The sequence below is a fragment of the Floricoccus penangensis genome (assembly GCF_001832885.1).
Taxonomy (GTDB): Bacteria; Bacillota; Bacilli; order Lactobacillales; family Streptococcaceae; genus Floricoccus; species Floricoccus penangensis.
Window position 1 is genome coordinate 1 of record NZ_MKIQ01000026.1, and the last position, 57,671, is coordinate 57,671.

Here is a 57,671-nt window from a genome sequence, read left to right on the forward strand (position 1 = left end):
AGAAGTTGAAGCTAATTACGCAAAGAATAATCAATAAATTTGTTCGAAAAGATAATAGATCTGAAAATTTAATTATGAGTTCAGAAGAAACAAAAACAACAGGATTTATTGCTATCGCTTGGACTTGGCATTCAAAACATCCTCATGGATATGAAGATTAATTGTTATAATAGTATATGATGAGCATAGTTTACAAATAATATTTGTAAACTATTTTTTTAATATATATATCACGTTGAACGATTAGAGAATTGAAACACAGGTATCACATTTCTCACAAGCTATTATTTCTAAGCTAGTAGTTATGGAGATGATTATTTTACAATATGGAAGAATTGTTCTCTAGTGGAGCTGTAATCGGCTATTCAGCGTTAAAAACCTATAAATTATATAAGAAAAAAATAGTGAGTTTGTAGAATGCTGAAAATTTTGCTATTATTAGCTTAATATTTATATTTAGAGGAAAAAATGGTAAAAGAAAAAAATACATATTCAAGACGTTCAAAATATTACTCAGAGGCTTCAGTCATTAAAACAAACAAGACTGAAGAAACTCAAACAAAAAATATTGATAACTTAGAAGAACCTCCTAAAAAAGAAAAAAATTTTTTCGTTTTTATACTCCTTTTGCTAATATCCCTATTAGTATCTTTGAGTTTTAATTCATTCCCTATTTTCAATGAGTTTTACTCAGGACTGAAAGAATCAATAAATAATTACTCTGGTTTTGCTATGAATAATGGCCAAATGCCTTATAGAAATTTTTATTCAAATGATGGACCTATTTTCTTTTTAATTAATGAACTAGGTAATAAGTTTGGTAATACATGGATTTTATGGGGGGTTGAGACTTTAAACCTTATTTTTGTTTCAAACCTGATTTATAAAATTGGACGTAGCCACAATATATCTACCTTTAGTGCGACATTCATCAGTATTCTAAGTATTATTGGAGTTGCCGTAGCAATAAATGGTGGTAATCTTGCCGCAGGTTTTGCAATTTATCCCATTTTATTATCAATTGATTTCATTGATAAGATATTCAATAATCAAGTAGATAAAGATAGTAAATTTATTATATTTGGCTCACTACAGGCAATATCAGTTTTTATTACTCCTGCTATGCTACTAGTAAATATATTATTTTTTGTATTTTTCTTTATAAAATTTTTAAAGGAAAAACCAGTTAATAAGCAGAAGATTTACAGTTTTATTTACCGTATACTGTCTTATATATTTGGATTTTTAATAATATTTTACTTAACGATTTATTATGGATTGATTAATCAATTTTTAGTTCCGGCTGCTGAGCAAATGTTTATTTTACCGTTTCAATCTATTAGATTTGATTCATCTTCTATATTAAACTTAGTTGTTTCACTTATTCTTTTATTATTGATCTTTGGTAAGCAGCTTGTATATCTAGCAAAAAAATTAAAGAGTTCGGAAAAAGGTAACCTTTTTTATAAATTTATAATTCTTGCCTCTCTTCTATACTTTATACTTACAGTTTTAAGTCCAATGTATGTTGTAGGGGATTTGGTAATTCTGTTGCCACTTTTCTTGATTCCTATTTTAAATAGTCATAATCAAGAAGGAGAGAAGTCTTCTGTATTATTAGGTGTGAAATCTTCTTTTTTACCATTATTAGGAATACTTGTGATACTTGCGTATGATGTATATACACAAGTTGAAAAAAGACCAATATTTGAAGAAGAGAGCAGAGTCGCTAGCTTTATACATAAAAATACAAATATAAAAGATCGAGTACTTGTTCTTTCTGATGACTATAATATTTATGTTAATTCAAAACGTTTAGCAACATTACCTATTCCTTTAAATAGTTATCCAGAAATATATAAGAAACATTTTACTGAAACTCTGCCTAAAACAGAATCGAAATTTATTATTGAGAATAAAAATTATGATGGTGTTGGAAAGAAATCTGTAAATACTGAACTTGATTCATCTTATGCTTTGAATAAGAAATTTAAATCAAATGATTTTGAAATATATGAGAGAATTGGTAGTGATGACTCATTAATTGATGATAAGAATAGTAATAAAAATAAAGGTTCATCTAAAGAAAAGACAGAATCTTCATCGAGTTCTAGTGAAAATATAAATGGAAAATCTGATCAAGAAATTCAATCTACAGAGGATGCTGTTCCAGACCAACAATATAATAACACTGATCCCAATCAACAATATAATCAACAATATTACGGACAATAAAAAATGGATGCTTAGCGGCATCCATTTTTCTATATAATTAATAGCTTAAAATTTCTTTGACAGCTTCATCATCAAGGCGACGAGCAACTTCTGTGAGTAATTTTACAGTATTTAGGTAATCATCTTCGTGAATCATTGAAGTGTGACTATGTAGGTAACGTACAGGAACAGTTACTGCAAGACTTGGAATACCATCATGGCTTAGGTGCATACGACCAGCGTCAGTTCCACCGCCTGCGATTACTGTATATTGGTAAGGAATGTTTAATTCATCAGCAATATCAGTTACAAAGTTGATAAGTTTTTGATGTGGAATCATTGTAGCATCAAAGATTAGGATTTGAGGTCCTTTACCAAGAACACTATCAGCTTCTTTTGGAGTCATTCCAGGGGTATCGCCAGCAGTACCAGTATCAACAGCGAAAGCAATAGCAGGGTTTACCTTGTGAGTAAGAGTTTGAGCACCACGAAGACCTACTTCTTCTTGAACGTTTGCACCTAGATATAGTTGATTTTCAACTGGATTTTCTTGAGCTAAGTTTTCAAGAACTTTAAGAACGATAGCAGTACCAATACGGTTATCCCAAGCTTTACCAAGAAGGAACTTACCACCATTTAAGCGAGTAGCTTCAATACGAGGTGTAATCATGTCACCAGGGCGAATACCTAGAGCTTCAACCTCTTCTTTAGAAGACATACCAAGGTCAATAAACATATCCTTGATATCATATACCTTATTACGAACTTCAGCAGTTAGTACATGTGGTGGTTTAGAACCAGTTACACCTTGAATCTTATCACCCTTACGTGTAGTAATAGTAACTTGTTGCGCAAGCATAACTTGAGCCCACCAACCTCCGACAGTTTGGAATTCAATGAATCCTTTGTCAGTAATATTAGTTACCATGAAACCAACTTCGTCCATATGGCTAGCCATTAAAACTTTAGGACCTTTTTCACCATAGCGAGCGACAACACTTCCAAGACCGTCAAATTCAATATCAGAAGTATACTTTTTAGCTTCTTCTTTGAAAATTTCACGCACTTCTTGTTCGTGACCTGCAATACCATCAACATTACTTAAATTGTATAGAAATTGTTCTTCTTTAGTGTCCATTTTTTCTCCTTTTAAAAAGTTAATACCATTTTATCATAAGTTGAGCTTAGATTAAATAATGATGTACTTGTATAAAATCATACAACTATATGTTGTGTATTGTAGATAGAATATACATTTTGAAACACAATATATGGTATTGTTACCTATTGAACTTTCTTTTGAAATCTGTTAAAATTTAAATCAGATTAAGGAGATAATTATGATTTTATTTGAAGAATTAGAAACTCAGACAACGAATATGAAAGTAATTAAAAGGGACGGAAGGAAACTTCCATTTGAATCAGAAAAAATTTACGCAGCTTTAGAAAAGGCCAGTAATGAAATTTCTCCAATAACACCTGTTCAAGAAGCGAAATTAGAAGTTTTAGTTGATAAGGTTGTTGCAGAGATTTTTGCGCGCTTTGATAAAAATATCAAAATTTATGAAATTCAAAATATCGTAGAACATGTCCTTTTGAGTGCCAACGAATATGAACTTGCTCAAAAGTATATAAACTATCGTACAAATCGTGACTTTGCTCGCAGCCAAGCAACAGATATTAATTTCACTATTGATAAGCTTATAAATAAGGACCAAACAGTGGTTAATGAGAATGCTAATAAGGATAGTGATGTATTCAATACTCAGCGTGATTTGACAGCAGGGATTGTTGGTAAATCAATAGGACTTAAGATGTTACCTCCTCACGTGGCAAATGCTCATCAAAAAGGTGATATTCATTATCATGACCTTGATTACCATCCATACACTCCAATGACTAATTGTTGCTTGATTGATTTTAAAGGTATGCTTGCTAAAGGTTTTAAGATTGGTAATGCAGAGGTTGTTTCACCAAAATCAATTCAGACAGCGACTGCTCAAATGAGTCAGATTATTGCTAATGTAGCATCAAGTCAATACGGAGGATGTTCAGCAAACCGAGTTGATGAACTTTTGGCACCATATGCTAAATTGAATTTTGATAAGCACTTAGCTGATGCGCGTGAGTGGGTAGCTCCTGAAAAACAGGAAGCATATGCTTATGCCAAGACTAAAAAGGATATCTATGACGCAATGCAATCTTTGGAGTATGAAATAAATACTTTATTTACTTCAAATGGGCAAACTCCATTTACTTCACTTGGATTTGGACTTGGAGAAGATTGGTTTGCGCGTGAGATTCAAAAGGCAATTCTAAAAATCAGAATTAAAGGGCTTGGTCACGAGGGAAGGACAGCTATTTTCCCTAAACTAATATTTACTCTTAAGCGTGGTTTGAATCTTGAGATGGATACGCCGAACTATGATATCAAGCAGCTGGCTTTGGAATGTGCTACTAAACGTATGTATCCAGATGTTTTGAGTTATGATAAGATTGTTGATTTGACTGGTTCTTTTAAGGTTCCGATGGGATGTCGCTCTTTCTTGCAAGGATGGAAGGACGAAAACGGCCAAGATGTTGTTGATGGTCGTATGAATCTTGGAGTTGTGACCCTCAATCTGCCTAGAATTGCGCTTGAATCTAAGGGTGATAAGGATAAGTTCTGGTCGATTTTGGGTGAGAAGATGGATATCTTGCGTGATGCGCTTGTCTATCGTATTGAGCGAGTTAAGGAAGCAACACCCGCTAATGCGCCTATTCTTTATCAAAACGGAGCCTTTGGCGGTCGTCTTAAGAAAACTGATAATGTGGACGAATTATTTAAGAATCGTCGCGCTACAGTTTCTATGGGATATATTGGTCTCTATGAAGTTGCAACTGTCTTTTATGGTGGTCAGTGGGAAAATAATCCTGAAGCTAAGGAATTTACTTTAGAAATACTTCGTCAAATGAAGGGTGCAGCTGAAGCATGGTCAGATGAGTATGATTATCATTTTTCAATTTACTCTACTCCTTCAGAGTCGCTAACTGATCGTTTTTGCAGACTTGATACTGAAAAATATGGTATTATAGAGGACATCACTGATAAGGAATATTACACAAATTCTTTCCATTATGATGTGCGTAAGAACCCAACTCCATTTGAAAAACTTGATTTTGAAAAAGATTATCCAGTTTACGCATCAGGTGGATTCATTCATTATTGTGAATACCCAATGTTACAACAAAATCCGAAGGCTCTTGAAGCAGTATGGGACTATGCTTATGATCGCGTAGGCTATCTGGGAACAAATACACCAATTGATAAATGTTATGAGTGTAATTTTGAAGGTGATTTCACACCAACTGAACGCGGCTTCAAATGTCCAAATTGTGGCAACACTAATCCTGCAACAGTTGATGTTGTGAAAAGAACTTGTGGCTATCTTGGTAATCCACAGGCTCGTCCAATGGTTAATGGTCGCCACAAGGAAATTTCAAACCGTGTAAAACACATGAATGGATCAATTGGTCATTTAAGTAATGGCGATGACATTGATAATCTAGCACATGATGAAAGAAGTAAGTTTTTTGCCAAATAAAAATTAATATAAGTCTGGGGGAACTCAGACTTTCCATATTTAAGAAAGGAGATATTTTATGGGAAAATACCAATTAGATAATAAAGGACAGGCTTCTGTTGAAAAGTATCATGAGAAAAATTCAACTGACAAACCTAGCAAACAAGACAAAGTAGCAGAGCTACGTGCCCAATTTTTGAAAAAGAAAAACGGTGGCAAGAATGAAAAATCCAAAGCCTAAGGAATGGCTTTCCTCAGACCTTAGTCAGAATTATATTGCCGACTATAAACCCTTCAATTTTGTGGATGGTGAAGGAGTACGTAATAGCCTCTATGTTTCTGGCTGTCCCTTTGCTTGTGAGGGTTGCTATAACGTGGCTGCCCAAAACTTTCGCTACGGGAGACCATATACACAGGAACTAGAAGAACGTATCATGACAGATATGGCTCAACCTTACGTGCAAGGCCTCACTCTTCTTGGAGGTGAACCCTTTCTCAATACTGGGGTCGTACTTCCTTTGGTTAAAAGAATACATGAGGAACTACCAGAAAAAGATATTTGGTCTTGGTCAGGTTATACCTGGGAAGAATTACAAGAAGAGAGTGATGATAAACTTGAGCTGCTTGCTAATATTGATATCTTAGTTGATGGTCGATTCTATATATCAAAGAAGAATCTGCTTTTGCAATTTCGCGGTTCAAGCAACCAAAGAATAATCGATGTCAAAAAATCACTTTCAAGTGGTCAGGTAGTTATCTGGGATAAGCTAAATGATGGCAATCAAGAATTTGAACAACTTCACAAAGAAAATATGATATAAAGAACAATTCATTTACTTGGATTGTTTTTATTTTGTTATAATTAACAATAGTAAATTATTGGAGTGTATAGATGTCAAAAGGTGTTTTTAATATCATAGTTCAAGATGAACGAATACTTTTAGTTAAAAGAAAGGATTTACCATTGTGGGACTTACCAGGAGGTCATCTGGATCCAGAAGAGAGCGAATTTGATTGTGCAATTCGGGAAGCTTATGAAGAAACAGGTCTCATCGTCAAACCTAAATATTTAATTGGAAAATATGTTATTGAAGAACTTGATGATACACAGTTTGTATATAAAAGTAATATTGAAAGTGGAGAGTTAATAAAATCTGGACCTGAAACAAAGGAACTCAGATATTTTAATCTTAATTATCTTCCCTTGTTTATGGTGCCTAATAGAAGACGGCAAATAAAAGATTTTCAAGACAAAAATGAAAATAAAGAAGTCATGATTAAGGAAAAATTTCTCATAAGATTATTAAGAAAGATTTTGTAAAATATCAAACTTTAGATGTAAGAAATTTTTCTGAAAATTTGATACAATAGATTTAATTATAGGAGGACGATATGGTTAGAATTCAAGATGATTTATATGAGGCAGTCAATGCCGATTGGTTAAGCGAGGCAGAAATTCCTGGCGACAGACCAAGAATTGGTGGGTTTGACGAGCTTGTTATTAATAATGAAAAAACATTAATGGAAGACTTTTCTGGTTTCCCTAAGTTTGATGATCCAGTTATGGACCAATTTTTGCTTTTCTACAAGAAAGCACAAGACTATGATACTCGTAATAAGATAGGTACAGAACCTGTAAAGTCTAATTTAGCTAAAATCGAAGCAATTAAAGATTTTGATGATTTAACTTCAAAATTTACAGAGATGGTATTTGAAAATTATGGATCGCTTCCATTTGATCTTTCAGTATCTCCAGATATGAAGGATGCAATCCATTATGCACTTTATTTCTCAAGCCCTGGTTTAATATTGCCTGATACTACATATTATGCTGAAGATCATCCACGTAAGGAAGAACTTCTTAATGTATACAGAGAAAACACTATCGAAATCATGGAAAAATTCGGTTATGACAAGGAATTTGCTGAAAAAACAGTAGATAATACTTTGAAATTTGATGCTCTTCTAGTTCCTTATGTAAATACAAGTGAAGAGTGGGCTCAATATGCAGGTCTTTATAATCCGGTAGATATATCTGAATTTGTTTCCCATATCAAAACTTTCAATTCAGGAAAATTAATCGCTGATTTAATCAAGACTATGCCAGAGAAAGTTTTAGTTTATGAAAAAAGATTTTATGAAAACTTTAATGAAATAGTAAATCCAGAAAATTTCGAGTTAATTAAATCATATATTTTAGCTTCGGAAGTGCGCACTGCAACGCCTTACCTTTCTGAAGAATTGCGTGTTTTGGGAGGAGTATTTGGTCGTGCTTTAAGTGGTACTGCTGAGGCGCGTAGTCCTGAAAAAGCAGCCTATGATTTAGCAACAGGAATCTTCTCTCAAGCTGTTGGTCTTTATTATGGTAAAAAATACTTTGGTGAAGATGCAAAAAATGATGTTAAATATATGACAGCTCAAATGATTCAAGTTTACCAAGAACGTCTCCGCCATAATGACTGGCTATCTAAGGAAACAATAGAAAAAGCTATTGAAAAACTTGATGCAATGACAGTCTTTGTCGGCTATCCAGATAAACTTCCAAAAGTCTACACTGAATTTAAGGTTGGAAGTGGAAGTATCTATGAGGATTCAACTAGTATTGGTCGTGCGTTAATTCGTCGTCACTATGGCAAGTTCTCTGAAAATGTAGACAAGACTGAGTGGCATATGCCAGCACATATGGTAAATGCTTATTTCAGTCCTGATAGTAATACTATTGTCTTTCCAGCAGCTATCCTACAAGCTCCATTCTATAGTCTTGAACAAACAAAGAGTCAAAATTATGGCGGTATTGGAGCTGTTATCGCTCACGAAATATCTCATGCTTTCGATAATAATGGAGCACTTTTTGATAAGTATGGTAACATGGAAAATTGGTGGACAGAGGAGGACTTTAAAGCTTTCGAAGATAAACAAAAACTAATGGTTGATGAGTTTGATGGTCTTGAAATTGCTGGTGGAAAAGTTAATGGTACTCTTGTAGTATCTGAAAATATTGCAGATGCTGGTGGTCTTACAGCAGCAATGACAGCAGCACTTCTTGAAGAAGATGCAAACCTTGAGGAACTGTTTACTCAATGGGCAACAATCTGGCGTATGAAGGCTCATAAAGAATATCAACAAATGCTCTTAAGTGCAGATGTTCACGCACCAGGTAAACTTCGTGCAAATGTTCAACCAACTAACCTTGATGAATTCTTTGAAACATTTGATGTCAAAGAAGGCGATGAAATGTGGCGTGCACCAGAAGACCGAGTTAGAATTTGGTAAGCCTATCCCATCGGAGTTGCGATTAAGACTAGTCACTTTAGTGACTCAGACTTCTTGATATTTAAACACAGCTATTTTGAAATAAAAGAATTAATTAAAAAGCATCTGGAGTATTAATCTCTAGGTGCTTTATTTATATATTAAAAATCTTTCATAAGATTTTTAATCAATTCAGATATTTTTGAAATTTCGATACTAGAGTTGTAGGGATTTGGAATGAGAAAAATCTTTCTGCTATTAACTTTTTTCTGAATTTTGATTTTATCGTTAGTAGCTAATCTTGAAATAATTGACTGACCAATTCCTTCCTCTATTAATTTTTCTAGCAGTTCATTGCTATCAATATTAATAATGGGGAGTTGAATATTATTTTCATTCATAAAAATTTCATTAAAGAATCTAGTTCCAGATTCTTTCTCACGCATTAGCCAATATTTGGAATCGGCATTTCCGGCAAGAACTAACTCATCTTCGTATATGACTTCTTTTTTTAGATTAGGAGTCTCAATTGGTTTTTCTATAATAGCTATGTGGGCATGATTGTTTTGAATTTGTTCCAAAGCCATTTTTGAATTCATCATTTTAATGGTGAAGTTAACATTTGGAAATGTTTTAAGAATATCAGTCATTAATTTAGGTAAGATATGGTTGGCTACAGTATTTGAACAAACGATTATACATTCCTCTTTGAAGTTTTCTTTTTGCATAACTTGTTCAAAAGAATTAGAAAGATTTTCAATTATAGTTAATAATTTTGGATAGAGAAAATCAGCTTCTTTTGTTGGAACGACATTTTGCTTTCCATTTCGATGGAATAGTTGTATTCCGTAATTTTGCTCTAACTTCTTAATTTGCAGGGATACTGTTGGTTGTGAAATATAAAGTTTTTCAGCAGCAAAAGAAAAATTTTTTGTTTCATAGACGGCAATAAATGTTTTAATCCAATCAAGCATATAGTCTCCTTTATTTACTTTCTTAATAATAACTATTATAAATATTTATTTTACAAATGTAAATTTCTTAACTATCATAAATATAGATAAAGACAGAAAAATCTAAAGGAGAGAAAAATGATACATTCATATAAAGAATTTTTAAAGAGGATACCAATACCTATTTGTGGCTTAATTCTAGGTACAGTATCCCTTGGAAATTTATTATACTCAATTAACTACCACATACTTGGGGACATCTTTTGCATTCTGGGATGTATTCTAATGGTTTTAGTAGTACTGAAAATTATTTTCACTATGGACCATACACTGAAAGCTATGAAGGATCCAATAGTTGCTTCGGTATCACCAACATTTACGATGGCGCTTATGGTTATTGCAGCATTTTTGACACGTGTTCTTCCATCTATTAAGCTGGTTCAAGTAATCTGGCTATTTGCGGTTATTCTTCACTTTGCTCTTATGGTTTTCTTTGTTGCCGTTCACGTTTTTCCTGAAAAGTTAAGCCTAGAAAACATCTACCCCAGTTGGTTTATAACATTTGTTGGAATGGGAGTAATACCCAATACGTCAAATTTATTTATTCAAGAACTGGGACAAATTACCATTTGGCTAGCCTTAATCCTCTATTTACTGTTTCTTCCAATTCTTGTAAAGAGGGTAGTTTTTATGTCGAATATGCCAGACTCAGCAATGCCTCTCGTTACCATTATGACAGCCCCAGGTTCGCTCTGTTTAGCGGGCTACCTGTCAGTCACAACACATCCATATATGCCACTAGTAGTATTCTTGCTAGTCCTATCCCAGTTAATATATTTTATAATTGTTTCCAATTTTTCTAAACTTTTTCAAAAGCAATTTTATCCAAGTTATGCAGCCTTTACTTTCCCAATGGTTATTACTGCGACAGCCATAACAAAAGTTAAATCATTATTTATTGATAAGGAATTTCTATATATGATACTCAATTACCTTAGTGCATTTGAAGTAGTTATTGCGATTCTTATTGTTCTTTATGTGCTATATAAATATTTAGTATTTTTGAGGCAGCAGCTAGTTATTAAAAATCGAATTCATGTGTTAAATAAATAGTTGTGAAAAGAAATTTATTTGCTAAATTATATAGAAGAGAAATTACATTTTTTATATTTTATAAATAATTTTAAAATAAGCACATTCCTTGATTTTTGGCAAGAATAAGGTATAATAGAGAGAAATAGTTTGTCGGTACGTTTGGTATGAAATATTGTCCATACTAGGCGTAGTAAGGCAGCGGTGAAGAGATTGACCGTTGCTTTTTTTGCCGTTTTAGACCACCGATTTCAATTGATGTAATTGAAGTTTAATGTTTCTAAATGTTCAGACTACTTTAAATAACTATTTGGAACAAAGGACATAGGCTTTTGAAAGTGAATGTTATTTATACTTCAGAAGACTATAAAATAGGAAAGAGGAGAAACTACATTGGCAGGACATGATGTTGCCTACGGTAAACACCGTACAAGACGCAGTTTTTCGCGAATCAAAGAAGTACTTGATTTGCCAAACTTAATTGAAATCCAAACAGATAGCTACCAGCAATTTCTTGACGAAGGATTTAAGGATGTATTCCAAGAAATGCTTCCGATAAATAACTTTGCGGATACAATGGAGCTAGAATTTGTTGGGTACGAAATGCGTGAGCCTAAATATACTATTGAAGAAGCTCGTGCACACGATGCTAATTATTCAGCACCAATTTTCGTTACTTTCCGCCTTATTAATAAGGAAACTGGGGAAATTAAGACACAAGAAGTGTTCTTTGGAGATTTCCCACTTATGACTGAAATGGGTACTTTCGTAATCAACGGAGCTGAACGTATTATCGTAAGTCAGTTGGTACGTAGCCCAGGTGTTTACTTCCATGATAAAGTAGACAAGAATGGTAAAGTTGGTTATGGTCATACTACAATTCCTAACCGTGGAGCATGGTTTGAATTAGATACTGATGCAAAAGACGTTGGTTATGCTCGTATTGACCGTACTCGTAAATTACCATTTACAGTAATGATGCGTGCTCTTGGATTTGGTTCTGATGCTGAGATTTTTGATATTCTTGGTGATAGCGAAATTCTAAGAAATACAATCGAAAAAGATATTCACAAAAATACAAACGATACTCGTGTTGAGGAAGCACTGAAAGATATTTATGATCGCATCCGTCCTGGTGAACCTAAAACAGCGGATTCTTCACGTAACTTATTAGTAGCTCGTTTCTTCGACCCACGTCGTTATGATCTAGCTCCTGTTGGACGTTACAAAATCAACAAGAAACTAGCTCTTAAAAACCGCCTTCTAGGATTGAAACTTGCGGAGCCATTGGTTGATGGTGATACTGGTGAAATCTTAGTGCCTGCGGATACAGAAATCACACGTGAAGTTCTTGATGATATTACAGAAGCTCTTGATAATGGATTGAATACAGAAGTTTATTACCCATCTGATGATGCAGTATTAAATGATCCAATCAATATTCAAGTTGTTAAAGTATATTCACCAAATGATCCAGAACGTGTTGTAAATGTTATTTCTAATGGACAAATTGATCCAACTGTTCGTACAGTCACACCTGCAGATATCATTGCAAGCATTAACTATTGGTTAGGCTTAAATGATGGTGTTGGTAAAGTGGATGATATTGACCACTTAGGTAACCGTCGTATTCGTTCAGTAGGTGAACTTTTACAAAACCAAGTTCGTATAGGTTTAAGCCGTATGGAACGTGTTATTCGTGAACGTATGTCAAGTCAAGATAATGAGAGTATGACTCCTCAAGCTTTACTTAATATTCGTCCAGTTGTTGCAGCAATCAAAGAATTCTTTGGTTCTTCTCAATTGTCACAGTTCATGGACCAACATAACCCACTTTCAGAACTTTCGCACAAACGTCGTTTATCAGCCCTTGGGCCTGGTGGTTTGACACGTGACCGTGCAGGATATGAAGTACGTGACGTACATTATACTCACTATGGTCGCATGTGTCCGATTGAAACTCCTGAAGGACCAAATATCGGGTTAATCAATAACTTATCAAGTTATGGAAAAATTAATAAATATGGATTTATCCAAAGTCCATACCGTAAAGTTGATCGTGCAACAGGTGTTGTAACAAACGATATTCATTGGCTAACAGCAGATGAAGAAGATAATTACACAGTTGCTCAAGCGAATTCACCACTAAATGAAGATGGAACGTTTACAAATGATACTGTAATGGCTCGTCATACTGGTAACAATATTGAAGTATCTACTTCATTAGTTGATTACATGGACGTATCTCCTAAACAGGTAGTTGCGGTTGCCACAGCTTGTATTCCTTTCTTGGAAAACGATGACTCAAACCGTGCCCTAATGGGAGCAAACATGCAGCGTCAAGCAGTTCCACTTATTGATCCACATGCACCTTTTGTTGGTACAGGTATGGAACATCAAGCGGCACATGACTCAGGAGCAGCCCTGGTAGCAAAAGAAGCTGGTACAGTTGAATTTGCTGATGCAGCTGAGATTCGTATCCGTCGTGAATCTGGTGAGCTTGATATTTACAAAGTAACTAAATTCCGTCGTTCTAACTCTGGTACATCATATAACCAACGTACTCTTGTTAAATCAGGAGATAAAGTTGATAAAGGTGAAATCATTGCTGATGGACCTTCAATGGAAAATGGAGAAATGGCTCTTGGACAAAATCCACTAGTTGCTTTCATGACATGGGAAGGTTACAACTTTGAGGATGCCGTTATCATGAGTGAACGTCTTGTAAAAGATGACGTTTATACTTCAATTGCAATCGAAGAATATGAATCAGAAACACGTGATACAAAACTTGGGCCTGAAGAAATTACTCGTGAAGTACCAAATGTTGGTGAAGATGCTCTTAAAAATCTTGACGAATTTGGTATCATCCGCATCGGTGCTGAAGTTAAAGAAGGTGATCTTCTAGTCGGTAAAGTTACTCCTAAAGGTGTAAGTGAACTTTCTGCTGAAGAACGTCTATTACATGCAATCTTTGGTGAAAAATCTCGTGAAGTTCGTGATACATCACTTCGTGTACCTCACGGAGCTGACGGTATTGTCCATGATGTTAAGATTTTCCGTCGTGAAAATGGTGATGAACTATCAACAGGTGTTAACATGCTTGTTCGTGTTTATATCGTTCAAAAACGTAAAATCCACGTTGGGGATAAAATGGCCGGACGTCACGGAAATAAAGGGGTTGTATCTCGTATCTTACCAGTTGAAGATATGCCTTACCTTCCAGACGGAACTCCAGTTGATATCATGCTTAATCCACTAGGGGTACCATCTCGTATGAATATCGGACAAGTTATGGAGCTTCACCTAGGAATGGCAGCGCGTCAACTAGGCATCCATATTGCAACTCCAGTCTTTGATGGAGCTCGCGATGAAGATATCTGGTCTACAGTAAAAGAAGCTGGAATGGCAGCAGATGCTAAGACAGTTCTTTATGATGGCCGTACAGGTGAACCTTTCGATAACCGTGTATCAGTAGGTGTCATGTATATGATTAAACTTCACCACATGGTTGATGATAAACTTCATGCACGTAGCGTAGGACCATACTCACTAGTTACTCAACAACCACTTGGGGGTAAAGCTCAATTTGGTGGACAACGTTTTGGGGAAATGGAAGTTTGGGCACTGGAAGCTTACGGTGCAGCTTACATTCTGCAAGAAATCTTGACTTACAAGTCAGATGACGTTACAGGACGTACAAAAGCATATGAAGCAATAGTTAAAGGTGAAAGAATTCCTCGTCCAGGTGTGCCAGAATCATTCCGCGTACTTGTAAAAGAATTACAATCATTAGGACTTGATATGAAGGTACTTGATGATGAAGATAATACTCTTGAACTTCGTGATTTAGATGATGATGACGATGAAGGAATCCACGTAGATGCTCTTGAAAAAGCTCGTAAAGAACAAACAGAACTGCGTGCAGCAAATGCTGCTGCAGCTGAAGTAAAAGCAGCTGAAAGAGAAGTATCTGGGGATATCAAATAAATTCTAATTTTAGAAAAATAAACAGATTTTGAGAACTTACATTGACTAGGGTGGAAATGCTTCACCCTTGGTCAAGTTTTATATAGCTAGGAGAAGAAATCTTGGTAGATGTTAATAAATTTCAGAGTATGCAAATATCTCTGGCTTCACCACGTCAAATTCGTACTTGGTCATATGGTGAAGTAAAAAAACCAGAAACAATTAACTACCGTACATTAAAACCAGAACGTGAAGGACTATTCGATGAAAGAATTTTTGGTCCAACTAAAGACTGGGAATGTGCATGTGGTAAATATAAACGTATTCGTTATAAAGGTATTATTTGTGACCGCTGTGGTGTTGAAGTAACTCGTGCTAAAGTACGTCGTGAACGTATGGGACATATAGAGCTTGCTGCTCCAGTAACTCACATTTGGTATTTCAAAGGAATTCCTTCACGTATGGGATTAGCCCTAGATATGAGCCCCCGTGCTCTTGAAGAAGTAATTTATTTTGCTTCATACGTGGTAATTGATCCAAAAGAAACTCCACTTGAAAAGAAAAGTCTTTTAAGCGAACGTGAGTATCGTGAAAAAATGCTTGAATATGGCTATGGTTCATTCGTTGCAAAAATGGGTGCTGAAGCAATTCAAGATCTTTTAATTGATGTTGACCTTGATAAAGAAATTGCTGAATTAAAAGAAGAACTTAAAACTGCAAGTGGTCAAAAACGTGTTAAGGCCGTACGCCGTTTAGATATTTTAGATGCTTTCCGTAAATCAGACAATCAACTTGATTGGATGGTAATGGATGTTCTTCCAGTTATTCCACCGGATTTACGTCCGATGGTTCAACTTGATGGTGGACGTTTTGCAACAAGTGACTTAAATGATCTATATCGCCGTGTAATTAACCGTAACAACCGTCTTAAGCGTTTGATTGAACTTAATGCTCCTGGTATTATTGTTCAAAATGAAAAACGTATGCTTCAAGAAGCTGTAGATGCCTTAATTGATAACGGTCGTCGTGGTCGTCCAATCACAGGACCAGGGAACCGTCCACTTAAATCATTAAGCCACATGCTTAAAGGTAAACAAGGTCGTTTCCGTCAAAACTTACTTGGTAAACGTGTTGACTATTCAGGACGTTCAGTAATCGTTGTTGGTCCAACTCTTAAAATGTATCAATGTGGTCTGCCAAGAGAAATGGCTATTGAGTTATTCAAACCATTTGTAATGGCTGAATTAGTTAAACGTGAGATGGCAGCAAATATCCGTGCAGCAAAACGTAAAGTTGAGCGTATGGATGAAGATATCTGGGATGTACTTGAAGATGTAATTAAAGAACATCCAGTTCTACTTAACCGCGCACCTACTCTACATAGACTTGGTATTCAAGCTTTTGAACCAGTCCTTATTGATGGACGTGCAATTCGTCTTCACCCACTTGTATGTGAAGCCTACAATGCCGACTTCGATGGAGACCAAATGGCCGTTCACGTGCCACTTTCTGAGGAAGCACAAGCAGAAGCTCGTATCCTTATGTTAGCAGCTGAACACATCCTTAACCCTAAAGATGGTAAACCAGTAGTAACTCCTTCACAGGATATGGTACTAGGTAACTACTACCTAACTATGGAAGAAGCTGGTCGTGAAGGTGAAGGAATGATTTTTGCTGATCCTGAAGAAGCTGTAATTGCATGGCGTAATGGCTATGTACATTTACACTCTCGTGTGGGTATAGCTACTAAATCATTAGATAAACCTTGGTCAGATAGCCAAAAAGATACTATTTTATTAACAACAGTTGGTAAAATATTATTTAACTCTATCATGCCAGCAGAATTCCCATATTTAAATGAACCAACTATGGAAAACTTAACTAGCCAAACTAATGATCGCTACTTTGTACAAGCGGGTGGAGATGTTGTTGAAGCTATTAAGAACCTTCCAGAAGTACAACCGTTCAAGAAGAAAAATCTTGGTAATATCATTGCAGAAGTATTCAAACGTTTCCGTACAACAGAAACTTCTGAAATGCTTGACCGTTTGAAAGACCTTGGTTACCACCATTCAACAAAAGCTGGTCTTACTGTAGGTATTGCAGATATTCCAGTCGTAGAAGAAAAACATGAAATTGTAGATGCTGCCCATGAAAAAGTGGAAGTAATCACTAAACAATTCCGTCGAGGTCTTATTACTGACGATGAACGTTATCAAGCTGTAACTGATGTTTGGCGTGATGCAAAAGCTCAACTTGAAGATAAACTTGCTAAAGGTCAAGATTTCAAGAATCCAATCGTTATGATGATGGACTCAGGAGCCCGTGGTAATATCTCAAACTTCTCACAACTTGCCGGTATGCGCGGACTTATGGCTGCACCGAATGGTCGTATCATGGAATTACCAATCATCTCAAACTTCCGTGAAGGATTGTCAGTATTGGAAATGTTCTTCTCAACTCACGGAGCTCGTAAAGGTATGACCGATACAGCCCTTAAGACAGCCGATTCAGGTTACTTGACTCGTCGTCTAGTTGACGTTGCCCAAGACGTAATCATTCGTGAAGATGACTGTGGAACTGACCGTGGACTTGTAATCAGTGCAATTACTGATGGTAAAGAAATGGTTGAACCACTTGAAGAACGTTTAATTGGACGTTACACTTCTCAAACAGTTATTAATCCTGAAACAGGTGAAGTAATCATTGGAAACGATGAGTTAATCACAGAAGATATCGCTAGCGCAATTGTTGCAGCTGGAATTGAGAAAGTTAAGATTCGTAGCGTATTTACATGTAAAACACGTCATGGCGTATGTAAACATTGTTATGGGGTTAACCTTGCTACTGGTGATGCTGTTGAGGTTGGTGAAGCAGTTGGTACAATTGCAGCCCAATCTATCGGTGAACCAGGTACTCAGCTTACAATGCGTACCTTCCATACAGGGGGGGTTGCCTCAAGTGAAGATATCACTCAAGGTCTTCCTCGTATCCAAGAAATTTTTGAAGCACGTAATCCTAAAGGGGAAGCTACAATCACAGAAGTTACAGGTGAAGTTGTAGAAATTACGGAAGAAGCAAGTACACGTACTAAAGAAGTAACCGTAAAAGGTGAAACTGATACACGTACTTACACAATTCCTTATACTTCTCGTACTAAGGTTGAAGTTGGTGACTTTATTCACCGTGGTACTCCACTTACAGAAGGTTCAATTGAACCTAAACACTTACTTGAAGTTCGTGATGCTTTATCAGTAGAAACTTATCTACTTGCAGAAGTGCAAAAAGTATACCGTTCTCAAGGGGTAGAAATTGGAGACAAGCACGTTGAGGTAATGGTTCGTCAAATGCTTCGTAAAGTTCGCATCATGGATCCAGGTGATACCGACTTACTTCCAGGAACACTTATGGATGTTTCAGACTTTGCAGATGCAAACGAAGATACTCTTGTTAAAGGTGCAGTGCCTGCAACTGGTCGTCCAGTTCTTATGGGTATTACTAAAGCATCACTTGAAACTAACTCATTCTTATCAGCAGCATCATTCCAAGAAACAACACGTGTTCTTACAGATGCAGCGATTCGTGGTAAAAAAGACCACTTACTTGGACTTAAGGAAAATGTTATTATCGGTAAAATCATCCCAGCAGGTACTGGTATGCAACGTTACCGTAACATCGAACCTCAAGCACATGTACCAAAAGATGAAGTAATTGAAGGTGAAATAATCGAAGTTACTGAATAATATAAAATAAAAAAAGAGGCAATCGAAAGATTGCTCTTTTTTTATTAATTTTTAGTCTAATAGTCTAAAATAAGTAGATTGATATTTGTCTTAGATAAAGACAGTGATTGTTGCAGCTGTAACAATTAATAATAAGCCGATTAGAGTAATAACCATTTCTTTTTTAGTCTTTCTTTGGCCTAGTAGGTAAATTCCTGAAAGTGTAGCAACAATAACATTAGTTTGAGATAGAATAAATGCTGTCGTCATTCCATTCATATTTGGCTGAGCGGAAATTAGGTACGTGAGGGCAGCAAAGCCGAAAAAGAATCCAGAGATGATGTTTTTATATGATACACTCTCAGTAAAAGCAGATTTTTCACCACGAACTGCAAGGATAATTGCATAGATTGTTGCTACTGAAAGCATACCTATTGACTGAGGTAGAAAAGATGTCATTCCATCAATCGAAGTAGCTTGTGGGAAAGCTGAATAACCAACATAGCCAATGCCACCAATTAGAAGTAAAATTACTGCTTTCTTGAGGTTACCTTGTTCAGTGTGAGATTTCTTTTCAGTCCAAACAGTCATAGTTGCCCCTATTATTATCAGTAAGAGAGCTATACCACCTAGAATTTTATCATCGATAGTAGGCCAACTGCCTAATGCAATAATTCCAAAAAGTGAAGTACCAACTAATTGGATTGCAGTAGATATTGGAGTAACTCGAGAAGAGCCAACCAATGGGAAAGCTATAAAGGTGATTATTTGAGCACATGCCCAACTTGCACCGGATAAAATTGAAAATAGTAAGTCGGTTCCGCTTGGAAATGCTATTCCGTATATATATGAAAAAGCTAAGGCAAATATAAATGTTCCTAGTGTTGATCCTAAGATTTGATTTACTGGACGTCCACCAATTTTTGTTACTACAGTTGGATAGAATCCCCATGCAATAACAGGACCAAGTCCAATTAAAAGTGCTGTTGTATTCATTTTTTCTCCTTATATCTTAAAATATTAAAATTTATTATAAGTGCTTGTTATAAAGCACAAGCAGATTACATTCTCTCATGAAAGCCCTTTTCTGTAAACATAGGATTCAATAAAAGTGATATAAACTCTTTACATTGTGTTATTACATTGTATATACCAATCTTATAGTACTTAATACTTATTTACTAGGCTTTGTAAATCTGATAGAATGTTATAGTTAATAAATAATTGCCTTGAACTGTATTTTCAAGAAGCAGGAGGAAAAAATGAAAGATTCACCAATCAAATACAGATTAATAAAAACGGAAAAACATACAGGTGCTCGACTAGGGGAGATTATTACACCACACGGAACTTTTCCAACCCCTATGTTTATGCCAGTAGGTACACTTGCAACAGTTAAAACTCAGAGCCCAGAAGAATTAAAAGAAATGGGAGCTGGAATTATACTATCAAACACTTATCATCTATGGCTTCGTCCGGGGGATGAGCTAGTGAAAAAAGCTGGTGGTTTGCATAAATTCATGAATTGGGATCAGCCAATCTTAACCGATTCGGGAGGTTTTCAAGTATTCTCACTTGCTGATACACGAAAGATTGAAGAAGAAGGTGTTCATTTCAAGAGTCACCTAAATGGAGCTCCACTATTTTTGAGTCCTGAAAAAGCAATTCAAATTCAAAACAATTTAGGTAGTGATATAATGATGAGCTTCGATGAGTGTCCACAATTCTATCAACCATATGATTATGTAAAAGCAAGTGTTGAACGTACTAGCCGTTGGGCAGAACGTGGTCTTAATGCACATGCAAATAAAGATAGGCAAGGACTTTTTGGTATCGTACAAGGTGCAGGATTTGAAGATTTACGTCGTCAATCAGCACGAGATTTAGTAAGTATGGATTTCCCGGGATATTCAATCGGTGGTCTAGCAGTTGGAGAGTCTCATGAGGAAATGAATGCAGTTCTTGATTTTACCACATCAATGCTTCCAACAAATAAACCTCGTTATCTTATGGGAGTAGGTGCACCAGACTCACTTATTGATGGGGTTATTCGTGGAATAGATATGTTTGACTGTGTATTGCCAACTCGAATTGCTCGTAATGGTACATGTATGACTAGTCGAGGACGCTTGGTTGTTAAAAATGCACAATATGCGGAAGATTTCCGCCCCTTAGATGAAAATTGTGATTGCTATACATGTAAAAATTATACAAGAGCTTACATAAGACATTTGATTAAATGTGATGAAACTTTTGGTATGAGACTTACTTCAACACATAACCTTCACTTCCTTATTAATTTGATGAAAAATGTTCGTCAAGCAATCATGGACGATAATTTATTGGAATTCCGTCAGGATTTCTGTGAAGCATATGGCTATAATAAAGAAGGTGCAAAAGACTTCTAATTAGTCTATTAGTTTGTTAATTACGGCTAATTTTGATAGAATAAAGAATACAATATAAGATTATAGGAGGAACTAACAAAATGGGAATGATTATTGTTTTAATAGCCTTTGCAGCTATGATGTACTTTACTCAAAGACAGCAGAAGAAGGCACAAGCAAGTCGTCAAGACTTACTTAATAATATGGAAATTGGAAGTGAGATAATCACGCGTGGTGGGCTTCATGGTGTACTTTCAGCTATAAATGATTCTGAAGGAACTATTGAACTTGACTGTGAGGGTGTTTTCTTAACTTTTGAACGTTCTGCTGTATTAACAGTTAAACCAGCAGCTTCAACTGTAGTTTCTGATGAAGATGATAGCTTTGCTGAACATGTAGAAAATAAACCTAAGTCTTCTGATTCTGATAAAGAAGAAAGCTTTACTGACCAACTTGCTGATGATAGCGAGCATGCTCTTAAAGATTTACAAGATGACACAGAGAATATTATTAAATCTGAGTCACCTTTCATTGATGAAAAATAAATTTTAAATTTAAAGCAAGGAAACTTGCTTTTTTATTTAGTTAAAAATGTCCTGATTCTTACTATATAAGACTTCTTATCTATATAAAAATTTGTCAAAATATGGTAAAATATGGACATTAACTATGTGGAGTAATTATGTTAAATATATTTAAAAGTAAAGATATAAATGAAATTCCAGTTCCTAATCATGTTGGAATAATAATGGATGGTAATGGTCGTTGGGCTAAAAAGCAGGGTAAACCCCGAGTTTTTGGTCATAAAGCAGGTATGGACTCACTTCAAAGAGCAGCTATCCATGGACAAAAAATGGGCATCAAGGTAATGACAGTTTATGCTTTTTCTACTGAAAATTGGTCAAGACCCGAAGCTGAAGTGAAATTTATTATGAGTTTACCGATTGATTTTTATGAGAAATTTGTCCCGGTCCTTAATAAAGAAAATATCCAAATTCGAATGATTGGTGAACGAGATGGTGTTCCAAAATCAACAATTGATGCCATTGATCGAGCTAGTATTGATACTAAAGATAATACTGGTATGATTTTAAATTTTGCCCTTAACTACGGTGGACGTAATGAAATAACTTTAGCTGTTAAGAAAATTGCTCAGTCTATTAATGATGGTATTATTACAGTTAATGATATAACTGAGGAAATGATTGCTGATAATCTTGAAACTTCAATCTTACCAAAAGAATACCAAGATCCGGACTTTATTATTCGAACAAGTGGTGAAGAGAGGTTAAGTAATTTTCTTCCTTGGCAAGCAGCCTATAGTGAGTTATATTTTACAGACGTTCTATGGCCTGATTTCGATGAAGCGGAACTTGAAAAAGCAGTTGAAATCTATAAAAAACGTGACCGAAGATATGGAGGACTCAAGTAATGAGAGAAAGAATTATCACAGGTGTAGTTGCTGGTGGTGTATTTTTACTTGCTATTGTTAAAGGTGGTTTAATTTTTGAAGGTTTGGTAGGCCTATTAGTAGTTATCGCCATAAGCGAACTCTTTAAGATGGCAGATATCCAAATTATGTCAATTGAAGGTGTCTTATCTATCTTTGCAGGTCTTTCACTAGCTTTGCCACTTAATAAATATCTACCTCAACTAGGTGTTAATAGTCAATTAATGCTATTTACATTCTTTGTCTTTTGTTTAATGGCAGGTATGGTTTTTTCAAACGGGAAGTACACCTATGAAAATATTGGTTTTCCGTTTTTAACAGCATTTTATATTGGTATAGGATTCCAAAATCTAATTAATGCACGAACAAATGGATTGTTTACAATCTTTTTGGCCTTATTTATCGTATGGGCTACAGATATCGGAGCTTACTTCGTTGGACGCCAATTTGGTAAACATAAATTAATCCCATCTGTATCACCAAACAAAACAATTGAAGGATCCCTTGGGGGCATAGCCAGTGCAGTAGTTGTTAGTTTGATAATGTTTCTTGGATTCTCAAAATATGCACCATCAATTCCTTTGTGGCAAATGGTTATTCTGACAATTATCTTTAGCATGGTTGCTCAGCTGGGTGATTTAGTAGAAAGCTCGATTAAGCGTCAATATGGTGTTAAAGATTCTGGAAAAATTTTACCAGGTCACGGAGGAATCCTCGATCGCTTTGATAGTATGTTATTTGTATTCCCAATCATGCACTTATTTGGTTTATTCTAGAATAGTCTGGCATAGATAAGGAAAAATTTAAATGAAAAAAATATGTTTATTAGGTGCTACCGGTTCAATCGGTACGAGCACTTTAGACGTAATAAAAAATAATAGTGATAAGTTTCAACTTGTAGCTATGAGTTTTGGTAAAAATATTGAAAAAGCTCAAAAAATTATTGAGGACTTTAGCCCAAAATATGTTTCAGTTCAAACTGAAGAATTAGCAGAAACTTTAAAAAATAAATATCCGCAAATAGATGTTTTTCATGGAAATGAAGGGTTGAATCAACTAGTTCAAACTGATTACGACTTACTCCTAAATGCTGTTATGGGAAGTGTTGGTTTAATACCTACCATGACTGCAATTGAATTAGGACGTGACATAGCAATTGCCAATAAAGAAACCCTTGTAGTAGCTGGTGATTTTATCATGCCAGCAGCTAAAAAAGCTGGAGTAAATTTATTACCAGTTGATAGTGAGCACTCAGCAATTTTTCAGGTTCTACAAGGTGTGAAGGAAACTGATTTACGTGACATAACTATCACAGCTAGTGGTGGTAGTTTCCGTGATAAGAAACGTTCAGAACTTGTTGGTGTGAGCGTGAAAGATGCCTTAAATCATCCAAATTGGTCAATGGGTGCGAAGATTACAATTGACTCAGCAACTATGGTAAATAAAGGTCTTGAAGTAATTGAAGCTCATCATCTTTTCCAAGTAGATTATGATGACATCAATGTTATTATGCACCGTGAAAGTGTGGTTCATTCTTTAATTACCCTAAAAGATGGAGCAATGTACGCAGAACTTGGTGCTAGTGATATGAGACAACCTATTCAGTTTGCCTTAACTTATCCTGATCATATATCTCTGGTTAATGAAAAAGAGTTTTCACTTGCTAAACTTGCAACAATTCACTTTGAAGAAGTAAATTACGAACGCTTCCCCATGCTTGCCTTAGCATTCAAAGTTGGACGTTTAGGCGGTAGTTTTCCAGCAGTATTTAACGCAGCAAATGAAGTTGCTGTAGCTGCATTTTTACAAGAAAAAATTGAATTCTTAGATATTGAAAAAATCATTGAAAAAGCAGTAGACAATCATGTTGAAGTTAATGATTTATCTCTTGAAAAATTAATCTCTATTGATTCAGAAACAAGAAACAAAGTTGAAAATTGGATTTCTGATAAAAATTTTTAGTTGGAATTCGTAAAGGGGATATAATAAATGGATAGTATAAGAACGATAATAACTTTTGCCATCGTTTTTAGCGTGATAGTGATTGTTCATGAGTTTGGGCACTTCTATTTTGCAAAAAAATCTGGTATTTTAGTCCGTGAGTTTTCTATAGGTATGGGGCCGAAACTTTTTGGACATATTGGTAAAGACGGAACGGCTTATAGCATTCGCCTTCTTCCTGTTGGAGGTTATGTCCGAATGGCAGGTTGGGGAGACGATGATACAGAAATTAAGACTGGTACTCCTGTTGGTCTAAAAATCGAAGACGGAGTTGTTAAACAAATAAATTTGCGCAATGAGCAAACTTATTCAAACATGCTTCCCATGTTTATTACTGATTATGATTTTGATAACGCACTTACGGTTACTGGAGAAGTGAATGGAGAAAGTCAGACATATCCTGTTGATCATGATGCAACAATTGTTGAATCTGATGGTACTGAAGTGAGGATTGCACCCAGTGATGTCCAATACCAAAATGCAAGTATTGGTGGTAGACTTATTACAAACTTTGCTGGACCAATGAATAACTTCATTTTGGGAATTGTAGTATTTATCATTGTAGCCTTCTTACAAGGTGGTGGTGAAACAAATCTTAATACTAATCGTTTGGGACAAATTGCTCCTAACTCACCTGCAGCTCAAGCTGGTTTGAAAAAAGGTGATGCTGTAGAAAGCATAGACGGGGTCAAAATTTCTAATTGGCAAGATCTAACAGATAACATTGTAAAAAGCAATGGTAAGCAACTTGATTTTGTAATTAACCGCGATGGTAAAGAAGAAAACATTAAGTTAACTCCTAAAAAAGAAGGTGATAGATATTTAATTGGTATTAATGCAGCTGTTAAAGATGGCTTTATCGATAAAATAACTTATGGATTTACAGAATCTGTTATGGCCTCAACACAAATCATTAAAGCCTTGGGTGATTTAATTGTAAGACCTAATATTGATAAATTAGGTGGACCAGTAGCAATGTATCAACTCAGCGGAGAAGCCGCACGCGCTGGGACAGTAACAGTCTTAAGACTTATGGCGTTACTTTCAATCAACTTGGGAATTTTTAACTTGGTACCAATTCCAGCGCTTGATGGTGGAAAAATCTTGTTTGTCCTAATTGAAGCAGTGCGTGGTAAGCCAATTAGTCAAGAAAAAGAAGGAGTTATCACTGTTGTAGCAATGGTATTTATGCTAGCCTTAATGGTTGCTGTAACATGGAATGACTTTATGAGAATATTTTAATATGCGAAAGGAATTTTAAAAATAAAATGAAACAATCGAAAATGCTAATCCCTACTTTGAGGGAAATGCCAAGTGATGCACAGGTAATTAGCCATGCTTTGTTAGTACGTGCAGGATATATCCGTCAAATTTCTGCTGGTATTTATGCTTATCTACCACTTGCAAATCGTGTACTTGAAAAATTTAAAAATATCATGCGTCAAGAGTTTGAAGCAATTGGAGCGGTAGAATTACTTGCACCAGCTTTACTTACTGCTGATTTATGGAAGGAAAGTGGACGTTACGATACCTATGGTGAAGATCTTTATAAACTAAAAAATCGTGATAACTCTGACTTTATCTTGGGTCCAACTCATGAAGAAACGATGACAGCTCTTGTTCGTGATGAGATTACATCATATAAAAAGTTACCATTGAACATTTATCAAATTCAACCTAAATATCGTGATGAAAAACGTCCTCGTTACGGATTGTTACGTGGTCGTGAGTTCATCATGAAAGATGGTTATAGTTTCCATGCTAACTATGATAGTTTAGATACTACTTATCAAGATTATAAGACAGCATACGAAAATATTTTTAGTCGTGCTGGTATGACGTTTAAAGCAATCATTGGTGATGGTGGTGCTATGGGTGGTAAGGATAGCCAAGAATTTATGGCTATTACTCCTGATCGTACTGAACTTGATAAATGGTTAATTCTAGATAAAAGCATTGCATCAATTGATGAAATTCCTGAAGATGTATTAGAAAATATTAAAAAAGAACTTACTTCTTGGCTTGTAGCTGGTGAAGATACAATTGTATTTGCTGATGGTGGTGATTATGCTGCTAACCTTGAAATGGCAACAAGTGAATTTAAGAAAAATAATTCTTATACAGAGTCTCTAGAACTTGAAAAAGTCGCTACCCCTGATGTTAAAACAATTGAAGAAGTTTCAGACTTCTTAGATGTTCCTGTTGAATCAACTATTAAAACTTTACTTTTCTTATCTGATGGAGAGCCAGTAGTGTTATTACTTCGTGGTGATGATGAAGTAAATGAAGTTAAACTTAAAAATTACCTAGGAGCTGATGAATTAGAGCCTGCTTCCGAAGATGATGCAGTTAAAGTATTCGGTGCTCATTTTGGTTCTCTTGGACCAATCGGTCTTTCAGAAGATACTCGTATTATTGCTGATAGAGTTGTCGAAACTGTAGTTAATGCAGTTGTAGGTGCTAATGAAGACGGATTCCATTTTATTAATGCAAACCTAGACAGAGACTATAAAGTATCGGAATTTGTTGATTTACGTACTGCAAAAGAAGGGGAAGTGTCTCCAGATGGACGTGGTACACTTAAATTTGCACGTGGTATTGAAATCGGACATATCTTCAAACTAGGAACTCGTTACAGTGAATCAATGAATGCTAAAGTTCTTGATGAAAATGGTCGTGCAGTTCCAATTATCATGGGTTCATATGGTATCGGTGTAAGTCGTATGCTTAGTGCAATACTTGAACAATTTGCTCGTGTGTATGTTGAGAAAACTCCAAAAGGTGATTTCAAATACAGCTGGTCAATCAATTTCCCAGCTGGACTTGCTCCATTTGATATTCATTTGATTCCAGTAAATGTTAAAGATGAAGCAGCATTAGCTTTGACTGATGAGCTTGAAGGGAAACTTATGGACGCTGGATTTGAAGTATTAACAGATGATCGAAATGAGCGTGCAGGAGTTAAATTTGCTGATAGTGATTTGATTGGCTTACCAGTTCGTGTAACAGTTGGTAAAAAAGCAGCAGACGGAATTGTTGAAGTCAAGATACGTTCAACTGGCGAAACAATTGAAATTAATAAAGATGAATTAATTGATACAATCAAAATTTTAAATAAATAAAAAATATAGAGAGGAGGACTAAGGATAATTAATTAATTATTTTTAGTCCCTTCTTTCACTTTTCTAGAAAGGAGAATTCATGCACGAACTTTTTGAAAAGTTGATGGATCAAATTAACTTACCACTTGAATTACGTCAGTCTCAAGCATTTTATGGTGCTGATATTGCAAATGTGGAAGTTCATACGGTAAGTAATTTATGGCATTTTTATCTGAGTTTTCCTGCAATATTAGATGTAGAGGATTATAAAACTTTAAAAGGTCATTTAGAGGAAGCTTTCCAGAATATAGCTCGAATTAAGTTGACGATTTTACCAGAAGATAAATCATATACCAAAAAAGAGTTGAATGATTACTATCACTTGGTTTTTCAGCAAGATGGTTGTAACGTTCCATCATTTTCTAATATCTTCGAAAAATATCAATTCTATATCGATCAGAACGATAATAAAAAGTATTTGATCACCTCTGATCTAGCTAATATGTCTTACTTTGAAGATAATTATATTCCTCAGATGGAAGCAATTTATTCGGATTTTGGGTTTTCAGACATTAAGATCTTTACAAAAGTTGACCATGAACTTTCAGCCCAATTAGCAGAAGAACATAGGAAGCAAATTGAAGAAGCTACTAATCAGCAGGTAGAACAAATCCAACAACAGGCAATAAATATTGCTAATAATAAACCTGCTCCAAAGAAGGAAGTGAAACTTAAAGCAGGTGAAGTACCAACCAAGTTAGAACTCGGTCGTGAGATTGGTCCAAAAGAACCAGTAACACAAATGGTAGAAATTAATACGGAAGAAAATCGTGTCATTTTTGAAGGTTATATTTTCGATGTTGAACGAAAAGTTACTAAAAATGGTAAAAATCTAATTATCTTCAAGATGACAGATTACACTTCAAGTTTTGTTGTTCAAAGATGGGAACGTAAGGATACTGATTTACTTAGCTTTGATCTTATCAAAACTGGTATGTGGGTGAAAGTACGTGGTAATGTTGTTATGAATAACTTTACGCGTGACTTAGTCCTAGAAGCCCAAGATGTAGTTGAGGTTAAACACCCAGTTCGTCAGGATTTGATGCCTGAGGGAGAAAAACGTGTCGAATTTCATGCTCATACTAATATGTCGACTATGGATGCTATTGAACCAGCAGGTGCACTTGTAGAACGTGCTGCTAAGTGGGGACACAAAGCTATAGCGATTACTGACCATGCGGGTGTCCAAGGTTTCCCAGAAGCCTATAATGCAGGTAAGAGAAATGGCGTAAAGATTTTATATGGTGTTGAAGCTAATCTAGTTGAGGACCGTGTGCCTATTACCTACAATGAAGATGATTCTAGTCTTGCTGAATCGACTTACGTTGTGTTTGACGTGGAAACAACTGGACTTTCTGCTGTTTATAATAATCTTATTCAGATAGCAGCAAGTAAAATGCATAAAGGAAATGTCATTGATGAGTTCGATGAATTCATAGATCCAGGTCACCATTTAAGCGACTTTACTACTCAATTGACAGGTATAACAGATGATCATGTAAGGGGATCAAAACCTCTTAAACAGGTCTTGGAAGAGTTTCAAGAGTTTTGTAAAGGTAGTGTTTTAGTTGCCCATAATGCAACATTTGACGTTGGTTTCATGAATATGAACTATCAAAGAAATAATCTTCCTGAAATAACTCAACCAGTTGTTGATACTTTAGAGTTTGCGAGAAATCTTTATCCAGAATATAAACGTCATGGTTTAGGACCTTTGACAAAACGTTTTGGTGTAGCACTTGACCATCACCATATGGCCAATTATGATGCGGAAGCTACTGGACGTTTACTCTTTATTTTCTTAAGAGATGCTCAAGAAAAATATGGGGTTTCTAAATTATCTGATTTGAACATTCAGGTTGTCGATGATAACTCATATAAAAAAGCACGTGTTAAGCATGCTACAATCTATGCTCAAACACAGGCTGGTTTGAAGAACCTTTTTAAACTTGTATCTTATTCAAATGTTGACTATTTTGAAGGAGTTCCAAGAATTCCTAAGAGTGTATTAGAGGCTCATAGGGAAGGTTTGATAATTGGGTCAGCCTGTGATGAAGGTGAACTTTTTGATGCAGTTACAACTAAAAGTTTTGATCATGCTTTAGAAGTTGCCAAGTTCTATGATTTTATTGAAGTTATGCCTCCTGCTCTTTATCGTCCTTTAATTGCAAAGGAAATGATTAAAGATGAGATGGAGCTTCAAAATATTTTAGAGCAACTTATTAAAATTGGTGAGACTCTCGGTAAGCCAGTTTTAGCAACAGGAAATGTTCATTATTTGGATGAAACAGATGCACTTTATCGTGAGATTATAGTTCGTGCGCTTGGAGCAGGGGCTATGATAAATCGTCCGATAGGTCGTGGAGAAAAGGCAATGCCAGCCCCTCTTCCAGAGGCTCATTTCAGAACAACAAGTGAGATGCTAGATGCTTTCGCCTTCCTAGGAGAAGCTAAAGCACGTGAGATTGTAATTGATAATACTCAAAAGCTTGCAGATACATTTGAAGACATTACTCCGGTCCGTGAAGATCTATATACTCCTTATATTGAAGGAACTGAAGAAGAAGTTGCTCGTCTTACTTATGAAAAAGCCCATGAAATATACGGAAATCCGCTGCCAGACTTAGTAGATCTTCGTATTGAAAAGGAGCTTAATAGTATCATTGGTAATGGATTTGCCGTAATCTACTTGATTTCACAAAAGCTAGTGCTTCGTTCTAATGAACGTGGATATCTAGTTGGTAGCCGTGGATCAGTTGGTTCTAGTTTTGTTGCGACAATGATTGGAATAACTGAAGTTAATCCTTTGGCGCCTCATTATGTTTGTCCAAACTGTCAATATTCGAAATTCTATGATGATGGTACTTATGGGTCAGGTTATGATATGCCTGAAGAAGAGTGTCCTGAATGTGGAACACGTCTTAATAAAGATGGACAAGATATTCCCTTTGAAACCTTCCTTGGTTTCTATGGAGATAAGGTTCCCGATATCGATTTGAACTTCTCTGGAGAAGATCAACCAAACGCCCATTTAGACGTAAGAGATATTTTTGGTAAAGACTACGCCTTCCGTGCGGGAACTATTGGTACAGTTGCTGATAAGACAGCCTATGGATTCGTTAAAGGATATGAGCGAGATTATGGTAAATACTACCGTGCAGCTGAAGTTGATAGACTTTCAAAAGGGAGTACGGGCGTAAAACGTACAACTGGTCAGCATCCAGGCGGTATCATCGTTATACCAAATTACATGGATGTTTATGATTTTAGTCCAGTTCAATTCCCTGCTGATGATTTGAATGCCGAATGGCAAACTACCCATTTCGACTTCCATGCCATTCATGATAACATACTAAAACTAGATATACTTGGACACGATGATCCAACCATGATTAGGATGTTACAAGACTTATCAGGTATTGATCCAAAAGATATCCCAGCTGATGATCCTGAAGTTATGAAGATTTTTTCAGGTCCAGAGGTTCTGGGTGTTACACCTGAGCAGATATTTTCAAAAACCGGAACATTTGGAGTACCAGAATTTGGTACAGCCTTTGTTCGAGGGATGTTAGAGGAAACTAAACCAAAAACATTTGCGGAGTTACTACAGATTTCAGGGTTGTCTCATGGGACAGATGTATGGCTTGGAAATGCTCAAGAATTAATCAAATCAAATGTTGCTAATCTTAGCGAAGTTATCGGTTGTCGTGATGATATCATGGTATATCTAATTCACGCAGGTCTTGAAGAAGGTATGGCTTTCAATATCATGGAACGCGTGCGTAAGGGTGCATGGAACAAAATGGATGAAGCAGAGCGTGATAAATACCTAGCAGCTATGAGGGAAAATAATGTGCCTGAATGGTATATTGATTCTTGTAGCAAAATCAAATATATGTTCCCCAAGGCCCATGCAGCAGCTTATGTATTGATGGCTTTACGTGTTGCCTACTTCAAAGTGCATTATCCAATATATTATTACTGTGCCTATTTCTCAATTCGTGCTAAGGCGTTTGACCTTAAGACAATGGGTGCAGGACTTGAAACAGTGAAAGCTAAGATGGATGAAATCAGAGCCAAGGATAGGATATACGAGGCGACTAAAGTCGAAAAAGATTTGTATGGTACCCTTGAGCTATGTAATGAAATGTTAGAACGTGGTTTAAAATTTGGTCAACTAGACCTGTACAGAAGTGACGCAGTTAACTTCATTATTGAAGGAGACACTTTAATTCCACCATTTAGAGCAATGGATGGACTAGGTGAATCTGTAGCATATGGAATAGTCGAAGCTAGAAAAGAAGGAGAATTCCTTTCAAAAACTGAACTTCGAAAAAGAGCAGGTGTTTCACAAACTTTAGTTGAAAAAATGGATGACATGGGGATTCTTGGTAGTATGCCAGAAGATAATCAATTAAGTTTATTTGATGATATGTTCTAATAAGGAACTTCACAAAGATTTTTAGTAAGATTGCTTGAAAAAAAAGTCATTTCAACGTAAAATAGAATGTAGAAATTGCGGAGGATGTAATGAGTTATTCAAATTTAAAGTTATTTGCCTTAAATTCCAACAAAGATCTTGCTGAAAAAATAGCAGATAAAATGGGAATTGAACTTGGAAAAGCAACTGTTAAACAATTTTCAGATGGTGAAATCCAAATCAACATTGAAGAAAGTATCCGTGGAAGCCACGTATTTATTCTTCAATCAACTTCAGCACCTGTTAATGATAACCTGATGGAGCTTTTAATCATGGTTGATGCACTTAAACGTGCTAGTGCAGAAACAATTAACGTTGTTATGCCTTACTATGGTTATGCACGTCAAGATAGAAAAGCGCGTGCGCGTGAACCAATCACTTCTAAATTGGTTGCAGATATGTTACAAGTAGCAGGAATTGACCGTTTATTAACCGTTGATTTACATGCTGCTCAAATCCAAGGATTCTTTGATATCCCAGTTGACCACCTTATGGGTGCGCCACTTATTGCTGATTACTTTGAACGCCAAGGTTTAGTTGGAGATGACGTAGTAGTTGTCAGCCCAGACCACGGTGGAGTAACTCGTGCACGTAAACTTGCTGAGTTCTTGAAAACTCCAATCGCTATCATTGATAAACGTCGTCCAAAAGCAAACGTTGCTGAAGTAATGAATATCATTGGTAATGTTGAAGGTAAAAAATGTATTCTTATCGACGATATGATTGATACAGCAGGTACAATTACTCTTGCAGCAGACGCATTAAAACAAGCTGGAGCTACTGAAGTATATGCTTCATGTACTCACCCTGTATTAAGTGGACCAGCATTAGAACGTATCGAAAATTCAGCTATCAACAAATTGGTAGTTACAGATACAATCTATCTTCCAGAAGATCGCAAAATTGATAAGATTGTTGAAATCTCAATTTCAGACCTTCTAGCAGAGGCAATTATTCGTATACATGAAAAACGTCCATTGTCTCCACTTTTCGAAGTACAAAATAAGAATTATTAATATTAAAACAAGCGACTTAGGTCGCTTATTTTATAAGGTGATGATATGATAACTTATGAACAATTCAAAAAAATATTTCCTCAAACAATGGAAACTAGTGATGAAGAAAGTAAATGTCTAAAACTTCAATTAGCTGATAGCTTCGCTTATCTTGATATAAATATTCTTAGCTCAAGAGAAAGGGAACTTTTAACAACTATTTTTCCAAGTAAACCTATACCAGATATTTTTTCCAATCTTCCACTTGGCTATTACCGAATACTATATTTCAAGGCAGACAGCATAAATGAGCTCTCTGAAATATTAAGATCATTAGTTCCAGATATATTTAGGCAAGAAAAAAATATTTACTTAGAAGAATATACGGCAGAAAACCTCTCGATGTCAGAATATGAAGAAATCTTTGAAGCAATTAAGAATGACTTTGGTCTAGACTTTACATACTATATAGGAAACTTCAGTCAACCAAAAGATCTTCCAGATATTTACTTAAAGGAAAGTGAAATTTTTGGGAAAGGATATGAAAATATTCAAGACTTTGCTGTAACCCTGCTAAGAAATCCTTTAATCGAAAATAATTTGATAATGGCAAATTTAGATTTTCGTTTGAATCAAGATGGTGAAGTTAAGGAAATAATTTCAGCCCTATATCAGAGTAAAGCCAATCAAAATCAAGCTGCTAAAAGTCTTTTTATTCATCGAAATACTCTTTTACAGAAAATAAAAAAAATCGAACGCAAATATGGGATTAAATTAGATGCGACCGGAGTAGTAATCTATCAAGCGTTATTAAATAATTAATTGGCATGAAAATTTATTCATGCTTTTTTGTAACAAAAAAATAGACACTTATTTAATTTCGAGAACTTATGATATAATTATATAAAGAATAAAATTATAGTTTTATAATTATTTTAAATTTATATATATAATATTTGTAGTGTTTTGTAAAAGAATGACGAGGACTATGTGATGAAAAAGTGGTATTGGAGAATATGGATAGTATTATTTGTTATCTTTCTAGGCTCTTTTTTCGCTTTCGGTCGTAAGGGAGAGTCGAGCGATATAGGTAATTATGAAAAACCATTTAACAAATATTTATCGAACGATGAAATTTCAAGATCTGGTAAATTAAATAAGGAAACACTTATAGCACTATGTGCCCAATTCGATGAGATTAGCGAGGAAGAAGCTACGGCAATTCTTTTTCCAAAAGGCTTACCATCAGGGGATAAGGAGATATACTCTCTTTATAGGTACGAAAGCATAGAAAACACTACTGAGCAAAAAAACAATCAACAAGATTGGGGAACTATCTTGTTCTATGTTGAAGAAGAAGAGGGGAGTTCACGCGTTATAAAGGATATCAAACATGTATCTTACGCGCATGGTAGTGAATTATTTGCAGGAACATTACAATATTATCTATCAAGTGATGGGAAAGTATTGCATTTTACAATCAATGGTCATGTCTACGAACCATCAAAATACACTCTTAAGGCTGGAAATGCTTCAAAAAGGGACGAGGCTGGAGAGATGATAGTAGAAATTCAAAAGACTAAAGATTTTCTATATCCAGTTTTTGGACATGTTAAGTATACAATTGATTAATCTTAAAATTGAAGTAATTAAGGGGGAATTCACATGGAAGAAATTGTGAAGATACTATTTGATAAATTAGAAAGAAGTGATTCTGATTATACCAACTTAGAAGTTCAATGTTTATATGAACATATTGGAGACGAGAATCCGGAAATTCGTGATTCTCTCGTTTTTATAAGTTTAGCAAGTGGTTTAGTCGAAGAAAAGTTTACACTAGAACAAGTGAAGTTTTTAGCTAAGTCAGCAAAAGAAGAAGATATTTTATTTTATAATATTCAAAAAGGATTACCCTATACGGTAACTAGAACTTTCGCTGCCTTATTGTATGGATTTTTAGTCAGAGTCGATGGTGATTCTAATTCTTCTTATCATAAATTTATGACCGAAAGTGAGAGAAATTACTATTTAAATTCAGTCCTAAATTATTTAAAAGAGGAAAAAGATTTTACGGATTTTGATACAAAATATGGTTGGGTTCACGGATTGGCTCATGCAGGAGATTATTTGGGACAAGTGATAAAACATCCAGATACTAATCAGGAGTCTATACTCGAAGCCTTTGAAATAGTGATTGATATTTTTAAGAAGCTAGAATACAGTTTGTCTGAAAAAGAGGAGGCTCGCCTAGCATATCCATTTGTTGAAGCAATACTTGAAAATAAAATTAGCCAAGAAAAGTTATCTCAGCTAGTTGTTAATCGTGAATTTCCCATAGCTGAAGGAAGACGACATATTGGGAGCTTTGCCTATGAAAAGTTTTTAGCTGCAATCTATTTTGCTCTTGAAAGTAAAGGTATTTTAGAAGAGAAATTAAAAATTGAACTTTTGAATATTTTAAAGGAATATTGCTAGTACTAATAATTATTAGTTTTAGTATATAAATTATAAGATTAAACAGTATGAGCATATGTATCGTATTGTTTTTTATTTAAAAATAAAAAGCACTAAATATTACATAATACTTTAGAAATACTGAAAAATATTTTCAATTGTGCTAAAATTAGAATACTAAACTTATTTGAGAGGATTGGATATGAATTACAACCATCAAGAAATAGAAAAAAAATGGCAAAAATATTGGGCAGAAAATGATACATTTAAGACAGGTGAAGATCCTTCTAAACCTAAATTCTATGCTTTAGATATGTTTCCTTATCCTTCAGGTGCAGGACTTCACGTAGGTCATCCAGAAGGATATACAGCTACAGATATTTTAAGTCGCTTTAAACGTGCCCAAGGTTATAATGTGCTTCACCCTATGGGATGGGATGCGTTTGGTTTACCAGCTGAACAATATGCTATTGATACTGGTAATGATCCAGCAATCTTTACACAAGAAAACATCAATACTTTTAAAGATCAAATTAACTCTCTTGGATTTTCGTATGACTGGGATCGTGAAGTTAATACAACGGATCCAAACTATTATAAATGGACTCAATGGATTTTTACTAAGCTCTATGAACATGGTCTAGCTTATGAAGCAGAAGTACCAGTAAACTGGGTTGAAGAACTTGGAACTGCAATTGCTAATGAAGAAGTACTCCCTGATGGTACGAGTGAGCGTGGTGGTTATCCAGTAGTTCGTAAACCAATGCGCCAATGGATGCTTAAGATTACAGCTTATGCTGAACGTCTACTTGATGATTTAGATGAACTTGATTGGCCAGAATCAATCAAAGAAATGCAACGAAATTGGATTGGAAAATCCGTTGGTGCAGATGTGAACTTTAAAGTGGCAGATAGTGATGAAGAATTCACAGTCTTTACAACACGTCCTGATACTCTGTTTGGTGCAACTTATACAGTGCTTGCTCCAGAGCATCCACTAGTTGATAAAATTGTAACTCCTGATCAAGCCGATGCAGTTGCAGAATATAAGCGTCAAGCTTCACTTAAATCAGATTTAGCCCGTACTGACCTCGCTAAAGAAAAGACAGGAGTCTTTACAGGTGCTTATGCTATCAATCCAATAAATGGTAAGGAAATTCCAATTTGGGTAGCTGACTATGTTCTTGCAAGCTATGGAACTGGTGCTATTATGGCTGTTCCTGCTCATGATACTCGTGACTGGGAATTTGCAAAACAATTTGACCTTGAGATTATTCCAGTACTTGAAGGTGGGAATGTTGAAGAAGAAGCCTACACAGAAGATGGAGCACACATCAACTCTGAATTTCTTAATGGTTTAGATAAATCTGATGCCATAGAAAAAGTTAATAGTTGGTTGGAAGAAAATGGTGTAGGTAGTAAAAAAGTTACTTATCGCCTTCGCGACTGGCTGTTCAGTCGTCAACGTTATTGGGGTGAACCAATTCCAATCATTCATTGGGAAGATGGAGAAACAACTGCTATTCCAGTAGATCAACTCCCACTTGTTTTACCAAAAACTGATGACATAAAACCTTCTGGTACAGGAGAAAGTCCACTTGCTAACATTACAGAATGGGTTAATGTAGTTGACGAAAATGGACGCAAAGGACGTCGTGAAACTAACACAATGCCACAGTGGGCAGGATCAAGTTGGTACTATCTACGTTATATTGATCCACATAATGATAAAGCACTTGCTGATTTCGATAAGCTAAAAACATGGCTTCCAGTAGATATCTATGTGGGTGGAGCAGAACATGCTGTTCTTCATCTCCTTTATGCACGTTTCTGGCATAAATTCCTTTATGATATTGGTGTTGTGCCAACAAAAGAACCGTTCCAAAAACTTTATAATCAAGGAATGATCCTTGGGACAAGTTATCGTGATTCACGTGGTGCACTTGTGGCAACTGACAAGGTTGAGAAACGTGATGATAAGTTTTTCAATATTGAAACAGGTGAAGAACTTGAACAAGGCCCTGCCAAGATGTCTAAATCACTAAAAAATGTAATAAATCCTGATGATGTAGTTAATGAATATGGTGCAGATACACTAAGGCTTTATGAAATGTTTATGGGTCCTCTTGATGCAAGTATTGCTTGGTCAGAGGATGGACTTGATGGAGCACGTAAATTCTTAGATCGTGTATGGCGTCTTTATACAAATGAAGATGGTACCCTAAGTGATAAAATTGTGAGTACAAATGATGGTAAACTTGATAAAGTTTATAATGAAACTGTTAAATTAGTGACAGACCATCTTCAATCAATGAAGTTTAATACTGCTATTAGTCAAATGATGATCTTCGTTAATGCGGCAAATAAAGTAGATAATTTTTATATTGAATATGCCAAAGGGTTTGTTCAACTACTTGCGCCAATTGCGCCACATATTGCTGAAGAGCTTTGGCAAAAGCTCGGTGAAGATGGTGGAATTTCGTACGTTGCATGGCCAACTTATGATGAAAGTAAACTAGTTGAAAACGAAGTTGAAATTGTTCTTCAAGTTAACGGTAAAGTGAAAGCTAAAGCTGTTGTACATAAGGATATGACTCGTGAACAACTAGAAGAATTTGCTCTTTCAAATGATGAAATCAAAGGAAATATCGAAGGAAAAACAGTAAGAAAAGTTATTGCAGTACCTGGTAAACTTGTAAATGTAGTAGCTAACTAATGATAAAGAGATCATGAATTTTCATGGTCTTTTTTGATGAAAAAATTTAGATATAAGAAAAACCTAATAAATATTTATCAGGTTTTTGAAAATTATTTTCTTTTTCCAGTAAAGTAGTCTGCACGGTCTGTAAAAATACCATCGACACCCCAATTAAATAGTTCGTTAGCTCGATCAGCTTCATTAACAGTCCAAACATTAATCTTGTAGCCTCGTTTTTGGATTTCGTCAATCATTTCACGAGTTAGTCGATCATTTTCGAGATGGACAGTTGTTGCACCACATGCATCAGCAATTAATTGCCAATCTGGATATAAGGTATGTTGTTCAAATAGAATTGCGTATTCATGTTCAGGTGCTATATTATGCATTTTAGCTAAAAGAATTGAATTAAAACTTGAGATTAAAATCTTAACACTCGGGTCAATCTGGGAAAGTTTTTCTTTTAATTGTACAACAAGATCATTTGCAAGGTCATTTCCATGAGGGCCAGTGATTCCTTTTAACTCTAAATTTAAATTCAATTTAGTCTTATTAACAAACTCAACCAAATCGTCAATTGTAGGAAGTTTTTGACCTTCAAATTCAGGAGAAAACCAACTACCAGTATCAGTGTCCTTCATAAGATCGTAGTCAGTTCGGGCAACTTCACCCGCTGAACTTGTAGTTCTTTCCAAGAAATCATCATGGATAATAACTAGTTTCCCATCTCTTGTTGAAGTAACGTCAGTTTCAAACCATTCAATATTATAGTCTTGCATTAAATTAAAGCCGGCAAGAGTATTTTCAGGTGCTAAAAGTGGTAAACCACGGTGGGCAAAAATAGTTTTATTGGCGCGCATACATACCTCGAATTTTTTAATTTATTTAATGTATATTATAAACTTTCAAAGGTGGAAATAAAAGTAAATAAGGGTAAATTTATAAATATTTTTCACAAGGAAGTAGGGACTGAAAACTTGACAAAGAATATTTACAAATGTAAACTATGAATATAATAACATATGAGGAGGTTTTCATGATTAAGGCAATTAGTGATGCTGAATGGGATGTTATGCGAATTGTTTGGACTGATGGGAATGTAACGGTCGATGACATTGCAAATAAAATTGATCCTAAGCATGGTTGGCAACTAGCCACAATAAAGACCTTGCTTGGTAGACTTGTAAAGAAAGATATGTTGAGTACAGAACGTGATGGTAGAAAATACGTTTATTCAGCTAAAATGTCTGAATGTGAAGCAGCGCGTGAAATGGCAGATGAGTTTGCTGATAAAATTTGTACAAAACAAAGAGCATCTGCTATCGCTGAACTTATTAGAAGAAGCGATTTTACGCAAGAAGATATTCAAATGCTTAAAGATGTTTTAGACCACAAGACGGTTGAAACAAAGGTTGAATGTAACTGTGTTCATGATTAGAAAAAACAATTGGTAAAATCTACCAATTGTTTTTTTGTTAAACTTCGTCATCTTTTACGAGTTGAGTCTTGTTCCTGAAATACATGAATCCTACTGTAGCAATAGTGAGTATCCATGATAAAATCGAGATACAAATTCCCATTTTTTCAGCTGCAGACTTAATATATTGAACCTTGATTTGTGGTTGTCCTTTTGTATTAACTACGACATATCCATCATCATCTTTTTGTAACTCTAGTTTAGTCCCATTATTGTCAGTGGCCTCAAAACCTTTGTACCAAGTCATAGGTAATCTTACTGTGTGATCTCCATTTGGTAAATTATTTACCATGAATGTATAATCTTGATTATATAACATGATTTGTGATTTTTCACCATCAATATATGCGACCTTTTCATCTAAACCACTTGTACTTGCAGATATGATTCCTTGTTCAAAAACATTGGTACTTGGTCTAACATTTTTCGTATCATTAACAGTATACGTCATCTGTTTCTCAGAAATATAATCATTTCCACCAAAGTTTGACCTTTTGGCCATTTCTTTTATATTTTTGTCAGAAAATTCATTGGGTAATTGGCTTCGAACTTTTCTGAACTCCTTTGTTCCCTCAACTATAGTTAGATTGTCTGCTTTATAATTTAATACAGTCAAAAAACTACCTATAGTAAAAAGTAATAAGAATAGTGTCCTAAATTGAGGGATATTTCGAAATTCAAATTGGAATAGAAATTCAATTACAAAAATTAGTATAAAAATCTCTGTAAATGGCATAAACCTATCTGGAAATTGAATTACTGATAGAGGGGTATTCTGAAACCAAATCCAAGGGAATAAATTACTTACTAAGATAATAAACCCTAATGATAGGAAGAAGTATTTTTTTAGTTTAGTATTTGATTTTACCTGTTCACTGGTGAATAGTAGTATCCCAAATATAATATATGCTATGCACAATACAATACCGAAATTAAATCCGAAACTTGGGTTAGTAAGATCATTGTCGAGACTAATGTTAAGTATCCTATAAATTGAAGCAGCTAAAGCCTGCATATTTCTTTTATCTGCACCTAAAATATCTACATTAGTCATTTGAATTGCAAATGGGATTAAGAAGCTACAAGTCAATAGAAATGCAGAAACTGCAAAAAGAACACTTGAAATTAAACGTTCCTTTGTAAATTTTTTCCAGTAAATACTTAATGCAAAAAGGACAATCCCGAAAATAACAAGAGTAAATGAAGTAACAAGATGATTAAGTAGTACTAAACTAAAACCAATACTAGCAAGCCACCATTTTTTATTATCCCCTAAAAATAGTTCGTATATGCCTAGTAGTGCTAGTGGAAAGAAAGCGTAGGCAAAGGAGGAAGGAGAAGCACCACGATTTAAAAAATTACCAAAGTTATAAAGCGAGAATGCCCAGAGTATCGCAAATACAAAAGATTTTAAGGTATTTTTGGTAAAAATCTTTGCAGAGTAGTATGCGACTATCTGTGTTACGAATAGTAAAATAATATGTCCAAAATATAGACCAGTTACAATTTTTCCTGTTAAATTAATAAACAATGCATAAATAAAGGAGAAAGAATTCGGGTAAAAAAAGTGAATTCCATTTCCGTCCTGTCTAAAAGTATATGCTGAAACATCTGGAAAAAAATGACCAACCTTCATACCTTGAGCAATCTCATACATTCTTGGAATATGAGCTCCGTCATCAGATTGTGGAAAATAAGAATTAGTTAACAAGAGTGGAAGAATAAATAAGATTGATAGAAAGAGGAAAATTCCATTTCTAATCCAAAAATTATCATAAATAATTGGGGTATTGTCTCTATTTTTTTTCATAATTTGAGACTGCGAACTAGTATCCATAAAAGCTCCTTATTGATTATATAGTTACTTAAAAATAGAATACATCGTTGCGATTTATACTAATAAGCTTACTTATTTAAGTATAATAGACAACGTAGTAAAACGAAGGTGCTTCTATTTTAATCAACTATAAGTTGTTAAAAAGAAAGTGGTTAAATAAACCAGCTTCCTTTTTTATTATCTTTTTCTTTAGTTATAGATTTTGAATCAGTTTCCTTTTTAATAGGAACTTTTCTTTTTGGTACTGGTGTAGAATTTTTTTGTGAATTTTCTCCATCTTTTTTCACTAAAAAGCTACGACCATTATATACTATAAATAATGCGATTCCTGAAATTAAGCAGAGCCATCCAAGTTTATATCCTCTAGGAGCAAATTTCATAGTTATAGTATGTTTACCTGCTTCTGTCTTGATTTTCATAAATCCAGTTTGTGCTTGCTTGATATCTACTTTTTTACCGTCAAGTTTGGCTGACCAACCTTTGTCATAAGGAACGGTAACGAATATATCACCTGCCACCTTACTGTCATATGTAATTTTAGCACCGTTCTTTTCAGTCTTCACTTGTGTAGGATTTTCATTTATCTTATCAATAGCTTTTTTATAATTTTCAACATTCAGTGCTAAAAGTTGGGTTTTATCGAAGCTAATGTTGTCATTGTTTACAGCTTTTAATTTAAATTCAACATCTGTAGGTGTTTCATAATAACCTAAGTTGAAGTAGCTTCCAGTATCATTAGCGTTAAATGTATAGCTTTTATCGTTGCAAGATATAGTAACATCTTTTGAAACATCTCCATCAATTGAAATATTTGGAACACGAATATAAAGTTGAGATTTTGCAGGAGCAGTGATTCCATAAGTAAATGACAATTCTTCTTTGCCTTCTTGTTTGCGAAGTGTTACTCGCTTATCGTCAGATGACACATTTCCGCTAATAGTTTCATTGTTTTTATAAATTTGAGTGAAGTACTCAAGTTTCTCGCCTGAAAGTTTATTTAAAAAGTTTGTTTGATTTTCGGTTAGATTATTGTCATCAAAGGTAATATCGTTATATCCCTCTTTAACGATAATTGCTGGGCTCGTTACGATGGTGTTTTCCTTTAGATTTTCAAGATCTGTATTATTGAATCCAAATTTAGCTGGCTGAGCGTTATTGGTAATATTGTATTTGATTGCAAATAGACCATCACCGATTAAAGTATTATTTGGATATCGTAGATTTAAATTTGTACCGTCAGAACGGAAACCTAGTTTACTTAAGGTGCTACTTGATTTACGGTTTCTAACACTTGAAAATTGAGCAAGTGCGTTATAATCAAATTTCATACCATCATTAGCTGTATCAGGTTCTAAGTTATCCATACGGTAAAACTCATCAGAACGTACTTTGTCAGCAATTGGAAGTAATTTTTTAGTAGCGTTGTCATAGTTTTCACGTGATGCATAGACCCATTCATTTTTAAGCCCATTGATTTGATAGTAAGCGTTAATCCCTATTTCAGCAACTACAAAGAGCGATGCTATTAAAAGTAGATAACTATTAGGTACTAATTTCTTCTTACGTGCAAGTAAAAAAATTATATAAGCAAGTAAAAAGAAGATACTTAATAATACGTTAATTGTTTTCACATATGGGTATCGACCACTGGAAATTACAAACATGTATCCTAGGAAGACAATTATACCTGAATCAATTATCCAACGTGTATCTATTTCTTTGATTCGTTTCAAGGTTTCTAAAGCTAAAATAATGATTAGCAATGAGAATACGAAACTATAGCGATGGAGGAACATATTAGGGGCGTGCATTCCTTGCCAAAATAAATCAAGTTTTTGGAAGTAAAAACTAGCTATTATAAATACAGCAACAGCTCCATAAGAAATTTTAGTCCATAGACCTACTGATTTAGTAAAGAAGAATAAAATTGCAAGAATTAATGGGAAGATACCAACATATATAATTGGAACTGATCCGTATTTTGTAGTATCGAAAGAACCTACAAAGTTTTTTGAGAATAAATCAAAAAACCAACTTTTTTCAGTAAATAATTTTGAAACTTTTGTAAGTTCCTCACCGTTTGTTTTTAAATCAAGATAAGCAGGAATTATCGTGAACATAGAAGTTAGACCAGCAAGTGCTGAGGTAACAATAAAGTCACGTGTATTTCTTAATATTTTATTTTTATCCGTATCAAAAGTTGTTCGAGCTATGAAATAAAGAAGCAAGAAAATTGCTAACATATAACCAAAATAATAATTTTGAATGAACAAAATTGAAAGAGTAACAAAATATAAAGTCTTCTTACCATTATCCATAAGGCTATGTAGACCCCAAAGGATTAATGGGAATAGAATGAAGGCATCAAGCCAGGTAATAAGTTCACTTTGTGCTGTTGGGAAACTCATTAAAGCATAGGATGTTGACATAGCAAGAATAAGCCATTGGGATAGAGATTTGTACATATTTTTGAAACTTACAAAACCAGCAAGTCCCATACAACCGAATTTCAATATAGTGAAGAGATACATTGCATCAGGCATATTTTTAACACTAAAAAAATAGGTTAAAGGCATGAAGAATGAACCCATGTAGTACGAGGCAAACGCTTTGATATTGAGTCCTAGACCACTTGTAAATGTATATAAAAACCCCTTTCCGTTATGCATTAAGTTTCTGTATAGGACATGTGCGTTGACGTACTGGTGATAAGCATCACTAGCAAGTACAGTTTTTTCACCACCCCATGATACTCCAAATGTAGCGTATATTATAATCATAATAATAGCTGGAATGAAGAAACTAGCAGGTAGTGAATACTTGTTTTCTCTAATAAATTCTTTTACTTTTTTCATGATTTTATTATAACAAAATTTGTTAATTAATACTCAAAATTATAGATAGAATAAATAAAAAAAACTTAGATATCTTCTGGAAAATAAAAAAGCCTTGATTTACAAGACTTTTAAAACTTTAAAATATTCAGTTACAACTAAATCATCTTCTGAGAACTTAGTTCCCATCTCACGCGCTATATTTTCAAAAAATGCTTGATGGACTGAACGCCAATAATTTAATGATAAATCACCTTCGCCTTCAGCGTGGGCGATTTTTTCATCTATTTCCTTATAAGGCTGAATAATTACATCAGTATTTATAGCTATAACTATCGGTTTCCCAGCACCATCAGTAATCAAGTTAACATCTTTATTAGTTGGAAGCTTGTCTTTTTCATATGGGTAAGCTGGATGGTAGCTAGAAGTTGCCCACTTCTTACCCTCAACAACAAGTTTTACGAGCTCATCAGGTAATCCACCAAAGGCCCAGACAGAGCGTGGATATTCCTTATATTCAGGATAAAGAGTATCAAAATCATCCCAAATATCTTTAATTAACTTTTCCAGATTATTTTCCATAATAGTTTGTATCTCCTACTTATCAGAGCCGAAAATCTCTTCCATCAAACGTTCACCGGTAGGAGTCTTAGCAAGACCACCCTCTGCTGTTTCTCGAAAAGCTGAAGGCATAGCAGTCCCAACTTGGTACATTGCTTGGATAACTTCATCTGTCGGAATTTTAGACTCAATTCCAGCTAGTGCCATATCGGCTGCAACAAAAGCAAAACTTGCACCCATAGCGTTTCTTTTAACACATGGAACTTCGACAAGTCCTGCAACTGGGTCACAAATTAATCCCAGTAAATTTTTAATGACAAAAGCAACTGCTTGGGAAGCTTGAAAGGCAGTTCCACCTGCAGCTTGAACAAGAGCAGCAGCAGCCATTGCGCTTGCTGAACCAACTTCAGCTTGACAACCACCTTCTGCACCACTAATTGATGCATTGTTAGCAATGACAAGCCCAAAGGCTCCTGCAGTAAAAAGAAAATCTATTTGTTGCTCATGACTTAAATCAAGCTTATTACTAGCAGATTCAAGTACAGCAGGAACACAACCAGCAGAACCAGCGGTAGGAGTTGCACAAACAAGTCCCATCTTGGCATTAAGTTCATTAACAGCCATAGCATTTCGAACTGCACTTAAAATAGTAGAATCTGATAATCCTTTACCTGATTTTATATAGTTGTCCATTTTTAGAGCATCTCCACCAGTAAGTCCAGTGGCTGATTTTGTAGCAGTTAAGCCGTCAACGACAGAATTCATCATAACCTCAAGGTTATATTCCATCATTGATATTATTTCTTCTCTTGTTCGACCAGTTATCTCTATCTCAGTAGCAATCATTAGCTCAGCAATATTGCCATTGTGATTTGTATTAGCTTGGTCGACAAGCTCTTCTATTGAATAAAACATTATCTCTCCTAGTTGAAAAAGTTGACATTTAGTATATGTGGTAGGTTTCTAATGGCTTCCACAACATCTCCAATATCCTGTGAATCAAGTTCAATAATTACGATTGCCTTTTCTCCAGCACTCTCACGAGTTAGGTTCATCTGTGCAATATTAATTTTCTTTTTCGAAAGAAGATCAGTGATATTTGCTACAACTCCTGGGACATCTTCATTTACAATGATTAATGTAGGAGTATTCATGCTTAGGGCAATGTCAAATCCATTTAGCTCTGTAACTTGGATGTTTCCCCCACCAATAGAAATTCCAGTAATTGACGTAGTTGAATTATCATTATGAATTACAATTTTCGCAGTATTAGGATGACTTGTTTTACCTTCGCGGTCGATTACCCAAGAGACTTCCATACCTTGCTCGTGAGCAATTTTTAAAGATTCGGGAATGCGTTTGTTATCGGTATCCATCCCCAAAAGTCCAGCCACAAGTGCAATATCAGTACCGTGCCCTTTGTAGGTCTTGGCAAAACTTTGGTAAAGATGAATTTCCACCTCTTTTGGAGTTGTTCCAATGATCGATCTTACAATTCGGCCGATTCTTACAGCGCCAGCGGTGTGAGAAGAGCTAGGTCCAACCATGACGGGGCCAATGATATCAAATACACTTTTAAATTTTACGTTTTTCATTACTTAAAATAACTCCAATAATTCTTTCGGATTTTCAATGATAAAGTCCGCGCCGGCAGTCTTAAGCTCCTCATGGTCACCAAAACCATAAAGCACACCGACAGTCTTGACATTATTTTCTTGACCACCCACAATATCATAACTTCTATCGCCAATCATGACACTGTCTTCTTTACTTGCGCCAGCATTTTTCATGGCCTCAGCTAGAACCAAGGTTTTAGTAAATTTACCCTCACCACTTCCAGTAATTCCATCCACAAAGTCATTCATTTTAAAAGCCTCGAATGTCTTAATAGCTACAGGTTCATTTTTACTGGTTGCAACATAAACTTTTTTTCCAGCTTGGCGAAGCATTTTCATTGTTTCCAAGATTTGCGGATAAACTTCAGCTTCGAACATCCCTTGCTTACCATAGTATTCACGGTATGTTTTGACAGCAAGTTCTGCAAATTCCGAGTCTCCAAGTTTATTAAAAGTTGCCTCTAAACTTGGACCGATGAAAGAGGTCAAGGTAGCATCATCAGGTGTTTCCATTCCTAACTTATCAAATGTATATCTAAAGGCATTTTTTATTCCAGGTTCACTGTTTATAATTGTTCCATCTAAATCAAAAAAATAGTTTTTCATATGAGTATATCTCCTTTAATTAACTATAGAGTTAGTTTACATTCTTTTAACCTAATTGTAAACGTATTGGAAGGCGTATGCTCTACTTTTGTAAACTCTCTTATTTTACTAAATTCGCTTTTTTGTTATAATATGTAAGCTTGCACCTTCAAATGCAAAGCGAATATATTAATGGTAAGGAGACCTTTAATCTCACTTACGAGAAAGATGGTGTAAAATGGACAATTCAAAAACTCGTGTTGTTGTCGGTATGAGTGGAGGTGTTGATTCGTCTGTTACAGCTTTGATGCTTAAGGAACAAGGCTATGACGTAATCGGAATCTTCATGAAAAACTGGGATGATACGGATGAATTTGGTGTATGTACAGCAACGGAAGACTATAAAGATGTGGCAGCAGTAGCTGACCAAATCGGTATTCCTTACTATACTGTAAACTTTGAAAAAGAATATTGGGACCGTGTCTTTGAATATTTCTTAGCAGAATACAGAGCTGGTAGAACGCCAAATCCAGATGTTATGTGTAATAAGGAAATTAAGTTCAAAGCCTTCCTTGATTATGCAATGGAACTTGGAGCAGATTATGTAGCAACAGGTCATTATGCGCAAGTAAGTCGTGATGAAGATGGAACTGTACGTATGTTACGTGGTGCTGATAACAATAAGGACCAAACATACTTCCTAAGCCAACTGTCACAAGAACAACTTGCAAAAACTATGTTCCCTCTAGGTCACTTGGAAAAACCTGAGGTAAGAAGAATTGCTGAAGAAGCAGGACTTGCGACTGCTAAGAAAAAAGACTCTACAGGTATCTGCTTTATCGGTGAAAAGAATTTCAAAGAATTCTTGGGTAACTATCTACCAGCACAAAAGGGTAGAATGGTGACTCTTGATGGACGTGATATGGGTGAACATACAGGTCTTATGTACTACACAATTGGTCAACGTGGCGGTCTTGGTATTGGAGGCCAACATGGTGGAGATAATGAGCCTTGGTTTGTAGTTGGTAAAGATTTAGCAACAAATACATTATATGTAGGTCAAGGATTCCACAATGAACATCTTTACTCAACAAGTTTAGATGCTAGTCAACTAAGCTTTACAAAAGAAATGCCTGAGAAGTTTGAACTTGAATGTACTGCTAAGTTCCGCTACCGTCAACCTGATACAAAGATTAAGGTTAAAGTTGATGGAGACAAGGCAGTTGTTGAATTTGATGAACCAGTACGTGCAATTACTCCTGGTCAAGCAGTTGTTTTCTATGATGGGGAAGAATGCCTTGGGGGTGGTTTGATTGACCATGCTTATAAAGATGGTGAAGTCATGCAGTATCAATAAACTTGACCAGTTATTAAATTTGATATAAAATATCTATAAATAAAACAGTAGTCAAAGTACTGGATTATGTATGCTTTTTTGGTGCGTGCATGGTCCCTTACTTTGGCTTTTAAATTGTCTAGTCACTTGAAAATAGTTTAATACTTCGTTGCCATTAAAACTTACAAATTTATTTGTATTAGTTTTATGGACACTGTAATGAAGAGTAAGGCCTTATCTTGATGAACTATAGTTCTATCAGCGATTAGTCGCCTCGTCTTGCGATTTACACTAATAAGCTTGCTTATTTAAGTGTAATCGACAGCGTAATAAAATGCAGGTACTTCTATTTTAAAGCAACTATAAAAATGGAGATGAAATGACTTATAAATTTCAAGAAGAATTTGATGTAATTGTAGTTGGGGCAGGTCATGCTGGCTGTGAAGCGGCCCTTGCTTCTGCTAGAATGGGTTCAAAAACTCTTTTACTAACAATAAATTTAAATATGCTAGCTTTCATGCCTTGTAATCCCTCAATTGGTGGATCAGCAAAAGGTGTGGTAGTTCGTGAAATTGATGCACTTGGTGGGGAAATGGGTCGAAATATTGACAAGACTTACATCCAAATGAAGATGCTCAATACTGGTAAAGGTCCTGCTGTTCGTGCCCTTCGTGCCCAAGCAGATAAAGATCTTTATTCTGAAGAAATGAAACATACTATAGAAAGACAAGATAATCTTACTCTTCGCCAAGCCATGGTTGATGAAATTTTAGTGGAGGATGATAAGGTTATTGGAGTTAAGACTGCAACAGGCACATATTATTCTGCCAAGGCAGTTGTCATCACAACAGGTACTGCTCTACGTGGAGAAATCATAATCGGAGAGTTGAAATACTCTTCTGGTCCGAATAATTCTCTTGCCTCAGTGACTTTAGCAGATAATTTGCGTGATCTAGGTTTTGAAATTGGACGTTTTAAGACTGGTACACCACCACGTGTGAAGGCTTCGTCAATCGACTATGATAAGACTGAGATTCAACCAGGTGATGAAACACCTAACCACTTTAGCTACTTGTCTAAAGATGCAGACTATCTTAAGGATCAAATCCCATGTTGGTTAACTTATACAAGTGAAAATAGCCATAAAATTATTCAAGATAATCTTTACCGTGCGCCAATGTTTTCAGGTATTGTAAAGGGTGTAGGTCCACGTTATTGCCCTTCAATTGAGGACAAAATTGTGCGTTTTGCTGACAAACCACGCCACCAACTATTCTTGGAACCAGAAGGGCGTAATACAGAAGAAGTATATGTACAAGGTCTATCAACAAGTCTACCTGAGGATGTTCAGTTTGATTTACTTCGTTCAATCCCAGGGCTTGAAAATGTGGAGATGATGCGTTCGGGTTATGCGATTGAGTATGATGTTGTCTTACCTCATCAACTTCGCCCAACCCTTGAAACTAAGCTCGTGTCAGGACTATTTACTGCTGGACAAACTAATGGTACTTCTGGCTATGAAGAAGCAGGTGGTCAAGGGATTGTTGCAGGTATTAACGCCGCACTGAAGGTACAAGGTAAACCAGAACTTATTTTAAAACGTAGTGATGCCTATATTGGTGTTATGATTGATGACTTGGTAACAAAAGGGACTTTGGAACCTTATCGTTTGTTGACTAGTCGTGCTGAATATCGTTTAATCCTTCGTCATGACAATGCTGACGTAAGATTAACTCCAATCGGCCGTGAAATTGGGCTTGTTGATGATGAACGTTGGGATACTTATGAAATTAAACAGTATAAGTTCCAAAATGAAATGAAGCGTCTTGAAACGCTTAAGCTAAAACCTGTGGCTGAAACAAATGCTAAGATTCAGGAGTATGGTTACAAACCACTTAAGGATGCAATGACTGCTGCTGAATTTTTAAGAAGACCTGAAATTAAATATAATGATCTACTTAATTTTATTGATGAAGCTCCAGAAGAGCTTGATGATAAGATAATTGAGCAATTAGAAATTGAAATCAAGTATGAAGGTTATATCAAGAAAGCAATGGATCAAGTTGAAAAGATGCATCGTTTAGAGGCTAAGAAAATTCCTGCTAATATTGATTGGGATGCAATTGACTCTATTGCTACAGAAGCACGTCAAAAATTCAAGAAAATTAATCCGGAGACTATTGGTCAAGCTAGCCGTATTAGTGGTGTAAATCCAGCTGATATTAGTATTCTTATGGTATATCTTGAAGGAAGAAATAGAAGATAATAGTTATGTTTAGAAGAGACTTCGGTTTCTTCTTTTTCTTTGCAAGCCATATCCTTAGCAAAGCTTTAACCGACTTTATTTTATAAGGAAAATATGGTAAAATAGCACGGACAGGAGTGTAAATATGAAACGTTTTTACAGACTATCGTCAATGACGATTTCTATACTTATGGGTATTCTCTTCCTCGTTGAGTGTATAGTGGTTCGCGAATCGGAATCACGTATAAATTCGATGATAATTCTTTTCTTTTTAAATCTAGCAGTCTTATTTATTATTCTTTATCAAAAGAAAAGTTATGAAGACCATACCGTTGATTTCATTAGAAATGCTAATGAACAGGCAGAAAATTCATTAAGTTCAACTTTGGAAAAAATGCCGATAGGGGTTATCAGATATAAACCAGAAACATATGAAATTGAATGGTTTAATCCATATGTTGATTTGATTTTTGGTGAAACTGATAAAAATATAACTAGTGAACAGGTAAAAAAAATAGTTGAACAAGTTGAAGGTGGTACAAGTAGATATGTTACCTTGGAAAGCAAGCAGTACTCAATAAGACAAGACAAGGAAAAACATCTGCTTTACCTTCTTGATGCTAGTGGAGAGTTTGATGCCAAACACTTGATGGCAAATAGTAGAGCAGTAATTGGAGCCTTATCTGTTGATAACTATGATGAAGCAACTGACTTAATTTCTGAAAGTGAACGTACAGCAATTAATAGTATAATCACTAATTCAATTGATTCTTTTTCTTCTAAGTACAAAGTTTTTACTCGTCGTGTTTCAAGTGACAGATATTATTTCTTCACTGACTATCAAACGCTTGAAAAACTAATGCAAGATAAATTTTCTTTCACAGAAGAATTCAAGAAAAAAGCTGAAGAAAGAAATGTGTCTTTAACTTATAGTATAGGTGTTGGATATGGGATTGATGATTTTCAATCAATTGGAAAAACAGCACTTAATAATCTTGAACTTGCTTTAGTTCGTGGTGGTGACCAAGTAGTTGTTAAAGAAAATGTTGACTCAGCTCAAATTCTTTATTTTGGTGGAAATTCTGCCAGCCGCTCACAACGTTCAAGAACAAGGGCGCGTGCCATTGCAACTGCCCTTAATACTATCATCTCAGAGAGCGAAAATGTTTTCGTAGTAGGTCATAAATTCCCTGATATGGACGCCTTAGGTGCAAGCGTTGCTATGAGACTTTTTGCTAATTTAGCTGGTAAAGAAGCATATGTCGTATACGACAAAAAACAGCTTTTACCTGATGTGCAAAGAGCAATTGCCAAACTTGATGAAGCTGATGATGGAAAAAAATATATAATTACAACCAATAGGGCCAAGGCAATAAGACGTGATAATTCACTTTTAATCATGGTTGACCATTCAAAGACTAAAATAACTCTTAATGAAGAATTTTATAAGGCTTTTGATAAGGTTGTGGTCATTGACCATCATAGACGTGACGAGGATTTTCCAAATCATGCCATGTTAAGTTATATTGAGAGTGGTGCAAGTAGTGCAAGTGAGCTTGCAACCGAACTTCTTCAGTATCAAACCAGCAACTCTAAGAAAATGAATGGGGTAGAAGCGAGTGTAACCCTTGCAGGAATTTCTGTTGATACTAAGAGCTTCAGTAAAGGAGCGACTAGTCGAACATTTGAAGCTGCAAGTTTCTTACGTGGGCAAGGTGCTGATAGTAATCTTGTTAAAAATATGCTCGCCACAGACTTCAATGACTATAAGGCAGTGAATGAAATTATTCTCAATGCAGAATTTATTGAAAATAATGTTGTAATTGCTTGTGGCGATCCAGATAAAAAATATGACAGCGTGAAAACTGCTATAGCAGCTGAAACACTAGCTGATATGGCGAATATAAAGATGGCTTTTGGTATTGCTTATCACAAAAATGGCTATGTAGCTATTTCAGCTCGTAGTCGTGGTGATAATAACGTTCAAAAAGTTATGACAGCATTTGGAGGGGGAGGTCATTTTAATAATGCCGCAGCCCAAGTTTACGAAAAATCAATCGAAGAAGTTAAGGCAGAACTTATTGCTGTGCTCAATGATGAGAAGCCTGTAGAAGAAGCACAGGAAAATGTAGATTAAGTACTAAAAGTGTATCTTCAAAAATGATGTTGTCCATAGTTTTTAAGTAAATAAAAATATATCACTCTAGTGATAAGTTTAAATGATAAAAAGGAGATAGACATGAAAGTAATATTTTTAGCAGACGTAAAAGGTAAAGGAAAGAAAGGTGAAGTAAAGGAAGTACCAACTGGTTACGCACAAAATTTTCTAATCAAAAAGAATCTTGCTAAAGAAGCTACTAATGCAGCAGTTAGCGAACTTAACGGGCAAAAAAAAGCTCAAGCTAAATTAGATGCAGAAGTTCTTGCTGAAGCTAATTCTTTAAAAGAAGTTCTTGAAAAAGAAAATACAGTAGTTGAATTGAAAGAAAAAGTTGGTCAAGATGGGCGACTATTTGGAGCAATTAATTCTAAAAAAATTGCAGATGCTTTGAATGCCCAGTATGATGTTAAATTAGATAAACATAAAATTCAACTTGATAGTCCAATTAAATCATTAGGTGTAACCAAAGTACCTGTAAAATTACATAGAGATGTAACTGCAGTAGTTAGAGTACATGTCGGAGAAGCTTAATGGCTGAAATTGATATAATAAAAGCCCCACCACAAGACATTGAGGCTGAACAGGCCGTCTTGGGGGCAATTTTTCTGGATGCCGATAGGTTGATAGAGGTCAGAGAATTTATTGACACACCAGATTTCTATAAGTCTGCCCATCGAATAATTTTCTCTACAATGATTAAATTATCTGATGATAAAGAACCAATTGATGTTTTAACTGTCAGAAGTGCTCTTGAAAGTCAAGGTGATCTTGAGAGCATCGGAGGAATTTCTTACATCGCTGAGCTTGCAAGTATTGTTCCAACTAGTACTAATGCGGCCTACTATGCAAAAATCGTAGGAGAAAAATCGCTTTTACGAAATTTGATTAATAATTTAACAGCAAGTGTTGAAAAAGCATACGCTCAAGATGATAGTGCTGATAATATTTTAAGTGAAGCTGAAAAAGGTCTAGTAGATGTAGCTGAAAAGAAAAACCGCTCAGGATTTAAAAAAATATCAGATGTTTTGGATGCAAACTTTGAAGAAATTGATAGATTAAGTCAGCAAAGTGAACGTATAACTGGTATTGCAACGGGTTATACAGCCTTAGATGATTTAACTACAGGATTACATGAAGAAGAGTTAATAATTTTAGCAGCAAGACCTGCGGTTGGTAAAACAGCCTTTGCCCTAAACATTGCTCAAAATATCGGTACAAAATTAGATAAATCAGTAGCTATTTTTTCACTGGAAATGGGTGCCGAAAGTTTAGTTAACCGTATGATTGCAGCTGAGGGACGAATTGAATCCTATAATTTGCGTACAGGTAATTTAAGCAAAGAAGAGTGGGATAGTCTAACAATGGCTGTGGGAGTTCTATCTAATGCTGGAATATATATCGATGATACACCGGGTATAAAAATTACTGAAATTCGTGCTCGTTCGAGAAAATTAGCGCAAGAAACAGGAAATCTTGGTTTAATCCTTATTGATTACCTTCAACTTATTTCAGGTACTGGAAGAGAGAATAGACAACAAGAAGTTTCTGAAATCTCAAGACAGCTTAAGATTTTGGCAAAAGAGTTAAAAGTTCCAGTTATTGCACTTAGTCAGCTTTCACGTGGAGTTGAGCAAAGACAAGATAAGCGTCCTGTGCTTTCAGATATCCGTGAATCTGGATCAATTGAGCAGGATGCAGATATAGTAGCCTTTCTATATCGTGATGATTATTATGCACGTGAGGGAGAAGATGGCGAAGAGGTTGAAGAAGATAATACTGTTGAAGTTATCATTGAAAAAAACCGTAGTGGTGCGCGTGGAACAGTTAAACTAGCTTTTATTAAAGAATTTAATAAATTTGTAAACCTTTCATTTATGGAAGAATAATAGATAAGAAAGTAGGAATATATGTCACAAGCATTTGAAGATGTAGAAAAAATGAAGAAAATCAAGGAAGACGTCAGAAATCATGAGGGTCAAGTAGTCGGAATTACTAGTCAATATGGACGTAAGAGAGAAAATAGACGTGAAGGTACTTTAAGTGAGGTCTATGATTCTTTGTTTATAATTGTTTATGATCAAGACAGAAAACCTAAAGAAAGAGCAAGCTATAGCTACTCTGATATTCTTACTGAAAATATTTTAATCCACTATGCCGATCAACCTGATCCAATTGAAGAGGTTGTTGAGATTGATGTAGTAGAAGTAGTTGACGAAGAAGAATAAATTTGATAAACTAGTAAAGTTGAAATAGTGCAGCAAGTAATCAAGGAACTCGTCAACAATACATTTGGTTAATAAAGTAACCAAAGCTGTGAAGGTGAAAATGTATTGCACGAACCTGGGATTACTAAAACATTGTTTCTTCTAATATTAATAGTCAATATGACTAAATAAAAATTTGGAGGATGACATACATGTCACGTTATACAGGACCATCTTGGAAACTTTCTCGCCGTTTAGGTGTATCTCTTTCAGGAACTGGTAAAGAAATCGCACGTCGTAACTATGTACCTGGTCAACATGGACCAAACAACCGTAGCAAGCTTTCAGAATACGGTTTACAATTAGCTGAAAAACAAAAACTACGTTTTTCTTACGGATTAACTGAACGTCAATTCCGTAACTTATTCGTACAAGCAAGCAAAGTTAAAGAAGGAACACTTGGTTTCAACTTCATGGTTCTTCTTGAACAACGTCTTGATAACATTGTGTACCGTCTAGGTCTTGCAACTACACGTCCACAAGCACGTCAATTCGTAAACCACGGTCATATCCTAGTTAACGGTAAACGTGTTGATATCCCATCATACCGCGTACAACCAGGTGATGTTATCAGCGTTCGTGAAAAATCTCAAAAAGTACCTGCAATCCTTGAAGCTGTTGAAGCTACTCTTGGACGTCCAGCATTCGTATCATTCGATGCTGACAAATTAACTGGAACTTTAGAACGTTTACCAGAACGTGATGAAATCAACCCAGAAATCAACGAAGCACTTGTCGTAGAATTCTACAACAAACAACTTTAAGATTTACATAATAAATATGAGAAAGTCATTCTTGGAATGGCTTTTTTTGTATCTATTCTATTTTGATATTAGAAAAAAGGAAGTCATTTTATGGCTTCCATTTTGTTGAATTATAATTGTTTATATGAAAGTTTTAGAATGTTTAAGTCCAAATAGGTCATTCTGATGCCAAGGCTTCAATCATATTCATCTTACTTGCACGGCTTGATGGAGCAATACTTGCTACAAGTGCGATGACTATACCAACTACGATTGCAAAGATAACTGCTCCAGAAGTTATTTGAACTAAATTAAATTTAGCTAAACTGTAAAGAGCTTTGTTTAATAAGGTTTGTCCTGCTAATGCACCGGCAATTGCAATGATAGCTGCAAATATACCAAGCATTAAGCTTTCTCCTGTGAATAAGCGACGGATATCTTTTTTACGACTACCCATAGCTCTTAGAATACCGATTTCTTTAGTACGCTCAGTTACACTCATATAGGTAGTTACAACAATCATAAATATTGAAACGATTAATGAAATACCAGCAATTGCCGCAAGAACATATTTGATAATATCAAGGTAACTATTTATGGTTTTAAGAATATCTCCAGAACCAGCAGTAACGAATGCTTTTTTACCATTATTTTTAATATTTTGGATATCTTTTAATGCTTGATCAACATTTTTTGAATCATCAATTTCTGCAATAACAATACCAGTTTTAGTTTGCGCACCATTATCCTTGAGGGTTTGTTTCAACTCACTTTGATCCATGAAAATTGTACCTGATTGAGTCATTACATCTGCAACACCTGAAACTGTATATTCTTTTTCAATATTTATTGCTTTCTTAGCATCACTAGACATTATAGTATATGATAATTTAACGTTTTTACCAACTATAGATTTAAAGTTTTCATTATCATATTTGAGCGCTGCTTGTTTGCTTATAAGAATCTCACCAGCTTTAGGAACTTTACCAGCCTTTATGGCACTTACTTGTTGATTTGAACCCCAAGAAGTGATTGTTTGGAAGTTTTCACTAAAGTTGTCTACAGTCAATTTACCAGGTGCTACAGGATTGATATTATAAGATTCAGTAACTGATTTTACATGATCAACTTTTTTAATCTTATCAATCAACTGATCATCAAATAAGCTATTTTCATCCCCAGAATATAAAGACTGTTGACTTTCTTGCATAGCAAGCTCATTAGGTGTCTTGTCATCTTTAGTGACACGACGCATAATCATTGGATAATTGGGATTCAGTTGGTCGCTTACTTGCTTGTTGGCAAATTGACTAACACCATTACCGAGACCTAAGAATACCATTACAGAAAATAGACCAATTCCTGTACCAAGTGCGATTAAGAGATTTTGTTTCCAATTGTAAAGGAAATGTTTCCAAGCCATTCCAAGCGAACTTGAAAAACTCATAGCCTTGTTTTTAAATGATGGTTTAGCTTGAACAGCAGTGTAAGGATCTCTTAATTTTTCATCACTAGTAATTTGTCCATCAGCAAGCCTAATAATTCGAGTACCACAGTCAGCAACCTCTTGTGAGTGAGTTACAACGATTACAGTCTTACCACTTTCAGCAATATCGCTCAA

41 protein-coding genes (1 of these 41 running past the window's edge) are annotated in these 57,671 nt (G+C 35.2%); 30 read left to right on the top strand and 11 right to left on the bottom strand.

Annotated elements, in window-relative coordinates; all coding sequences use genetic code 11:
* The first annotated feature begins 468 nt into the window (after window positions 1-468).
* Window positions 469-2,235 carry a hypothetical protein gene (locus BG262_RS03975; RefSeq protein WP_070787587.1) on the top strand — a complete coding sequence of 589 codons (1,767 nt, stop codon included), beginning with the start codon at window positions 469-471 and terminating at the stop codon, window positions 2,233-2,235.
* A gap of 37 nt (window positions 2,236-2,272) precedes the next feature.
* Here the strand turns inward: BG262_RS03975 and BG262_RS03980 are convergent, their stop codons facing one another.
* Window positions 2,273-3,352, bottom strand: a complete 1,080-nt coding sequence (locus tag BG262_RS03980) for a M42 family metallopeptidase (protein ID WP_070787588.1) — start codon at window positions 3,350-3,352, stop codon at window positions 2,273-2,275.
* A 202-nt stretch (window positions 3,353-3,554) separates the two neighbouring features.
* On the opposite strand from BG262_RS03980, the gene nrdD reads away from it, so the two are divergent.
* From nrdD to pepO, 5 genes are all read left to right on the top strand, one after another.
* Window positions 3,555-5,798: an anaerobic ribonucleoside-triphosphate reductase gene (gene nrdD, locus BG262_RS03985; protein ID WP_070787589.1), complete on the top strand. Its 2,244-nt coding sequence runs from the start codon at window positions 3,555-3,557 to the stop codon at window positions 5,796-5,798.
* A gap of 58 nt (window positions 5,799-5,856) precedes the next feature.
* Window positions 5,857-6,018 carry a hypothetical protein gene (locus BG262_RS10820; RefSeq protein WP_099098652.1) on the top strand — a complete coding sequence of 54 codons (162 nt, stop codon included), beginning with the start codon at window positions 5,857-5,859 and terminating at the stop codon, window positions 6,016-6,018.
* Entirely contained in the window at window positions 5,999-6,598 is a 600-nt protein-coding gene (nrdG, locus tag BG262_RS03990) for an anaerobic ribonucleoside-triphosphate reductase activating protein (RefSeq protein WP_070787590.1), read from the top strand. Before BG262_RS10820 ends, nrdG begins: the two co-directional genes overlap by 20 nt.
* 71 nt (window positions 6,599-6,669) lie before the next feature.
* On the top strand, window positions 6,670-7,098 hold the full coding sequence (locus tag BG262_RS03995) for an NUDIX domain-containing protein (protein WP_070787591.1): 429 nt from the start codon (window positions 6,670-6,672) through the stop codon (window positions 7,096-7,098).
* Window positions 7,099-7,169: 71 nt separating this feature from the next.
* Window positions 7,170-9,050, top strand: coding sequence for an endopeptidase PepO (gene pepO / locus BG262_RS04000; RefSeq protein ID WP_070787592.1), 1,881 nt, complete (start codon window positions 7,170-7,172; stop codon window positions 9,048-9,050).
* A 140-nt stretch (window positions 9,051-9,190) separates the two neighbouring features.
* Here pepO and BG262_RS04005 read toward each other — a convergent pair whose 3' ends face one another.
* A complete protein-coding gene (locus BG262_RS04005; RefSeq protein ID WP_070787593.1) occupies window positions 9,191-10,003 on the bottom strand; it encodes a LysR family transcriptional regulator in 813 nt (270 codons plus the stop codon).
* Window positions 10,004-10,120: 117 nt separating this feature from the next.
* Here BG262_RS04005 and BG262_RS04010 point away from each other — a divergent pair, with 117 nt between their 5' ends.
* From BG262_RS04010 to rpoC, 3 genes are all read left to right on the top strand, one after another.
* Window positions 10,121-11,095, top strand: a complete 975-nt coding sequence (locus BG262_RS04010) for a TDT family transporter (protein ID WP_070787594.1) — start codon at window positions 10,121-10,123, stop codon at window positions 11,093-11,095.
* Between the two features lie 372 nt (window positions 11,096-11,467).
* Window positions 11,468-15,064 carry a DNA-directed RNA polymerase subunit beta gene (gene rpoB / locus BG262_RS04015; protein ID WP_070787595.1) on the top strand — a complete coding sequence of 1,199 codons (3,597 nt, stop codon included), beginning with the start codon at window positions 11,468-11,470 and terminating at the stop codon, window positions 15,062-15,064.
* A gap of 101 nt (window positions 15,065-15,165) precedes the next feature.
* Window positions 15,166-18,786: a DNA-directed RNA polymerase subunit beta' gene (rpoC, locus tag BG262_RS04020; RefSeq protein ID WP_070787596.1), complete on the top strand. Its 3,621-nt coding sequence runs from the start codon at window positions 15,166-15,168 to the stop codon at window positions 18,784-18,786.
* Between the two features lie 90 nt (window positions 18,787-18,876).
* On the opposite strand, the gene rbsU is transcribed toward rpoC, so the two are convergent.
* Window positions 18,877-19,761, bottom strand: coding sequence for a ribose/proton symporter RbsU (gene rbsU, locus BG262_RS04025; RefSeq protein ID WP_070787597.1), 885 nt, complete (start codon window positions 19,759-19,761; stop codon window positions 18,877-18,879).
* A gap of 266 nt (window positions 19,762-20,027) precedes the next feature.
* Between rbsU and tgt the strand changes: the two genes are divergently transcribed.
* From tgt to leuS, 13 genes are all read left to right on the top strand, one after another.
* Window positions 20,028-21,173 carry a tRNA guanosine(34) transglycosylase Tgt gene (gene tgt / locus BG262_RS04030; RefSeq protein ID WP_070787598.1) on the top strand — a complete coding sequence of 382 codons (1,146 nt, stop codon included), beginning with the start codon at window positions 20,028-20,030 and terminating at the stop codon, window positions 21,171-21,173.
* Between the two features lie 80 nt (window positions 21,174-21,253).
* Window positions 21,254-21,697, top strand: a complete 444-nt coding sequence (gene yajC / locus BG262_RS04035) for a preprotein translocase subunit YajC (protein ID WP_070787599.1) — start codon at window positions 21,254-21,256, stop codon at window positions 21,695-21,697.
* Window positions 21,698-21,834: 137 nt separating this feature from the next.
* A complete protein-coding gene (gene uppS, locus BG262_RS04040) occupies window positions 21,835-22,584 on the top strand; it encodes an undecaprenyl pyrophosphate synthase (RefSeq protein ID WP_070787600.1) in 750 nt (249 codons plus the stop codon).
* The gene (locus tag BG262_RS04045) at window positions 22,584-23,378 is read left to right on the top strand and encodes a phosphatidate cytidylyltransferase (RefSeq protein ID WP_070787601.1); all 795 of its coding nucleotides are present in this window, start codon (window positions 22,584-22,586) and stop codon (window positions 23,376-23,378) included. The genes uppS and BG262_RS04045 overlap by 1 nt, the downstream gene beginning before the upstream one ends.
* 31 nt (window positions 23,379-23,409) lie before the next feature.
* On the top strand, window positions 23,410-24,564 hold the full coding sequence (gene dxr / locus BG262_RS04050; RefSeq protein WP_070787602.1) for a 1-deoxy-D-xylulose-5-phosphate reductoisomerase: 1,155 nt from the start codon (window positions 23,410-23,412) through the stop codon (window positions 24,562-24,564).
* A gap of 27 nt (window positions 24,565-24,591) precedes the next feature.
* Window positions 24,592-25,845: an RIP metalloprotease RseP gene (gene rseP, locus BG262_RS04055; protein ID WP_070787603.1), complete on the top strand. Its 1,254-nt coding sequence runs from the start codon at window positions 24,592-24,594 to the stop codon at window positions 25,843-25,845.
* Between the two features lie 26 nt (window positions 25,846-25,871).
* The gene (locus BG262_RS04060; protein ID WP_083312892.1) at window positions 25,872-27,725 is read left to right on the top strand and encodes a proline--tRNA ligase; all 1,854 of its coding nucleotides are present in this window, start codon (window positions 25,872-25,874) and stop codon (window positions 27,723-27,725) included.
* 79 nt (window positions 27,726-27,804) lie between these two features.
* Entirely contained in the window at window positions 27,805-32,205 is a 4,401-nt protein-coding gene (locus BG262_RS04065) for a PolC-type DNA polymerase III (RefSeq protein ID WP_070787604.1), read from the top strand.
* Between the two features lie 89 nt (window positions 32,206-32,294).
* Window positions 32,295-33,260, top strand: coding sequence for a ribose-phosphate diphosphokinase (locus BG262_RS04070; RefSeq protein WP_070787605.1), 966 nt, complete (start codon window positions 32,295-32,297; stop codon window positions 33,258-33,260).
* Between the two features lie 45 nt (window positions 33,261-33,305).
* The gene (locus tag BG262_RS04075) at window positions 33,306-34,061 is read left to right on the top strand and encodes a helix-turn-helix domain-containing protein (RefSeq protein ID WP_070787606.1); all 756 of its coding nucleotides are present in this window, start codon (window positions 33,306-33,308) and stop codon (window positions 34,059-34,061) included.
* A gap of 171 nt (window positions 34,062-34,232) precedes the next feature.
* Window positions 34,233-34,871 (top strand): hypothetical protein, encoded by a 639-nt coding sequence (locus tag BG262_RS04080; protein WP_070787607.1) that lies wholly within the window; start codon window positions 34,233-34,235, stop codon window positions 34,869-34,871.
* Between the two features lie 33 nt (window positions 34,872-34,904).
* Window positions 34,905-35,714 carry a DUF2785 domain-containing protein gene (locus BG262_RS04085; RefSeq protein ID WP_070787608.1) on the top strand — a complete coding sequence of 270 codons (810 nt, stop codon included), beginning with the start codon at window positions 34,905-34,907 and terminating at the stop codon, window positions 35,712-35,714.
* A 181-nt stretch (window positions 35,715-35,895) separates the two neighbouring features.
* A complete protein-coding gene (gene leuS / locus BG262_RS04090; RefSeq protein ID WP_070787609.1) occupies window positions 35,896-38,409 on the top strand; it encodes a leucine--tRNA ligase in 2,514 nt (837 codons plus the stop codon).
* A 92-nt stretch (window positions 38,410-38,501) separates the two neighbouring features.
* Here leuS and BG262_RS04095 read toward each other — a convergent pair whose 3' ends face one another.
* Window positions 38,502-39,251, bottom strand: a complete 750-nt coding sequence (locus BG262_RS04095; RefSeq protein WP_070787610.1) for a glycerophosphodiester phosphodiesterase family protein — start codon at window positions 39,249-39,251, stop codon at window positions 38,502-38,504.
* 176 nt (window positions 39,252-39,427) lie between these two features.
* On the opposite strand from BG262_RS04095, the gene BG262_RS04100 reads away from it, so the two are divergent.
* A complete protein-coding gene (locus tag BG262_RS04100; protein WP_158006641.1) occupies window positions 39,428-39,829 on the top strand; it encodes a CopY/TcrY family copper transport repressor in 402 nt (133 codons plus the stop codon).
* Between the two features lie 37 nt (window positions 39,830-39,866).
* On the opposite strand, the gene BG262_RS04105 is transcribed toward BG262_RS04100, so the two are convergent.
* From BG262_RS04105 to BG262_RS04130, 6 genes are all read right to left on the bottom strand, one after another.
* A complete protein-coding gene (locus tag BG262_RS04105) occupies window positions 39,867-41,705 on the bottom strand; it encodes a 6-pyruvoyl-tetrahydropterin synthase-related protein (protein ID WP_070787612.1) in 1,839 nt (612 codons plus the stop codon).
* 152 nt (window positions 41,706-41,857) lie between these two features.
* Window positions 41,858-44,560, bottom strand: coding sequence for a YfhO family protein (locus tag BG262_RS04110; RefSeq protein WP_070787613.1), 2,703 nt, complete (start codon window positions 44,558-44,560; stop codon window positions 41,858-41,860).
* A 99-nt stretch (window positions 44,561-44,659) separates the two neighbouring features.
* On the bottom strand, window positions 44,660-45,121 hold the full coding sequence (locus tag BG262_RS04115; RefSeq protein ID WP_070787614.1) for an ASCH domain-containing protein: 462 nt from the start codon (window positions 45,119-45,121) through the stop codon (window positions 44,660-44,662).
* A gap of 15 nt (window positions 45,122-45,136) precedes the next feature.
* Entirely contained in the window at window positions 45,137-46,015 is an 879-nt protein-coding gene (gene sdaAA, locus BG262_RS04120; protein ID WP_070787615.1) for an L-serine ammonia-lyase, iron-sulfur-dependent, subunit alpha, read from the bottom strand.
* A gap of 8 nt (window positions 46,016-46,023) precedes the next feature.
* Window positions 46,024-46,695, bottom strand: coding sequence for an L-serine ammonia-lyase, iron-sulfur-dependent subunit beta (gene sdaAB, locus BG262_RS04125; RefSeq protein ID WP_070787616.1), 672 nt, complete (start codon window positions 46,693-46,695; stop codon window positions 46,024-46,026).
* A 3-nt stretch (window positions 46,696-46,698) separates the two neighbouring features.
* Window positions 46,699-47,322, bottom strand: a complete 624-nt coding sequence (locus BG262_RS04130) for an HAD hydrolase-like protein (RefSeq protein ID WP_070787617.1) — start codon at window positions 47,320-47,322, stop codon at window positions 46,699-46,701.
* Window positions 47,323-47,539: 217 nt separating this feature from the next.
* Here BG262_RS04130 and mnmA point away from each other — a divergent pair, with 217 nt between their 5' ends.
* The 7 genes from mnmA to rpsD all read left to right on the top strand — a co-directional run bounded on the left by mnmA (window position 47,540) and on the right by rpsD (window position 56,071).
* Window positions 47,540-48,658: a tRNA 2-thiouridine(34) synthase MnmA gene (gene mnmA / locus BG262_RS04135; RefSeq protein ID WP_070787618.1), complete on the top strand. Its 1,119-nt coding sequence runs from the start codon at window positions 47,540-47,542 to the stop codon at window positions 48,656-48,658.
* A 358-nt stretch (window positions 48,659-49,016) separates the two neighbouring features.
* Window positions 49,017-50,903 carry a tRNA uridine-5-carboxymethylaminomethyl(34) synthesis enzyme MnmG gene (gene mnmG / locus BG262_RS04140; RefSeq protein ID WP_070787619.1) on the top strand — a complete coding sequence of 629 codons (1,887 nt, stop codon included), beginning with the start codon at window positions 49,017-49,019 and terminating at the stop codon, window positions 50,901-50,903.
* Between the two features lie 124 nt (window positions 50,904-51,027).
* Window positions 51,028-53,019, top strand: coding sequence for a GGDEF domain-containing protein (locus BG262_RS04145; RefSeq protein ID WP_070787620.1), 1,992 nt, complete (start codon window positions 51,028-51,030; stop codon window positions 53,017-53,019).
* 102 nt (window positions 53,020-53,121) lie between these two features.
* Window positions 53,122-53,574 carry a 50S ribosomal protein L9 gene (gene rplI, locus BG262_RS04150; protein ID WP_070787621.1) on the top strand — a complete coding sequence of 151 codons (453 nt, stop codon included), beginning with the start codon at window positions 53,122-53,124 and terminating at the stop codon, window positions 53,572-53,574.
* Complete coding sequence (gene dnaB / locus BG262_RS04155; protein ID WP_070787622.1) at window positions 53,574-54,929, top strand: replicative DNA helicase; 1,356 nt, start codon at window positions 53,574-53,576, stop codon at window positions 54,927-54,929. Before rplI ends, dnaB begins: the two co-directional genes overlap by 1 nt.
* A gap of 21 nt (window positions 54,930-54,950) precedes the next feature.
* Window positions 54,951-55,268, top strand: coding sequence for a Veg family protein (locus BG262_RS04160; RefSeq protein WP_070787623.1), 318 nt, complete (start codon window positions 54,951-54,953; stop codon window positions 55,266-55,268).
* Window positions 55,269-55,459: 191 nt separating this feature from the next.
* Window positions 55,460-56,071 (top strand): 30S ribosomal protein S4, encoded by a 612-nt coding sequence (gene rpsD, locus BG262_RS04165; protein WP_070787624.1) that lies wholly within the window; start codon window positions 55,460-55,462, stop codon window positions 56,069-56,071.
* Window positions 56,072-56,228: 157 nt separating this feature from the next.
* Here rpsD and BG262_RS04170 read toward each other — a convergent pair whose 3' ends face one another.
* Window positions 56,229-57,671, bottom strand: partial view of an ABC transporter ATP-binding protein/permease gene (locus BG262_RS04170; protein WP_070787625.1) — the 3' portion only. The gene runs 555 nt beyond the window's last position; only the last 1,443 of its 1,998 coding nucleotides appear in the window; its start codon lies off the right edge, out of view; its stop codon occupies window positions 56,229-56,231.

Coding starts and splice junctions, on each gene's coding strand:
- BG262_RS03975 (WP_070787587.1), top strand. CDS start 469: ATGGTAAAAGAAAAAAATACATATTCAAGACGTTCAAAATATTACTCA.
- BG262_RS03980 (WP_070787588.1), bottom strand. CDS start 3,352: ATGGACACTAAAGAAGAACAATTTCTATACAATTTAAGTAATGTTGAT.
- nrdD (WP_070787589.1), top strand. CDS start 3,555: ATGATTTTATTTGAAGAATTAGAAACTCAGACAACGAATATGAAAGTA.
- BG262_RS10820 (WP_099098652.1), top strand. CDS start 5,857: ATGGGAAAATACCAATTAGATAATAAAGGACAGGCTTCTGTTGAAAAG.
- nrdG (WP_070787590.1), top strand. CDS start 5,999: ATGAAAAATCCAAAGCCTAAGGAATGGCTTTCCTCAGACCTTAGTCAG.
- BG262_RS03995 (WP_070787591.1), top strand. CDS start 6,670: ATGTCAAAAGGTGTTTTTAATATCATAGTTCAAGATGAACGAATACTT.
- pepO (WP_070787592.1), top strand. CDS start 7,170: ATGGTTAGAATTCAAGATGATTTATATGAGGCAGTCAATGCCGATTGG.
- BG262_RS04005 (WP_070787593.1), bottom strand. CDS start 10,003: ATGCTTGATTGGATTAAAACATTTATTGCCGTCTATGAAACAAAAAAT.
- BG262_RS04010 (WP_070787594.1), top strand. CDS start 10,121: ATGATACATTCATATAAAGAATTTTTAAAGAGGATACCAATACCTATT.
- rbsU (WP_070787597.1), bottom strand. CDS start 19,761: ATGAATACAACAGCACTTTTAATTGGACTTGGTCCTGTTATTGCATGG.
- tgt (WP_070787598.1), top strand. CDS start 20,028: ATGAAAGATTCACCAATCAAATACAGATTAATAAAAACGGAAAAACAT.
- yajC (WP_070787599.1), top strand. CDS start 21,254: ATGGGAATGATTATTGTTTTAATAGCCTTTGCAGCTATGATGTACTTT.
- uppS (WP_070787600.1), top strand. CDS start 21,835: ATGTTAAATATATTTAAAAGTAAAGATATAAATGAAATTCCAGTTCCT.
- BG262_RS04045 (WP_070787601.1), top strand. CDS start 22,584: ATGAGAGAAAGAATTATCACAGGTGTAGTTGCTGGTGGTGTATTTTTA.
- dxr (WP_070787602.1), top strand. CDS start 23,410: ATGAAAAAAATATGTTTATTAGGTGCTACCGGTTCAATCGGTACGAGC.
- rseP (WP_070787603.1), top strand. CDS start 24,592: ATGGATAGTATAAGAACGATAATAACTTTTGCCATCGTTTTTAGCGTG.
- BG262_RS04060 (WP_083312892.1), top strand. CDS start 25,872: ATGAAACAATCGAAAATGCTAATCCCTACTTTGAGGGAAATGCCAAGT.
- BG262_RS04065 (WP_070787604.1), top strand. CDS start 27,805: ATGCACGAACTTTTTGAAAAGTTGATGGATCAAATTAACTTACCACTT.
- BG262_RS04070 (WP_070787605.1), top strand. CDS start 32,295: ATGAGTTATTCAAATTTAAAGTTATTTGCCTTAAATTCCAACAAAGAT.
- BG262_RS04075 (WP_070787606.1), top strand. CDS start 33,306: ATGATAACTTATGAACAATTCAAAAAAATATTTCCTCAAACAATGGAA.
- BG262_RS04080 (WP_070787607.1), top strand. CDS start 34,233: ATGAAAAAGTGGTATTGGAGAATATGGATAGTATTATTTGTTATCTTT.
- BG262_RS04085 (WP_070787608.1), top strand. CDS start 34,905: ATGGAAGAAATTGTGAAGATACTATTTGATAAATTAGAAAGAAGTGAT.
- leuS (WP_070787609.1), top strand. CDS start 35,896: ATGAATTACAACCATCAAGAAATAGAAAAAAAATGGCAAAAATATTGG.
- BG262_RS04095 (WP_070787610.1), bottom strand. CDS start 39,251: ATGCGCGCCAATAAAACTATTTTTGCCCACCGTGGTTTACCACTTTTA.
- BG262_RS04100 (WP_158006641.1), top strand. CDS start 39,428: ATGATTAAGGCAATTAGTGATGCTGAATGGGATGTTATGCGAATTGTT.
- BG262_RS04105 (WP_070787612.1), bottom strand. CDS start 41,705: ATGGATACTAGTTCGCAGTCTCAAATTATGAAAAAAAATAGAGACAAT.
- BG262_RS04110 (WP_070787613.1), bottom strand. CDS start 44,560: ATGAAAAAAGTAAAAGAATTTATTAGAGAAAACAAGTATTCACTACCT.
- BG262_RS04115 (WP_070787614.1), bottom strand. CDS start 45,121: ATGGAAAATAATCTGGAAAAGTTAATTAAAGATATTTGGGATGATTTT.
- sdaAA (WP_070787615.1), bottom strand. CDS start 46,015: ATGTTTTATTCAATAGAAGAGCTTGTCGACCAAGCTAATACAAATCAC.
- sdaAB (WP_070787616.1), bottom strand. CDS start 46,695: ATGAAAAACGTAAAATTTAAAAGTGTATTTGATATCATTGGCCCCGTC.
- BG262_RS04130 (WP_070787617.1), bottom strand. CDS start 47,322: ATGAAAAACTATTTTTTTGATTTAGATGGAACAATTATAAACAGTGAA.
- mnmA (WP_070787618.1), top strand. CDS start 47,540: ATGGACAATTCAAAAACTCGTGTTGTTGTCGGTATGAGTGGAGGTGTT.
- mnmG (WP_070787619.1), top strand. CDS start 49,017: ATGACTTATAAATTTCAAGAAGAATTTGATGTAATTGTAGTTGGGGCA.
- BG262_RS04145 (WP_070787620.1), top strand. CDS start 51,028: ATGAAACGTTTTTACAGACTATCGTCAATGACGATTTCTATACTTATG.
- rplI (WP_070787621.1), top strand. CDS start 53,122: ATGAAAGTAATATTTTTAGCAGACGTAAAAGGTAAAGGAAAGAAAGGT.
- dnaB (WP_070787622.1), top strand. CDS start 53,574: ATGGCTGAAATTGATATAATAAAAGCCCCACCACAAGACATTGAGGCT.
- BG262_RS04160 (WP_070787623.1), top strand. CDS start 54,951: ATGTCACAAGCATTTGAAGATGTAGAAAAAATGAAGAAAATCAAGGAA.
- rpsD (WP_070787624.1), top strand. CDS start 55,460: ATGTCACGTTATACAGGACCATCTTGGAAACTTTCTCGCCGTTTAGGT.